45 protein-coding genes and 3 rRNA genes (1 of these 48 running past the window's edge) are annotated in these 57,671 nt (G+C 71.6%); 11 read left to right on the forward strand and 37 right to left on the reverse strand.

Translation table 11 applies throughout. From position 1 onward, the window contains the following. Nucleotides 1-102 precede the first annotated feature (102 nt). The gene (locus ATJ88_RS12730) at nt 103-759 is read left to right on the forward strand and encodes a hypothetical protein (protein ID WP_098464141.1); all 657 of its coding nucleotides are present in this window, start codon (nt 103-105) and stop codon (nt 757-759) included. Here ATJ88_RS12730 and ATJ88_RS12735 read toward each other — a convergent pair. The 5 genes from ATJ88_RS12735 to ATJ88_RS12760 all read right to left on the reverse strand — a co-directional run bounded on the left by ATJ88_RS12735 (nt 713) and on the right by ATJ88_RS12760 (nt 5,362). Beyond that, nucleotides 713-1,870, reverse strand: a complete 1,158-nt coding sequence (locus tag ATJ88_RS12735) for a winged helix DNA-binding domain-containing protein (protein ID WP_141538684.1) — start codon at nt 1,868-1,870, stop codon at nt 713-715. The genes ATJ88_RS12730 and ATJ88_RS12735 overlap by 47 nt on opposite strands. Nucleotides 1,871-1,956: 86 nt before the next feature. Further along, the gene (locus tag ATJ88_RS12745; protein WP_098464144.1) at nt 1,957-3,087 is read right to left on the reverse strand and encodes a branched-chain amino acid aminotransferase; all 1,131 of its coding nucleotides are present in this window, start codon (nt 3,085-3,087) and stop codon (nt 1,957-1,959) included. Between the two features lie 150 nt (nt 3,088-3,237). Beyond that, nucleotides 3,238-4,281, reverse strand: coding sequence for a 3-isopropylmalate dehydrogenase (locus ATJ88_RS12750; RefSeq protein ID WP_098464145.1), 1,044 nt, complete (start codon nt 4,279-4,281; stop codon nt 3,238-3,240). A gap of 68 nt (nt 4,282-4,349) precedes the next feature. Beyond that, nucleotides 4,350-4,748 carry a VOC family protein gene (locus tag ATJ88_RS12755; RefSeq protein WP_098464146.1) on the reverse strand — a complete coding sequence of 133 codons (399 nt, stop codon included), beginning with the start codon at nt 4,746-4,748 and terminating at the stop codon, nt 4,350-4,352. A 56-nt stretch (nt 4,749-4,804) separates the two neighbouring features. After that, nucleotides 4,805-5,362, reverse strand: a complete 558-nt coding sequence (locus tag ATJ88_RS12760) for an ASCH domain-containing protein (RefSeq protein ID WP_098464147.1) — start codon at nt 5,360-5,362, stop codon at nt 4,805-4,807. 215 nt (nt 5,363-5,577) lie between these two features. On the opposite strand from ATJ88_RS12760, the gene ATJ88_RS12765 reads away from it, so the two are divergent. Continuing rightward, a complete protein-coding gene (locus tag ATJ88_RS12765) occupies nt 5,578-6,003 on the forward strand; it encodes an NUDIX hydrolase (protein ID WP_098464148.1) in 426 nt (141 codons plus the stop codon). Between the two features lie 234 nt (nt 6,004-6,237). On the opposite strand, the gene ilvC is transcribed toward ATJ88_RS12765, so the two are convergent. The 8 genes from ilvC to ilvD (ATJ88_RS12805) all read right to left on the reverse strand — a co-directional run bounded on the left by ilvC (nt 6,238) and on the right by ilvD (ATJ88_RS12805) (nt 15,028). Next, complete coding sequence (gene ilvC, locus ATJ88_RS12770) at nt 6,238-7,266, reverse strand: ketol-acid reductoisomerase (RefSeq protein WP_098464149.1); 1,029 nt, start codon at nt 7,264-7,266, stop codon at nt 6,238-6,240. Between the two features lie 77 nt (nt 7,267-7,343). After that, a complete protein-coding gene (gene ilvN / locus ATJ88_RS12775) occupies nt 7,344-7,865 on the reverse strand; it encodes an acetolactate synthase small subunit (RefSeq protein ID WP_098464150.1) in 522 nt (173 codons plus the stop codon). Nucleotides 7,866-7,868: 3 nt separating this feature from the next. Beyond that, complete coding sequence (locus tag ATJ88_RS12780; protein ID WP_098464151.1) at nt 7,869-9,692, reverse strand: acetolactate synthase large subunit; 1,824 nt, start codon at nt 9,690-9,692, stop codon at nt 7,869-7,871. A gap of 261 nt (nt 9,693-9,953) precedes the next feature. Further along, complete coding sequence (locus ATJ88_RS12785; RefSeq protein WP_098464152.1) at nt 9,954-11,045, reverse strand: ABC transporter permease subunit; 1,092 nt, start codon at nt 11,043-11,045, stop codon at nt 9,954-9,956. Then, complete coding sequence (locus ATJ88_RS12790) at nt 11,042-12,100, reverse strand: ABC transporter ATP-binding protein (protein ID WP_098464153.1); 1,059 nt, start codon at nt 12,098-12,100, stop codon at nt 11,042-11,044. The genes ATJ88_RS12785 and ATJ88_RS12790 overlap by 4 nt, the downstream gene beginning before the upstream one ends. A 178-nt stretch (nt 12,101-12,278) precedes the next feature. Continuing rightward, nucleotides 12,279-12,593 carry a 4a-hydroxytetrahydrobiopterin dehydratase gene (locus ATJ88_RS12795; protein WP_098464154.1) on the reverse strand — a complete coding sequence of 105 codons (315 nt, stop codon included), beginning with the start codon at nt 12,591-12,593 and terminating at the stop codon, nt 12,279-12,281. 87 nt (nt 12,594-12,680) lie between these two features. Next, complete coding sequence (locus tag ATJ88_RS12800) at nt 12,681-13,259, reverse strand: pyridoxamine 5'-phosphate oxidase family protein (protein ID WP_098464155.1); 579 nt, start codon at nt 13,257-13,259, stop codon at nt 12,681-12,683. Between the two features lie 53 nt (nt 13,260-13,312). Further along, nucleotides 13,313-15,028, reverse strand: coding sequence for a dihydroxy-acid dehydratase (gene ilvD, locus ATJ88_RS12805; protein WP_098464156.1), 1,716 nt, complete (start codon nt 15,026-15,028; stop codon nt 13,313-13,315). Nucleotides 15,029-15,109: 81 nt separating this feature from the next. Between ilvD (ATJ88_RS12805) and ATJ88_RS12810 the strand changes: the two genes are divergently transcribed. Beyond that, entirely contained in the window at nt 15,110-15,691 is a 582-nt protein-coding gene (locus ATJ88_RS12810) for a Uma2 family endonuclease (RefSeq protein WP_098464157.1), read from the forward strand. On the opposite strand, the gene ATJ88_RS12815 is transcribed toward ATJ88_RS12810, so the two are convergent. After that, nucleotides 15,676-16,203, reverse strand: coding sequence for a GNAT family N-acetyltransferase (locus ATJ88_RS12815; protein ID WP_098464158.1), 528 nt, complete (start codon nt 16,201-16,203; stop codon nt 15,676-15,678). The genes ATJ88_RS12810 and ATJ88_RS12815 overlap by 16 nt on opposite strands. After that, complete coding sequence (gene ilvD / locus ATJ88_RS12820) at nt 16,200-18,062, reverse strand: dihydroxy-acid dehydratase (RefSeq protein WP_098464159.1); 1,863 nt, start codon at nt 18,060-18,062, stop codon at nt 16,200-16,202. Before ilvD (ATJ88_RS12820) ends, ATJ88_RS12815 begins: the two co-directional genes overlap by 4 nt. Nucleotides 18,063-18,270: 208 nt before the next feature. On the opposite strand from ilvD (ATJ88_RS12820), the gene ATJ88_RS12825 reads away from it, so the two are divergent. Further along, nucleotides 18,271-18,828: a DoxX family protein gene (locus ATJ88_RS12825; RefSeq protein ID WP_098464160.1), complete on the forward strand. Its 558-nt coding sequence runs from the start codon at nt 18,271-18,273 to the stop codon at nt 18,826-18,828. Nucleotides 18,829-18,938: 110 nt separating this feature from the next. Here ATJ88_RS12825 and ATJ88_RS12830 read toward each other — a convergent pair whose 3' ends face one another. Continuing rightward, nucleotides 18,939-20,459 carry a peptide MFS transporter gene (locus ATJ88_RS12830; RefSeq protein WP_098464161.1) on the reverse strand — a complete coding sequence of 507 codons (1,521 nt, stop codon included), beginning with the start codon at nt 20,457-20,459 and terminating at the stop codon, nt 18,939-18,941. A 95-nt stretch (nt 20,460-20,554) separates the two neighbouring features. On the opposite strand from ATJ88_RS12830, the gene ATJ88_RS12835 reads away from it, so the two are divergent. Next, nucleotides 20,555-21,916 carry a cryptochrome/photolyase family protein gene (locus tag ATJ88_RS12835; protein WP_098464162.1) on the forward strand — a complete coding sequence of 454 codons (1,362 nt, stop codon included), beginning with the start codon at nt 20,555-20,557 and terminating at the stop codon, nt 21,914-21,916. 69 nt (nt 21,917-21,985) lie between these two features. Here the strand turns inward: ATJ88_RS12835 and ATJ88_RS12840 are convergent, their stop codons facing one another. From ATJ88_RS12840 to ATJ88_RS12870, 7 genes are all read right to left on the reverse strand, one after another. After that, nucleotides 21,986-22,540, reverse strand: coding sequence for a GNAT family N-acetyltransferase (locus tag ATJ88_RS12840; protein ID WP_098465335.1), 555 nt, complete (start codon nt 22,538-22,540; stop codon nt 21,986-21,988). Between the two features lie 23 nt (nt 22,541-22,563). Beyond that, complete coding sequence (gene gatB / locus ATJ88_RS12845; protein WP_098464163.1) at nt 22,564-24,066, reverse strand: Asp-tRNA(Asn)/Glu-tRNA(Gln) amidotransferase subunit GatB; 1,503 nt, start codon at nt 24,064-24,066, stop codon at nt 22,564-22,566. A gap of 16 nt (nt 24,067-24,082) precedes the next feature. Beyond that, nucleotides 24,083-25,588: an Asp-tRNA(Asn)/Glu-tRNA(Gln) amidotransferase subunit GatA gene (gene gatA / locus ATJ88_RS12850; RefSeq protein ID WP_098464164.1), complete on the reverse strand. Its 1,506-nt coding sequence runs from the start codon at nt 25,586-25,588 to the stop codon at nt 24,083-24,085. A 1-nt stretch (nt 25,589) separates the two neighbouring features. Then, nucleotides 25,590-25,886, reverse strand: a complete 297-nt coding sequence (gene gatC / locus ATJ88_RS12855) for an Asp-tRNA(Asn)/Glu-tRNA(Gln) amidotransferase subunit GatC (RefSeq protein ID WP_098464165.1) — start codon at nt 25,884-25,886, stop codon at nt 25,590-25,592. Between the two features lie 388 nt (nt 25,887-26,274). After that, nucleotides 26,275-26,391: ribosomal RNA gene (rrf, locus tag ATJ88_RS12860) — 5S ribosomal RNA — on the reverse strand. A gap of 115 nt (nt 26,392-26,506) precedes the next feature. After that, nucleotides 26,507-29,622, reverse strand: a 23S ribosomal RNA gene (locus ATJ88_RS12865). 512 nt (nt 29,623-30,134) lie between these two features. Beyond that, nucleotides 30,135-31,653, reverse strand: a 16S ribosomal RNA gene (locus ATJ88_RS12870). The 16S, 23S and 5S rRNA genes sit together here, the layout of an rRNA operon. A gap of 589 nt (nt 31,654-32,242) precedes the next feature. On the opposite strand from ATJ88_RS12870, the gene ATJ88_RS12875 reads away from it, so the two are divergent. Continuing rightward, complete coding sequence (locus ATJ88_RS12875) at nt 32,243-32,809, forward strand: GNAT family N-acetyltransferase (RefSeq protein WP_098464166.1); 567 nt, start codon at nt 32,243-32,245, stop codon at nt 32,807-32,809. A 6-nt stretch (nt 32,810-32,815) separates the two neighbouring features. On the opposite strand, the gene ATJ88_RS12880 is transcribed toward ATJ88_RS12875, so the two are convergent. The 7 genes from ATJ88_RS12880 to ATJ88_RS12910 form a co-directional block, all read right to left on the reverse strand. Then, nucleotides 32,816-33,817, reverse strand: a complete 1,002-nt coding sequence (locus tag ATJ88_RS12880; protein WP_098464167.1) for a sugar phosphate isomerase/epimerase family protein — start codon at nt 33,815-33,817, stop codon at nt 32,816-32,818. 59 nt (nt 33,818-33,876) lie between these two features. After that, nucleotides 33,877-34,461, reverse strand: coding sequence for an Ig-like domain-containing protein (locus ATJ88_RS12885; RefSeq protein ID WP_098464168.1), 585 nt, complete (start codon nt 34,459-34,461; stop codon nt 33,877-33,879). Nucleotides 34,462-34,693: 232 nt separating this feature from the next. After that, complete coding sequence (locus ATJ88_RS12890; protein WP_098464169.1) at nt 34,694-40,513, reverse strand: ThuA domain-containing protein; 5,820 nt, start codon at nt 40,511-40,513, stop codon at nt 34,694-34,696. Nucleotides 40,514-40,782: 269 nt separating this feature from the next. Further along, on the reverse strand, nt 40,783-41,958 hold the full coding sequence (locus ATJ88_RS12895) for a Gfo/Idh/MocA family protein (protein WP_098464170.1): 1,176 nt from the start codon (nt 41,956-41,958) through the stop codon (nt 40,783-40,785). Nucleotides 41,959-42,063: 105 nt separating this feature from the next. Next, nucleotides 42,064-43,128: a substrate-binding domain-containing protein gene (locus ATJ88_RS12900; protein WP_098464171.1), complete on the reverse strand. Its 1,065-nt coding sequence runs from the start codon at nt 43,126-43,128 to the stop codon at nt 42,064-42,066. 73 nt (nt 43,129-43,201) lie between these two features. Next, complete coding sequence (locus ATJ88_RS12905) at nt 43,202-44,236, reverse strand: ABC transporter permease (RefSeq protein ID WP_098464172.1); 1,035 nt, start codon at nt 44,234-44,236, stop codon at nt 43,202-43,204. Beyond that, a complete protein-coding gene (locus ATJ88_RS12910; RefSeq protein ID WP_098464173.1) occupies nt 44,233-45,753 on the reverse strand; it encodes a sugar ABC transporter ATP-binding protein in 1,521 nt (506 codons plus the stop codon). Before ATJ88_RS12910 ends, ATJ88_RS12905 begins: the two co-directional genes overlap by 4 nt. Nucleotides 45,754-45,881: 128 nt before the next feature. Here ATJ88_RS12910 and ATJ88_RS12915 point away from each other — a divergent pair, with 128 nt between their 5' ends. Together ATJ88_RS12915 and ATJ88_RS12920 are read left to right on the forward strand one after the other, a co-directional pair. Beyond that, nucleotides 45,882-47,078: an ROK family protein gene (locus ATJ88_RS12915; protein WP_098464174.1), complete on the forward strand. Its 1,197-nt coding sequence runs from the start codon at nt 45,882-45,884 to the stop codon at nt 47,076-47,078. Next, nucleotides 47,075-47,746: a ThuA domain-containing protein gene (locus tag ATJ88_RS12920; RefSeq protein WP_098464175.1), complete on the forward strand. Its 672-nt coding sequence runs from the start codon at nt 47,075-47,077 to the stop codon at nt 47,744-47,746. Before ATJ88_RS12915 ends, ATJ88_RS12920 begins: the two co-directional genes overlap by 4 nt. 13 nt (nt 47,747-47,759) lie before the next feature. On the opposite strand, the gene ATJ88_RS12925 is transcribed toward ATJ88_RS12920, so the two are convergent. Continuing rightward, nucleotides 47,760-48,380 (reverse strand): TetR/AcrR family transcriptional regulator, encoded by a 621-nt coding sequence (locus ATJ88_RS12925; protein WP_098464176.1) that lies wholly within the window; start codon nt 48,378-48,380, stop codon nt 47,760-47,762. A gap of 112 nt (nt 48,381-48,492) precedes the next feature. Here ATJ88_RS12925 and ATJ88_RS12930 point away from each other — a divergent pair, with 112 nt between their 5' ends. Next, complete coding sequence (locus tag ATJ88_RS12930; protein ID WP_211287514.1) at nt 48,493-49,500, forward strand: hypothetical protein; 1,008 nt, start codon at nt 48,493-48,495, stop codon at nt 49,498-49,500. Continuing rightward, nucleotides 49,497-50,792, forward strand: coding sequence for a methyltransferase (locus ATJ88_RS12935; protein WP_098464177.1), 1,296 nt, complete (start codon nt 49,497-49,499; stop codon nt 50,790-50,792). The genes ATJ88_RS12930 and ATJ88_RS12935 overlap by 4 nt, the downstream gene beginning before the upstream one ends. On the opposite strand, the gene ligA is transcribed toward ATJ88_RS12935, so the two are convergent. Continuing rightward, a complete protein-coding gene (gene ligA, locus ATJ88_RS12940; RefSeq protein WP_098464178.1) occupies nt 50,749-53,214 on the reverse strand; it encodes an NAD-dependent DNA ligase LigA in 2,466 nt (821 codons plus the stop codon). The genes ATJ88_RS12935 and ligA overlap by 44 nt on opposite strands. Nucleotides 53,215-53,389: 175 nt before the next feature. On the opposite strand from ligA, the gene ATJ88_RS12945 reads away from it, so the two are divergent. Further along, the gene (locus ATJ88_RS12945; RefSeq protein WP_098464179.1) at nt 53,390-54,880 is read left to right on the forward strand and encodes a flavin-containing monooxygenase; all 1,491 of its coding nucleotides are present in this window, start codon (nt 53,390-53,392) and stop codon (nt 54,878-54,880) included. Nucleotides 54,881-54,901: 21 nt separating this feature from the next. Here the strand turns inward: ATJ88_RS12945 and ATJ88_RS12950 are convergent, their stop codons facing one another. The 5 genes in view from ATJ88_RS12950 to ATJ88_RS12970 are tightly spaced (at most 10 nt apart) and all read right to left on the reverse strand, a layout consistent with a single transcriptional unit that may run on beyond the window. After that, nucleotides 54,902-56,131 carry a cytochrome P450 family protein gene (locus ATJ88_RS12950; protein WP_098464180.1) on the reverse strand — a complete coding sequence of 410 codons (1,230 nt, stop codon included), beginning with the start codon at nt 56,129-56,131 and terminating at the stop codon, nt 54,902-54,904. Next, nucleotides 56,128-56,727, reverse strand: a complete 600-nt coding sequence (locus tag ATJ88_RS12955; protein ID WP_098464181.1) for a GTP-binding protein — start codon at nt 56,725-56,727, stop codon at nt 56,128-56,130. The genes ATJ88_RS12950 and ATJ88_RS12955 overlap by 4 nt, the downstream gene beginning before the upstream one ends. Continuing rightward, the gene (locus ATJ88_RS12960; protein WP_098464182.1) at nt 56,708-57,064 is read right to left on the reverse strand and encodes a DUF742 domain-containing protein; all 357 of its coding nucleotides are present in this window, start codon (nt 57,062-57,064) and stop codon (nt 56,708-56,710) included. Before ATJ88_RS12960 ends, ATJ88_RS12955 begins: the two co-directional genes overlap by 20 nt. Before the next feature lie 10 nt (nt 57,065-57,074). After that, nucleotides 57,075-57,479 (reverse strand): roadblock/LC7 domain-containing protein, encoded by a 405-nt coding sequence (locus tag ATJ88_RS12965; RefSeq protein ID WP_211287515.1) that lies wholly within the window; start codon nt 57,477-57,479, stop codon nt 57,075-57,077. Continuing rightward, on the reverse strand, nt 57,476-57,671 hold the 3' portion of the coding sequence (locus ATJ88_RS12970; RefSeq protein WP_141538685.1) for a sensor histidine kinase. 1,115 nt of this gene lie beyond the right edge of the window; the window shows 196 of its 1,311 coding nt (coding positions 1,116-1,311); the start codon falls outside the window, past its right edge — the gene reads right to left on this strand; its stop codon occupies nt 57,476-57,478. The genes ATJ88_RS12965 and ATJ88_RS12970 overlap by 4 nt, the downstream gene beginning before the upstream one ends.

Here is a 57,671-nt window from a genome sequence, read left to right on the forward strand (position 1 = left end):
CCTCGTGGACACCCCGACCGTCGGCCGACCCGGTCGGGCGATCTGTGGTGGGATCGCCCGATCTGTGGTCCGCTGTGTCCACCACGGCACGAGGAGACCCACGTGAACCACCCCCAGCGGCCCGACGGGCAGGACGACGCCACCCGCGCGTACCCGTCGCGGCCCGGCACCCCCGCCCCCGGCACGCCGGGCGGGCCCACCTACGACGCCACCGGCGCTCCCGCCGTGCCCGGCTACGACGCTCCCACGCCCGTCGGGCACCACGACGCCCCGCCCGGCGTCGTCCCCGCCGCCGACGACCCCGCGTACGACCCCGTCGTCGACACCGGGCCCACGCAGCCCGGGCTCATCGTGACCCGGTACTGGTCCGGGGCCGCGGTCACCGTGCTCGTCAGCGCCCTGCTGGGCCTGGCGTGCTCCGTCGTCCTCGAGGAGGTCTTCGGGCTGTCGCTCGTCGCACCCCCGGACGCCCTGGGCGTCGGGCACCACGCGTCCTGGGCGGGCACGGGGGCGCTCTACGCCCTGCTCGCCGCCGTCGTGCTGCAGCTCCTCGTGCTCGCGGCGCCGCGCGCCCGCATGTTCTTCGGCTGGCTCGTCGCCCTGAGCATCCTCATCCTCGTGGCGCTGCCCTTCACCGGGTCGACCGACCCGCTCGACGCGACGATGACGGGACTCGTGTGGGTCGTGCTCGGTGTCGCCGTGTTCTCGATGCTCAGCGGGGTGCTCGGACGGACCCTGGTCCGTCGTCCGACCACGTGACCTCGGCCGCCGCGTCCTGACCGGTCGCCGCCAGGACGCGGCGGGCCTCCGCCTCGACGGCGTCCCGCGCGTCACCCGTGAGGGGCCGCAGGGCCGTCACCTGCACCACCGGGTCGCCCGGCGCGGCCGGGGACCACGTGCCCACGACCCGTCCGTCGACCCAGACCGTCGGCAGCACGTCGCCGTTGCGCCGGAACACGTGGGCGGCGACGTCGGCGTCGAGCAACCGGGTCCGGTCGTCGAACGCCACGAGGAGCTGGTCCCAGCGGGGCAGCAGCCGCACCGGCGCGGCGGTGTCGCCGGGGACGACGTCGAGGCCCGCCAGGTCGAGCAGGTCCGCGCCGTCCGGTCCGGCCAGTGTGCGCAGCTCCAGCCGGTCCAGCGCCACGGCCAGGGGACGCTTCCCGCGGATGCCGACGCCGCGGGCCACGTCCGCGCGGGTCGCCGGACCGAACGCCCGCAGGTACCGCGCGACCGCCCCGGCACGCGCCTCGTCAGGGCTCGGTCGGTCCGCCGCCCCGAACCAGGCGGCCCCGTCGACCACACGGTGCTCACCGTGCTCGCGCCAGAACCCGCTCGGCGGCACGTGCACCAGACCCCCGCCGGCCGACGCGAGGCGCCACCACGCGCGCGACACCCCGCCGGGGATCGCCGCCGCCGCGTCGACACCCGGGTGGAGCGCGGCCGCGAACGCCTCCACCTCGTCGACCGTGCGCGGCCGGGCGCAGTGCTCCCGCACCGCGGCGTTGAGCTCCGTCAGGTCCAGCCCCGCCCGGCGGGCGCTCGGCCGCCAGGACGCGAGCCGGCCCTCGGCCGACGTCACGTCGGCCGACGGCCAGTGCCCGGCGGGCAGCAGGTGCAGCGTCGAACGCATCACCGTCGCCTTGACGAGCGACCGCGCCGTCAGGGCGTCCTGCACGGCGTCGACGACGGGCCCGTCCCGGCGGGCCGCCAGCCCGAGGTAGGGCATGTCGGCGTGCTGGGCCTGCAGCCCGCCCACGTCGCCGACGACCTCGACGGCCGACCGCTCCGCGGCGGGCGGCCGTCGCAGCAGGTGCTGGCGGGCGAGCGTCGTCCGGCCGAGCTCGGCGCGACTCACCCTGACGGGCACGTGCCGCTCCTCACCCGCCGGGCGGCCGGGTCGCCCGCCGGCGTCGTCGTCTTCGGGTCGCCGTCGTCCCGGCGTCGTCGGGCCGCTCAGGCCAGGCGGCGCATCCAGCCGTGACGGTCGGTGGCGCGCCCGTACTGGATGTCGGTGAGCTCGGACCGGATCGCCATCGTCAGCTCGCCGGGCTCGCCGCCGCCGACCTGGTGGTCGAACGTGCCGCCCGCGAGCCGACCGATCGGCGTCACGACCGCGGCGGTGCCGCACGCGAAGATCTCGGTGATGCTGCCGTCGGCCAGGCCGTCCACGACCTCCGCCAGCGGGATGCGCCGCTCGACGACGTCGTGGCCCCGGTCCGCCACCAGCCGCAGGATGGACGACCGGGTGATGCCCTCCAGGATGGAGCCGGTGAGCTCCGGCGTGTGCACCGTGCCGTCCGCCTTGACGACGAACAGGTTCATCCCGCCGAGCTCCTCGAGGAACGTGTTCGTCGTGGAGTCGAGGAAGCACACCTGGTCGCAGCCGTTCTCCTGCGCCTCCGTCTGCGGGAGCAGGCTGGCCGCGTAGTTGCCGCCGCACTTCGCGTCGCCCGTGCCGCCCGGGGCGGCACGGTGGTAGTCCTGGGACACCCAGATCGACACCGGCTTCACGCCGCCCGCGAAGTACGGCCCGACCGGCGAGGCGATGCAGAGGTACTCGGCCTCGTTCGCCGGCCGCACGCCGAGGAACGGCTCGGAGGCGAACATGAAGGGCCGCAGGTACAGGCTGGAGTCCTCCCCGCCCGGGACCCACGCGAGGTCGGTGCGCACCAGCGCGGCGATCGAGCCGACGAAGTCGTCGACGCTCAGCGCGGGCAGCGCCAGCCGGTGGGCCGAGCGCGCGAACCGGGCGGCGTTGGCGTCCGGGCGGAACGTCCACACCGAGCCGTCGGCGTGCCGGTACGCCTTCATGCCCTCGAAGATCTCCTGCGCGTAGTGCAGGACGGCGGTCGCCGGGTCGAGCTGGAGCGGACCGTACTTCTCGATGCGGCGGTCCACCCACCCCGTGTCCTTGCGCCACGTGATCCGGGCCATGTGGTCGGTGAACACCGTGCCGAAGCGCGGGCTGGCGAGCGCGGCCTCGCGCTCGTCGTCAGGCGTCGGCGTGTCCGTCGGGGACACGTCGAACAGCTCGACGAGGTCCTCGAGCTCGGTCGGGAGGATGGGGGACGAGGTCGTGGTCATGATCGCAAGGGCCTTTCACCGGGTGACCCCTGTAGTTTTCCACGACTCGCGGTCCCGCGGGCACCGGTCGGACGCGTCCACCACACGGTCACCCTGGACGAGGAGCAAGGGGACGGTTCGGGGACGACGGCCGAGGTCGCGGGGCGCCGGTCAGTCGGCGACGCGGGCAGCGAGATCCTGCCCGACCTCGGCCGTCGACCGTACTCGGCTCCCGCGCTCGGCGAGGTCGGCCGCGACCGCGGCCTCGACGCGCGCCGCCTCGGCGGTGAGGCCGAGGTGGTCGAGCAGCAGGGAGACCGACAGCACCGTGGCGGTCGGGTCGGCCTTGCCCTGGCCCGCGATGTCGGGGGCCGAGCCGTGCACCGGCTCGAACATCGACGGCGCGGTGCGGTCCGGGTTGATGTTCGCGGACGCGGCGAGGCCGATGCCACCGGTGATCGCGGCGGCCTGGTCGGTGAGGATGTCGCCGAAGAGGTTGTCCGTCACGATGACGTCGAAGCGCGACGGGTTCGTCGTGAGGAAGATCGTGGCGGCGTCGACGTGCAGGTAGTCCGTCGTGACGTCCGGGAACTCGGCGTTGACGGCCTCGACGGTGCGACGCCACAGGTGACCGGCGTGGACCAGCACGTTGTGCTTGTGCACGAGCGTGAGGTGCCGGCGGGGGCGGGCCTGGGCGCGGGCGAAGGCGTCGCGCACCACGCGCTCCACGCCGAACGCCGTGTTGACCGACACCTCGGTGGCGATCTCGTGCGGCGTGCCGGTGCGGACCGAGCCACCGTTGCCGACGTACGGGCCCTCGGTGCCCTCGCGGACCACGACGAAGTCGACCTCGCCGGGCTCCGCGAGCGGGCTCTTCACGCCCGGGTACAGCTTGCCGGGGCGGAGGTTGACGTAGTGGTCGAGCGCGAAGCGCAGCTTGAGCAGGAGACCGCGCTCCAGCACGCCCGAGGGGACGCTGGGGTCGCCGATGGCGCCGAGCAGGATCGCGTCGTGCTCGCGGATCCGCTCCAGGTCGCCGTCGGCGAGGGTCTCGCCCGTCGCGTGCCAGCGACGCGCGCCCAGGTCGAACTCGGTGGTGGCGACCTTGACGTCGGAGCCGGCCAGGGCCGCCTCGAGGACCGCGAGGCCCTGTTCGACGACCTCGGTGCCGATGCCGTCCCCTGCCACCACTGCCAGGTCGATGTTGCGCGTCATGCAGCGATCCTACGACCGCCGCGCCAGGATGCGGGACACCCGTCTCACGATGCGAAACGATCGGGCGGTCACATCTCCCGCGACGACAGCACGCAGAACTCGTTGCCGTCCGGGTCCGCCAGCACCGTCCACGTGGCCTCGGGCGGCTGCCCCACGTCGATCACCCGGGCGCCCAGACCGACCAGCCGCTCGATCTCGGCGTCCCGGTCGTCGCTCGTGTGCGGCGCGAAGTCCCAGTGCAGCCGGTTCTTGCCCGACTTCTCGTGCTCCACCCGGACGAACACCATGCCCGGCGGCACCCGGTGGAACTCCAGCTGCTCGGAGAGCTCACGCGCCCACGGCGGCACGAGGACGACCTCGTCGTCGGCCGCGTAGACCATGTCCCAGCCGAGCGCCTCGGCCCACCAGGCCGCGAGCGCACGAGGGTCGGTGGACTCCACCACCGTCGAGTACCAGCGCAGGGTCATCGTCGTCTCCTTCCGGTGGCACGCACGCTAGCGGGCGCCACCGACACCCCGGCCCGCTACTCCGCGTACAGGACCGTGAACCGCTCGCAGACGACCGGCATCGACCGGTCGAACGCGTGACCGGTGGCCTCCAGGGTGCGCCGCCAGTACGCCTCGTGCCCCGCACGCCACGACTCCAGGGTGAGGTCGTCCTCCCCCTCACGGCGCGCGTGCTCCGCCGTGACCTCGTCGAACGGCACCGTCTCCACGGCGTCCGTGCGGATCAGCGCCCGCGGCGAACCGGCGCCGTCCAGCACGATCGACAGGTCGCCCTTGCGCGGCAGCGGCTCGGCCGCGGCCTCGAACTCCCACAGCGCGCTCGCCGTCGCCGTCTTCGTCCCGGCGAGCACCAGCCCGAGCAGCTCGTCCGCGAGCACCGGCGAGTCGCCGAACGCCCACGCCGGCGGCGGCACCACGTTCTCCGACCGCTCCCCCACCGCACCGCCGTGGCTCGTGCGACCGGCCTTCGGCCGCGCCGACTCCCAGAACGCGGTGATCAGCTCCGCCTGCTGCACGTCGTCGAGCTGGCCCTGCGGCTCCTGCGGGGCATCGCCCGAGGTCACGTCGTCAGTCATGGCGCCATCCTGCCATCCGCCCCTCGCCCGCGCCGCCCCGCTCCCGCGACTCAGCGCACATCGGCGCCAGTCAGCGCAGGTTCCCGCCAGTCAGCGCAGGTTCCCGCCAGTCAGCGCAGGTTCCCGCGAGTCGGCGTAGATCTGGGGGTCGACGCCGACGCACGCGGAGCCGCACGTCGCAGGCCACCCTTCTCCGGCTCCGGCAGGATGACGTCATGCGACTTCGCGTGGCGGCCTACGCCGTCGTGATCGACGACGGACAGGTGCTGCTCCCCCACTGGCGGCAGAGCGGTTACGGATCCGGGTGGACCCTGCCCGGGGGCGGCATCGACCCCGGGGAGCACCCGGCGGACGCCGCGGTGCGGGAGGTGTGGGAGGAGACGGGGTACGACGTCGAGCTCGACGACCTGCTCGGCATCGACAGCATCGTGCTGCCACCCGCGGGCGACCTCTCCGACGGCGCCCACGGGCTGCGGATCGTCTACCGCGCCCACGTGGTGGGCGGGTCGCTGCGAGCCGAGGTCGGCGGGTCGACCGACGACGTCGCGTGGCACCGTCTCGAGGAGGTCGCCGCACTCGATCGCGCGGAGCTGGTGGACGCGGGCCTGGCGATGGCCGGCGTGACACTGCGTCGGCCCTGAGCCGCATGCCGGCCGGCGGTCCGACCCGATCCGCACCGGATCATCGGATCCTGCGCTGACTCGCGGCATTCCGCGCTGACTCGCGGCATCCTGCGCTGACTCGCGTGGACCCGCGCTGGCTCGCGGCATCCTGCGCTGGGTCGGCGCGGCGTGCGCCGACTGAGGGAAGCACGCACGGCCGCCGCCCCGGGGTGGGGACGACGGCCGCGCGCGACGCTCGTGACAGGGGTGGTGTCAGCGAGCGGCGCTGCCCTCCGTGTAGTCGGAGTCAGCGGGCTTGATCCACGCGAACATCTTGCGGAGCTCGCGACCGGTGGTCTCGATGGGGTGCGCCTCGCCCTTGGCACGGAGCTCCTTGAACTCCGGGGCGCCGGCGTCCTGGTCGGCGATGAAGCGCTCGGCGAAGGCACCCGACTGGATGTCCGCGAGCACGGCCTTCATGTTCTCCTTGACCTCGGGCGAGATGACGCGCGGGCCGGAGACGTAGTCGCCGTACTCGGCGGTGTCGGAGACGGACCAGCGCTGCTTGGCGATGCCGCCCTCGACCATGAGGTCGACGATGAGCTTGAGCTCGTGCAGGACCTCGAAGTAGGCGACCTCGGGCTGGTAGCCGGCCTCGGTGAGGACCTCGAAGCCGTACTGGACGAGCTGGGAGGCGCCACCGCAGAGGACGGCCTGCTCGCCGAACAGGTCGGTCTCGGTCTCCTCGGTGAAGGTGGTCTTGATGCCGCCGGCGCGCAGGCCGCCGATGCCGGCCGCGTACGACAGGGCGAGGTCCCAGGCGGAGCCGGAGGCGTCCTGCTCCACGGCGACGATCACGGGCACGCCGCGGCCGTCGACGTACTCGCGGCGCACGAGGTGGCCCGGGCCCTTGGGGGCGACCATGAGGATGTCGTGGTTCGCCTCGGGCTTGATGTAGCCGAAGCGGATGTTGAAGCCGTGGCCGAAGACGAGCGCCGCACCCTCGTTGAGGTTCGGGGCGATCTGGTCGCGGTAGAGGTCGCGCTGGTTCTGGTCCGGCGCGAGGATGACGACGACGTCGGCCTCCTTGACCGCGTCGGCGACGGTGAGCACGCGCAGGCCGGCGTCGGTCGCCTTGGCGGCGGACGGCGAGCCCTCGCGGAGGCCGATGCGGACGTCGACGCCGGAGTCGCGCAGGTTGAGCGCGTGGGCGTGGCCCTGGCTGCCGTAACCGATGACGGCGACCTTCTTGCTCTGGATGATGGACAGGTCGGCGGCGTCCTCGTAGAACATCTCAGCCACGGTGGTGCTCCTCTTTCTTCGGTGTTCGAGCTCGGGGGTGATTCTGGCAGGCCCCGGGGGCCGGCCGTGGACGCGTCTCAGGCGCTGCGGACCCGCTCCAGCGCCCGGTCGGTGATGGATCGCGACCCGCGCCCGACGGCGAGGGTCCCGGACTTGACGATCTCGCGGACGCCGTAGGGCTCGAGCGCGCCGAGCAGCGCGTCCAGCTTGGCCCGGGTGCCCGTCGCCTCGATGACGACGGTGTCGGGGACGACGTCGACGACGTTCGCGCGGAACAGCTCGACGACCTCCAGCACGCCCGACCGGGTGGCGGCGTCGGCCCGCACCTTGACGAGCAGCAGCTCGCGCTGCACGGACGACTCGGGGTCGAGCTCGACGATCTTGATGACGTGGATCAGCTTGTTGAGCTGCTTGGTCACCTGCTCGAGCGGGTGCTCGTCGACGTCCACGACGACGGTGATGCGGGAGATCTCCTCGTGCTCGGTCGGCCCGACCGCGAGGGAGTGGATGTTGAACGCCCGGCGGGCGAACAGGCCGGCGACCCGCGTGAGCACGCCCGGCTTGTTCTCGACCAGGACGGACAGGGTGTGGCGGGACATGGTTCAGTCCTCTCGGTCCCAGGCGGGCGAGATGCCCCGCGCGTACTGGATGTCGTCGTTGCTCACGCCGGCGGCGACCATGGGCCACACCATGGCGTCGCGGGACACGGTGAAGTCGACGACGACCGGGACGTCGTCGATCTCGTTCGCGCGCTTGATGGCGTCGTCGACCTCGTTCGCGTGCTCGACGCGGATGCCGACGCAGCCGTAGGCGTCGGCGAGCTTGACGAAGTCGGGGACGCGCACGGTGCCGTGGCCGGTGTGCAGGTCGGTGTTGGAGTACCGCTCGTTGTAGAAGAGGGTCTGCCACTGCCGGACCATGCCGAGCGAGCTGTTGTTGACCAGCGCCACCTTGATGGGGATGTCGTTGATCGTGCAGGTGGCGAGCTCCTGGTTGGTCATCTGGAAGCAGCCGTCGCCGTCGATCGCCCAGACGGTGCGGTCGGGCTCGCCGACCTTGGCACCCATGGCCGCGGGGATGGAGTAGCCCATGGTGCCCAGGCCGCCGGAGTTGATCCAGGTGTTGGGTCGCTCGTAGCGGATGAACTGCGCGGCCCACATCTGGTGCTGGCCGACGCCGGAGACGTAGATGGCGTCGGGGCCGGCGATCTCGCCGAGGCGGGAGATGACGTGCTGGGGGGCGAGGTGGCCGTCGGCGGTGGCGCTGTAGCCGAGCGGGTAGGTCTCGCGCCACGTGTCGATCTGCCGCCACCAGGCCTCGACGTCGGGCTTGCCGACGACTCCCTGCTCGGCCTCGAGGGCGGGCAGGAGGTCGCTGATGACCTCGCGGAGGTCGCCGACGATGGGCACGTCGACGGCGCGGTTCTTGCCGATCTCGGCGGGGTCGATGTCGGCGTGCACGATCGCGGCGTGGGGGGCGAAGCTGGACAGCTTGCCGGTGACGCGGTCGTCGAAGCGGGCGCCGAGGGCGACGACGAGGTCGGCCTTCTGCAGGGCGGCGACGGCGGGGACGGTGCCGTGCATGCCGGGCATGCCGAGGTGCTGGGGGTGGGAGTCGGGCACGGCGCCGCGGGCCATGAGGGTGGTGACGACGGCGGCGCCCGACAGGTCGACGAGCTTGCGCAGGACGGGGGCCGCGCCGGCGCGGATGACGCCGCCGCCGACGTACAGCACGGGGCGCCGGGCGGAGGCCAGCAGCTTGGCGGCCTCGCGGATCTGCTTGGCGTGCGGCTTGGTCACGGGGTGGTAGCCGGGCAGCGACAGCTCCTGCGGCCAGGAGAACGTGGTGCTGGCCTGCATGGCGGACTTCGCGATGTCGACGAGCACGGGGCCGGGCCGGCCGGTGGAGGCGATGTGGAACGCCTCGGCGATGGTGCGCGGGATCTCGGCGGGGTCGGTCACCAGGTAGGAGTGCTTGGTGATCGGCATCGTGATGCCGACGATGTCGGCCTCCTGGAAGCCGTCGGTGCCGATGAGGGACTCGCCGACCTGGCCGGTGATGGCGACCATGGGGATGGAGTCCATGTTGGCGTCCGCGATGGGCGTCACGAGGTTGGTGGCGCCGGGGCCGGAGGTCGCCATGGTGACGCCGACGCGGCCGGTCGCGTGGGCGTAGCCGGACGCGGCGTGGCCGCCGCCCTGCTCGTGGCGGACGAGGATGTGCCGGACCGACTTCGAGTCCATCAGGGGGTCGTACGTGGGCAGGATCGCGCCGCCGGGGATGCCGAAGACGGTGTCGACGCCGACGGACTCGAGGGAGCGGACGATCGACTCCGCGCCGGTGACGGGCTCGCCCACGGACTGCTCGACACCGCGCGGTGCGGTGCGCGCTGCCACCTGGGCTGGTGTCGGGTTCGGCTGACCCATCGGTCTCTCCTGCCGCTCGATCTGGCGTCTGGGGGTGGTTCGGTGCAATGAAAAACCCCTCGGTCCCGGATGCTGCTGCGGGGACTGACGAGGGGTGAGCGCGCTGACGAAGCCCGGTGCGGTGGCCTCAGCCGGCGCGCCCTGGAAGTACTACGAGAATGATCGTCTGCACGTGACGCACGTTACGCCGTCGTCGCGCCGATGTCACGTTGCGGTTCGATCGTCCCAGATGATGGGACACCGGCACGCCGACCTGCGGACTCAGGAGACGTCGCGGCGACGGAACACCAGGAGCGCGACGATACCGAGCACCACGGCCAGGCCCAGCAGGTACAGGCCGCCCTGGCCCTGGGTCACGGCCCGCTCCACCCACTCCTGGTAGGGCACGCCGTCCGTCCCGGTCCGCACCACGGTGACGCCGTACGTGGCCCCGCCCCGCAGCCAGGCGTCGATGTTGGTCCCCGGCATCCAGCGCTGGAGCTCGGTCGTGCCGACGAACAGCGCCGAGGTGACCCACACCGCCCCCGCGGCGACGCCGATCGCGGCCGCCGCGTGACGCAGCAGCACACCCAGCGCGACGCCGATCACCCCGGCGAGCGCGCCCGCCACGGCGAGCCGGCCCGTGAACGTCGCCACCTCGGTCCAGGCCGCGGCGGTCGCCTCGCCCACCGTCCCGAAGGCCGCGTGGACGACGTACAGCCCGCCGACCACGACCACCCACCCCGCCAGCACGACGGGCAGGACGCCGACGGCGACCGCGAGCGTCTTCGACAGGAACACGGGGCGGCGGCGCGGCTCGAACGTCAGCCACATGCCGAGCGAGCCGGCGCCGATCTCCGCGGTGACGAAGCTGACGCCGACGACGAGGGCGAGCACGAGCAGGAACCAGGTCGCCGGGACCGTGCCGGGCAGCCCGGACCACCCGTGCCAGAACGAGCCCTGGATCTCGGCGACCCGGGGGTCGGTCCCCTCGGTGCCGTCGACGCCGTCGGAGACCGCCTCGGTCATCCAGGCCCGGTCGGCGTCGTCGGGGAAGTAGTCGACGGTCGGGGGCAGGTAGTTCTCGAGGCGGGGTGCCATGTCCTCGCAGCGGTAGTCGGCGGCCGGGTCGGGGTCGTCGGCCTGCTCCGCCTCGCACTGGGCGACCTGCTCCGCGCCCGACTCCTCCCACCACTCGAGCTCCTGGGCGTAGTAGCCCTCCGCCTCCGCGATCTCGGCGTCGGTCGGGGGCTGGGCGCTCCCGACGCCGAGGGCGACCGTGATGCCGCCGACCACGACGGCGAGGAGCGCGACGCCCCACGTCACGCGCCGCCACCACAGGCGGCGCAGCTCGACCCGGAACAGCCGCATCATGCCCGCACCTCGTCCGTGCTCTCGTCGCTCGTCCCGGCGTCGGCCGCCGTGCCGTCCGGTCCCCCGTGCCGGGCGGTCCGGCCGCCCCCGCCCCACAGCCGGCGCTCGGACCGGTGGGACGTCCCGCCGGGGACGTCGTGCTGGGTGAGACCGAGGAACACCTGCTCCAGGTCGGGGCGGCGCACGACGATCTCGCTCGCCCACACGCCCTGCTCGCCGAGCAGGCGGTTGAGCGCGGCGGCGTCGGTCGCGCCGTCGACGACGAGCGCGCCGTCCTCGCTGCGCACGACGTGCCCCGCCGTGACGAGGACCCGCTCGGCGGTCCCGACGTCGTCGGGCGCGACCCGCACCAGGACGGACGCGCCGGTGGCCTCGCCGAGGAGGTCCGCGACCCGCCCGGACGCGACGAGGCGTCCGCGGGTGACGATGGAGACGGTGTCGGCGACCTGCTCGACCTCGGCGAGGATGTGGCTGGACACCAGGACGGTCTTGCCCTGGTCGCCGAGCGAGCGCATGGTCTCGCGGATCTCGTGGATGCCCGCGGGGTCGAGCCCGTTCGTGGGCTCGTCGAAGATCAGCAGGTCCGGGTCCTTGAGCAGGGTCGCGGCGATGGCGAGCCGCTGCTTCATGCCGAGCGAGTAGGTGCGGTAGCGGTCGCGGGACCGACCGGCCAGGCCCACCTGCTCGATGACCTCGTCGACACGGGTCCGGGGTGCGCCGATCCCGTCGGCGAGCAGCACGAGGTTGCGGCGGGCGCTGAAGGCGGGGAAGAACTTCGGGCTCTCGACGATCGCGCCGACGCGGGCGACGACGTCGGGCAGGTGACGCGGCACCTCGACGCCGAACACGGACGCGGTGCCGCTGTCCGGGCGCACCAGGCCGAGCAGCATGCGGATGGTGGTCGTCTTGCCGGAGCCGTTGGGCCCGAGGAAACCGTGCACGCCGCCCACGGGGACGGCCAGGTCGAGGCTCTCGACGCCGACGGTGCGACCGCGCACGGTGCGGTACGTCTTGCGCAGGCCGTGCGTCTCGATCGCGAGGTCAGGGACCGCCACCGCTCCTCCTCCGTGGCCGCCCGGCGACCTCCGCTCGCCGCGACGCCGCGGCACTGCCCGCACAGTAGGGCATGGACGCACGCGGCGGAAGGACCGCCCGCAGGGTGTCGAGGGCGCTGGTCAGCCACGACGCCACCGGCCGCGGAGCTGCCACCGCCCGGGCAGCCCGGCGGGCGGGCTACGCGTCCGGGTCGAGGGGCACGTCCAGCTCGCGGGCCGCGGCGGAGACGCGCGCCGCGAGCGCCGCGTCGCGCTCGCTCAGCCCGCCGACGTCGTGGGACGTGATCCGCACGGTGACGGTCGGGTAGCGCAGGTCGACGTCGGGGTGGTGGTCCGCGGCGTCGGCGAGCTCGCCGATCGCGTCGACGAGCTGGACGCCGGCGGCGAAGGAGCCGGTCGCGAACACGGCGCGGGCGGCGTCGTCGACCACCCGCCAGCCCTCCACGCCGTCGTGGCGGCCGAACTCCTCGGCGGTGATCCTGTCGTCGGTCATGACGCCTCCTCGGGTCCTGTCCCCCACGATGCCTCGTCGGCGGCGGTCCCGCGCCCCGGGGTCACCCGCCGGCGGTGCACGCGGACGTCACCGCGGTGCGGGGTCCGTGGGCAGCGGGTCGTCGTCGAAGGCGGGCAGCCCGTCGATGCTGGTGCGGTTCTTGAGCCGCCGGTAGTCGGCCTGTCCGTCGGCGCCCTTGCGCTCCATGAACGGCTGGAGCAGGTCCCGCTCGCCGGCGTGCTCCAGGAGCGGGACGCCGTACCCGCAGGAGTCGGACACGCGCTCCACGTGGACGACGATCACCGCCCGCGCGCCGCGCAGGTCGTCGAACCGGGCGGCCCAGGCGTCGAAGTCGGCGTCGTAGAGGCTCACGACGCGGCCGCGGCCGTGCAGGCGCACGATGTTCGGCGGCCCGGTGAACGCGCAGAACATCACGGTGATCCGGCCGTTCTCGCGCAGGTGGGCGATGGTCTCGGCGCCGGACGCGGTGATGTCGAGCCAGGCGACGGTGCGCTCGTCGACGACGGTGAACGTCCCGTCGATGCCCTTCGGCGAGAGGTTGACCCGGCCGTCGGCGGCGAGCGGCGCCGTCGCCACGAAGAACACGTGCTGCGCCTGGATGAACGTGCGCAGCCGGTCGTCGATCTGCTCGTGGACCTTTCCCATGCCGCGATGCTCGCAGGACCGCGGGCGGCGGCACCAGGGGTTCCAGGTGCTGGTCAGCCGAGGACGGCGCCCCGCGACGCGGACCCGACGAGCTTGGTGTACTTGGCGAGGACGCCCCGCGTGTAGCGGGGCGGCAGCGGCTCCCAGCCGGCGCGCCGGGCGGCGAGCTCCGCCTCGTCGACGAGGAGGTCGAGCCGCTTCTCCGCGACGTCGAGCCGGATGCGGTCGCCGTCGCGGACGAACGCGACGGGTCCGCCGTCCACGGCCTCGGGCGCCATGTGCCCGACGCACAGGCCGGTGGTGCCGCCGGAGAACCGGCCGTCGGTGACGAGCAGGACGTCCTTGCCGAGCCCGGCGCCCTTGATCGCGCCGGTGATGGCGAGCATCTCGCGCATGCCCGGGCCGCCCTTGGGTCCCTCGTAGCGGATGACGACGACGTCCCCGGCGACGATCGTGCCGTCCTCCAGCGCGTCGAGGGCCGCGCGCTCGCGCTCGAACACGCGGGCGGTGCCCTCGAACACGTCGGAGTCGAACCCGGCGGACTTCACGACGGCACCGTCGGGGGCGAGCGACCCGTGCAGGATCGTGATGCCGCCGGTGGGGTGGATGGGCCGGTCGAGCGCCCGCAGGATCTTGCCGTCGGGATCGGGCGGCGCGACGTCCGCGAGGTTCTCGGCCACGGTGCGGCCGGTGACGGTCAGCGCGTCGCCGTGCAGCAGCCCGGCGTCCAGCAGCGCCTTCATGACGACGGGCACTCCCCCGATGCGGTCGACGTCGTTCATGACGTACCGGCCGAACGGCTTGAGGTCGCCCAGGTGCGGGACCTTGTCGGCGACGCGCGAGAAGTCGTCCAGGGTGAGCTCGACCTCGGCCTCGTGCGCGATGGCGAGCAGGTGCAGCACGGCGTTGGTGGAGCCGCCGAACGCCATCACGACGGCGATGGCGTTCTCGAACGCCTCCTTGGTCATGACGTCACGCGCCGTGATGCCGCGGCGCAGGAGCTCGACGACGGCCTCGCCGGAGCGGACGGCGAACATGTCGCGACGCCGGTCGGCCGACGGCGGCGCCGCGGATCCGGGCAGCGACATCCCCATCGCCTCGGCGACCGACGCCATCGTGTTCGCCGTGTACATGCCGCCGCACGCGCCCTCGCCGGGGCAGATCGCCCGCTCGATGCGGTCCACGTCCTCGCGGCTCATCAGCCCCCGGGCGCACGCGCCGACGGCCTCGAACGCGTCGATGAGGGTGACGTCCTTCTCCGTGCCGTCGGACAGCTTCACCCAGCCCGGCATGATCGACCCGGCGTAGAGGAACACGCTCGCCAGGTCGAGGCGCGCCGCGGCCATGAGCATCCCCGGCAGGGACTTGTCGCAGCCCGCGAGCAGCACCGACCCGTCGAGCCTCTCGGCCTGCATCACCGTCTCGACGGAGTCGGCGATGACGTCGCGGCTCACCAGCGAGAAGTGCATCCCCTCGTGGCCCATCGAGATGCCGTCCGAGACGGAGATCGTGCCGAACTGCAGCGGGTACCCGCCGCCGGCGTGCACCCCGTTCTTCACGCCCGCCGCCAACCGGTCCAGCGACAGGTTGCACGGCGTGATCTCGTTCCACGAGCTCGCGACCCCGATCTGCGGTTTCGCGAAGTCGGCGTCCCCCATCCCGACGGCGCGCAGCATCCCGCGGGCGGCCGTCGCCTCCAGCCCGTCGGTGACCTGACGGGAGCGCGGCTTGAGGTCCGGTGTCGTCGGTGCGGAGGCGTCGGAGGTCATCCCGCCAGGCTAGGTCCGACGGCCCGGCCCGGCTCGGTGGATCACCTGTCGCCGCACTGTTCGCGCCGCTATCGTGGTCGTATGACCACGCTGCCCGACTGGATGCGCCCTCCGCGCCCGGAGGGCTGGCTCGCGGACGACCTGGACGACCTGCACGAGGCGCCGCGCCACACCGAGCTCATCGACGGAACCCTCGTCTTCATGATGTCGCCGCAACGACGCTGGCACTCGATCGTCATCTTCTCGCTCCGACGCCTTCTCGACGAGCAGGCTCCGGAAGACCTGCTCGTCGACAGCGAGATGACGGTCCGTCTCGACGACCACAACCGGCCGGAGCCCGACGTCCTCGTCGCGACACGTCCTGTCGCCCCGGACGCGACCTGGTACCCCGTCGACTCCGTCGTGCTCGCGGTCGAGGTCGTCTCCCCCGAGTCCGCGCACCGAGACCGGACCGTGAAGATGCACAAGTACGCGGAGGCAGGCATCCGCCACTTCTGGCGGATCGAGAACGAGGACGGGTTCGCGTCGACGGCGGTCCACGTCTACGAGCTCGACGACGCCACGCGCACGTACGTCCCGGTGACGATCGCCCGCTCGGACCTCGAGCTCGACCGGCCGTTCCCGATCCGGATCGACGTGCGGGCTCTCTACCCGGAGCAGTAGGCCCCCGGGCGAGGCAGCGGGCAGGTCCAGATCCTCGTCACGGAGCGGACCTCGCCCGAGGCGTACGCCCTGGTCTCACCGGTCGGCCGGTAGCCCAGGGCCCGCCAGAACGGCTCGGCATGCTCCCGGTTGGCGTCGACGATCCCGAGGCGCAGGGTGGTCGCCTCGTCCCATCCCCTGACCTGCTCCACGACGGCATCGTGGAGCGCGCGGCCGAGTCCCTGTCGTTGTCGGCTGTCTGCCGTCAGCAGCAGCCCGATGTGGGCAACCCCTGGGTCCGGCCAATCGCGGATCACGTCGACCACGCCGGTGAGGACGTGGCCGTCGAACGACCCGAGGACGCACTTGGCCGAGGCATCGACGCCAGGAGGCGACGCCGTGAGGACACCCACCGCCTCGTCACGACCGGCCCGGTGCCCGGAGACGCGTTCGGCGTACCCGCCGTCGTCGGCCATCAGGTCGACGACGGCGGGCAGGTCGGCCGGCGTCAGGCGTCGGACCGCACGGGTCATCGACGGGTGATGAGCGAGACGTCCCGCACGGCACCCCGGTCGGCGGACGTCGCCATCGCGGCGTACGCCTGGAGCGCGGGCGAGACGTAGCGGTCGCGGGCGACGGGCTGCCACGGGTTCTCGCGGGCCTCCATGGCGGCGCGACGCTCCGCGAGGACCTCGTCGGGCACGTCGAGGTGGATGGAGCGGGAGTCGACGTCGATCTCGATGCGGTCACCGTCCTCGACGAGACCGATGACGCCACCGGCGGCGGCCTCGGGCGACACGTGGCCGATGGAGATGCCGGACGACCCGCCGGAGAACCGCCCGTCGGTGATGAGCGCGCAGACCTTGCCGAGGCCGCGACCCTTGATGAACGACGTCGGGTAGAGCATCTCCTGCATGCCGGGGCCGCCGGCGGGGCCCTCGTAGCGCACGACCACGACGTGGCCGGGCTGGACCTGCTTGGTGAGGATCTTCTCGACGGCCTCGTCCTGCGACTCGCAGACCAGGGCGGTGCCGACGAAGTGGAAGACGTCGGGGTCGACGCCCGCCGTCTTGAACACCGCGCCGTCCTGCGCGAGGTTGCCGCGCAGCACGGCGAGACCGCCCTCGACGGTGTAGGCGTGCTCGACGTCGCGGATGCAGCCGCCCGCCTGGTCGGTGTCGAGCGACTCCCAGCGGTTCTGCGTGGAGAACGCCTGGGTGGTGCGCACGCCGCCGGGGGCGGCGTGGAACAGCTCGAGCGCGCGGTCGGTGGCCTTGCCGCCGCGCACGTCCCAGTCGTCGAGCCAGTCGTCGAGGGTGGCGGTGTGGACGGAGGTGACGTCCTTGGCCAGCAGCCCGGCGCGGTGCAGCTCGCCGAGCAGGGCGGGGATGCCACCGGCGCGGTGGACGTCCTCCATGTGGTAGTCCGGGTGGTTCGGCGCGACCTTGCTCAGGCAGGGCACACGGCGCGAGATCTCCTCGATGTCCGCCAGCGTGAAGTCGACGTCGCCCTCCTGGGCGGCCGCGAGGACGTGCAGCACCGTGTTGGTGGACCCGCCCATCGCGACGTCGAGCGCCATCGCGTTGGCGAACGCCTCCTTGGTGGCGATCCCGCGCGGGGCGGCGGTGTCGTCGGAGTCGTCGTAGTAGCGCCTGGCGAGGTCGACGATGGTGCGCCCGGCCTCGAGGAACAGGTCGCGACGGGCGGCGTGGGTGGCCAGCGTGGAGCCGTTGCCGGGCAGCGACAGGCCGAGCGCCTCGGTGAGGCAGTTCATCGAGTTCGCCGTGAACATGCCGGAGCACGACCCGCAGGTCGGGCAGGCGGCCTCCTCGACCTTCGCGAGCGCCTCGTCGGAGACGTTGTCGTCGGCGGCGTAGTTGATGGCGTTGATGAGGTTGAGCGACGTCCTGGCGACGCCGTCGGCGACCACCGCCTTGCCGGCCTCCATGGGGCCGCCGGAGACGAAGATGACGGGGATGTTGAGCCGCATGGCGGCGTTGAGCATGCCCGGGGTGATCTTGTCGCAGTTGGAGATGCAGACGAGGGCGTCGGCGCAGTGCGCGTTGACCATGTACTCGACGGAGTCCGCGATGAGGTCGCGGCTGGGCAGCGAGTAGAGCATGCCGTCGTGGCCCATGGCGATGCCGTCGTCGACGGCGATCGTGTTGAACTCCTTGGCGACGCCGCCGGCCTCCTTGATGGCGGACGCGACGAGGTCGCCCATGTCCTTGAGGTGGACGTGCCCGGGTACGAACTGGGTGTACGAGTTCGCGATCGCGATGATGGGCTTGCCGAAGTCCTCGGACCCCATGCCGGTGGCGCGCCAGAGCGCGCGGGCGCCGGACATGTTGCGGCCGTGGGTGGACGTGCGGGAGCGCAGGGGGCGGCTCATCGGGATGCTCCTTCGTACCGGTTCGCTCGACGCTGCTCGGAGGGGCGGCGCGTCAGGGCAGCGTACGCCGTCTCGACCCCCGGTCGAGGGGGTGTCCACCTGATGGCAATGCTCACCCGCCGCGCCGGGTCTCACCTGGCGGGAAGATTCCAGAGTGAAACGGTTTTCCCGCACAATTGTGAGGAGACCTTCAGTATCGTCGGCGCGCATGACATCGACGACGAAGGAACCGCGTACCGAGAACACCGCCACCACCCCCACCGACCAGCCCGTCACCAGCACCGCCGCCCGCCGCGCCCTCGCGCTCTGCCGCCTCGCGCTCGGCGCCGTCTTCCTCTGGCCCGCCCTCGACAAGATCTTCGGCCTCGGGTACGCCACCACGCCCGACCGCGCCTGGATCGCCGGTGGCTCCCCGACCAGCGGCTACCTCGGCTCCATCGACACCCCGCCCGCGGCGTTCTTCGCCGCGCTCGCCGGACCCGTCACCGACGTCCTGTTCGTCGGCGGCATGCTCGGCACCGGGCTCGCCCTCCTGCTCGGCATCGGACTGCGGGTCGCCGCCGTCGCCGGCGGCCTCATCATGGCGATGCTCTACGTCGCCTCCTGGCCGTTCGCCCCCGGGTCGAACAACCCGCTCGTCGACGACCACCTCGTCTACGTCGCGCTCCTCGCCGCCCTCGCCCTCACGCGGGCCGGCGACACCTGGGGCCTCGGCCGCGTCTGGGCTGCCTCCGGCGTCCCCGGCACCACCACCTGGATGCGCTGACCCCCTCCCCCACGACCCCGGACGACGGAGTCCGGCACGACGACGCCCGGGAGGTGCGGCTACCCCCCTGTCACCGCACCTCCCGGGCGTCCCTCCCCGGTCGAGGCCGTTCACTCGCCCGCCGAGACCGTCCCCTCCATCTCGTCCGCGTGGCGGATGTGTCGCGTCACCCACGGCGCGAGCAGCAGCAGGATGCCCGCGAACACCAGCGCGACGAGCCCGATCCCGCCGAAGTACGCCGTGTCCGACACGCCCTCGGTCGCCTGGATGGTCTGCGCGGTGATCGCCTGACCGGCCGCCGACGCCAGGAACCACAGCGCCATCGCCTGCCCGCGGAACGCGCGCGGGGCCAGCAGCGTCGTCGCCGCGATGCCGACCGGCGACAGGCACAGCTCGCCGAGCGTCTGCACCACGTACACCGTGATGAGCACCCACGGCGGCGCCAGGGTGTCCCCGAGGACCGCCGACGCCCCCGCCAGGAACAGGAACGACAGCGCGGCGAGCGCCAGGCCCATGACGAACTTGTACGCCGTCGGCGGCCGGTCGTTCGTCCTCGTCCAGATCCAGGCGAACACCGGGGCCAGCAGGATGATCGACAGCGGGTTGATCGACTGGAAGAACGCGGGCGACAGGTCGATCCCGAACAGGCTGAGGTTCGTCCGCTCGTCCGCGAACTGCGTGAGGGTCGTCGCGGCCTGCTCGAAGATCATCCAGAACAGCATCGCCGCGACGAACAGCGGCACGTACGCCAGGACGCGGGGCCGTTCGGCGTCGGTCACGCGCGGCGACCGGTACATCACCGTGAGCAGCACGACCGGCGTGGCGAGCGCCAGGTAGGACGTCGCGTCGATGAACGTCGTGATGCCCCACTCGCCGGAGACCAGCACGGCGATCAGGGCGGCCACCACGATCGCGCCGAGGACGATCAGCCCCAGGCGGACCACCTTCGGCCGGTCCTCGGGGGTGATCGGGTTCGCGATGTCGGTCCCGGCCTTGCCGAGGTACCGGTACCCGCCGACGAAGAACACCAGCGCGATGGCCATGCCGATCGCCGCCACGGAGAACCCCGCGTGGTAGCCCCAGGTCCGCTGGACCGCACCCACCACGATCGGGGAGAAGAACGACCCGAGGTTGATCCCCATGTAGAAGATCGTGAACGCGGGGTCGCGGCGCGGGTCGTCGCGGGAGTACAGCTCGCCGACCATCGAGGACACGTTGGGCTTGAGCAGGCCGGTACCGAGCGCGACGAGCGCGATGCCGCACATCGACGCCGCGTACGTCGGGATGGTGAGCAGCACGTGACCGGCGGCGATGATGATGCCGCCGTACAGGACCGACCGCCGGGCGCCGATGACCCGGTCGGCGAGCCACCCGCCGAGGACCGACAGCAGGTAGACCGACGTGCCGTAGATGGACACGAACGCGGCCGCGGTCGTCTCCTCCATCGCGAGGCCGCCGTTGACGACGGTGTCGACGAGGTACAGGTAGAGGATGGCGCGCATCCCGTAGTAGCTGAACCGCTCCCACAGTTCCGTGGTGGCGAGCGTCATCAGCCCCCGGGGGTGCCCGAAGAACGCGCGGTCCCCCTCGTGCTGCGGGTGCGGATCGGGTCCCGCTGCCTGCTCCGTCATGTCCAAACTCTGGCACCGGACCCCGGTCCCTGCGACCGGGCCGACCGGCGTCCCGTGGCGCGGGCCCGTACCGTGGCCGGGTGCCGACGACCGTGATGTGGTTCCGCCGCGACCTGCGCCTGTCCGACAACCCCGCCCTCGTGGCCGCCGTCGAGGAGGCCCGCGCCGCCGGCGGGGACGTCGTCGGGCTGTACGTGCTCGACGACGCCCTGTGGGCGCGGGCGGGCGCGAACCGGCTCGCCTACCTCGCCGACTCCCTGCGCGCGCTGGACGAGGCGTGCGGCGGTGCGCTGGTGGTGCGCCGGGGCGACCCGCGCGAGGTCGTGCCCGCCGTCGTGCACGAGAGCGGCGCCGCGGCCGTGCACGTCGCGGCGAGCCACGAGCCGTTCGGCGTACGGCGCGACGACGCCGTCCGCGCCGCCCTGCCCGCGGACGTCCCGCTCGTGGTGACGGGGTCCGCGTACGCCGTGTCGCCGGGCCGGGTCCTCACCGGCGGCGGCACGCCGTACCAGGTGTTCACGCCGTTCCGCGGTGCCTGGCTGGAGCACGGCTGGCGTGCCCCCGCACCGCGCCCGCGCGAGGTGCCGTGGCGCGCCCTGCGCCGGGACGACCTGCCCGACGTGACGCCGACCGCCGACCTGCCCCGGGCGGGCGAGGCCGCCGCCCGCCGCCGGTGGCACGCGTTCCTGCGCGACGGGCTGGCGGGCTACGCGGAGCGGCGCGACCGCCCCGACCTCACCGGCACGTCCGCCATGTCGGTCCACCTGCGCTGGGGCGAGGTGCACCCGCGCACCCTGCTGGCGGACCTCGCCGACGCCCTCGCCGGGGGCGCGCCGTCCGACGACGTCACGACGTTCCGCTCCGAGCTGGCGTGGCGCGAGTTCCACGCGGACGTGCTGCACCACCAGCCCGGCGCGCGGACCCGCTCGCTGCGCGCCGTCGTGCCCGACGACGCGTGGGCCCGCGACGCCACCGAGACCGACCTTCTCGACGCCTGGCGCGAGGGCCGCACCGGCTATCCGCTGGTCGACGCCGGGATGCGGCAGCTCCTCGCCACCGGGTGGATGCACAACCGGGTCCGGATGGTCGTCGCGTCGTTCCTCGTCAAAGACCTCCACGTGCGCTGGCAGCGCGGCGCCGAGCACTTCATGGCGCACCTCGTCGACGGCGACGTGTCGCAGAACCAGCTCAACTGGCAGTGGGTCGCGGGCACCGGCTACGACGCCGCCCCCTACTTCCGCGTCTTCAACCCGGTGACGCAGGCGAAGAAGTTCGACCCCGACGGAGCGTACGTGCGCCACTGGGTGCCCGAGCTGCGCGACGTCGCCGGCCCCCGCGTGCACGAACCGTGGCGCCTCGACCCGCCGCCGGCGGGCTACCCGGCGCCGCTCGTCGACCACGCCGTCGAGCGCAAGATCGCCCTCGACGACTTCCAGCGCGCCCGCGCCGGCGGCTGAGCGTCCCCGGGGACGACGACGGCCGGGCGGCGGTGCGCGGGGCACCACCACCCGGCCGTCCGCCGGTGATCAGTCCTGCGTGGACCGGAACTCGTCCTCGAGGATGCTCATGACGATCGCGTCCGCCCAGTCCTGGCCGTCCCGGTAGGCGTCACGCAGACGCCCCTCCTCGACGAACCCGAGCGACCCGTACAGCGCCTTCGCGCGCGGGTTGATGCTCAGCACGTCGAGGCTCACCCGGTGCAGGCGCGGTCCCCCGTCGGCCGGGTCCGCGTCGAACGCGAACCGCAGGACCTCCTCGATCGCCTCGCGACCGTACCCGCGGCCCCGGTAGTCGGGGAGCATCTGCAGCCGCAGGTTCGCCGACCGTGCCACCGGGTCGATGTCGTTGAGCACGATCTCACCGATCAGCTCGTCGCTGACCAGCCCGCCGTCACGCACCGCGGCCGGGGTGATCGCCCAGTCGAACCGGCCGTCCTCGTCCGCCACCGTCGCGGCCCACCGGTCGACCTGCTCGCGCGTGAACGCGTGCGTCGTCCCGGTCAGCCGCCGCCCCTCGGGGTCGTTCACGGCGTCCCAGAGGCGCGCCCCGTCCCGTGCCTCCACGGGACGCAGGCGCATCATCTCGCCGACGAGGACGGCCGTCCTCACTGGCCGATCCTCTCCAGCACCAGCTCGCGGACCCGCTTGGCGTCCGCCTGACCCCTGGTCGTCTTCATGACGGCACCGATGATCGCGCCGACCGGGCCCTGGTTGCCGGACCGGACCTTCTCCACGACGTCCGGCTGCGCGGCCAGCGCCTCGTCGATCGCGGCCAGCAGCGCGCCGTCGTCGGAGACGACCTCCAGCCCGCGTGCCACGACGACCGCCTCCGGGTCGCCCTCGCCGGCGAGCACGCCGTCGAGGACCTGCCGCGCGATCTTGTCGTTGATGCGGCCGGAGTCGACCAGCGACTGCAGCTCGCCGATCTGCGCGGGCGTGATCGCCAGCTCGGCCAGCTCCACCTCGTCCTGCTTGGCGCGACGGGCCAGCTCGCCCATCCACCACTTGCGGGCCGCGGCCGGCGTGGCACCGGCCGCCACCGTGGACTCGATGAGGTCGAGGGCGCCGGCGTTGACGACGTCCCGCATCTCGGCGTCCGCGAAGCCCCACTCGTCGTGGAGGCGACGACGACGCGCCTGCGGCAGCTCCGGCAGGGAGGCGCGGATCTCCTCGACCCACTCGCGCGACGGTTCCACCGGCACCAGGTCCGGCTCCGGGAAGTAGCGGTAGTCCTCCGCGTCCGACTTCACGCGGCCCGCCGTCGTGACGCCCGTGTCCTCGTGCCAGTGCCGCGTCTCCTGGACGATCGACTCGCCGGCGTCGAGCAGCCCCGCCTGGCGGGAGATCTCGTACCGCACGACCCGCTCGACCGAGCGGAACGAGTTGACGTTCTTCGTCTCCGTGCGGGTGCCGAGCGGCGACTCCGGGGTCGCCCGCAGGGACACGTTGACGTCGGCGCGGACGTTGCCGCGCTCCATCCGCGCCTCGGACACGTCGAGCGTGCGGAAGATGTCGCGCAGCGCCTGCACGTAGGCCCGCGCCACCTCCGGCGCGCGGTCGCCGACGCCCGTGATGGGCTTCGTCACGATCTCCACCAGCGGGATGCCCGCACGGTTGTAGTCGACGAGCGAGTACTCCGCACCGTGGATGCGCCCCGTGGAGCCACCGACGTGCGTGTTCTTGCCCGCGTCCTCCTCCATGTGCGCCCGCTCGATCTCGACGCGGTGCACCGTGCCGTCCTCGAGCTCGACGTCGAGCCAGCCGTCGAACGCGATCGGCTCGTCGTACTGGGAGGTCTGGAAGTTCTTCGGGACGTCCGGGTAGAAGTAGTTCTTCCGGGCGAACCGGCACGACTCCGCGATCTGGCAGTTCAGCGCCAGCCCGATGCGGATCGCGTACTCGACGGCGGTGCCGTTGACGACCGGCAGCGCGCCGGGCAGGCCAAGGCTCACCGGGGTGGTCTGCGTGTTCGGCTCCGCGCCGAAGCTCACCTCCGCCGCGCAGAACATCTTCGTGCGCGTGCCGAGCTCGACGTGCACCTCGATGCCGAGCACCGGGTCGAACCGTCGGACCGCGTCGGTGTAGTCGACCAGCTGGGTCACAGTCATCTCCTTCGTGGGTCCGTCAGCCGAGCTCGGGGGCGCGGTCCAGCAGGGGGCCGCCCCACTCGCTCTCCAGGGCCGCCTCGAGCGCGGCACCGACGCGGTACAGCCGGTCGTCCGCCTTCGCCGGGGCGAGGATCTGGAAGCCGACGGGCAGACCGTCGTCCGACAGCCCGTTCGGCACCGAGATGCCCGGCACGCCGGCGAGGTTGGCGGGGATCGTCGCGACGTCGTTGAGGTACATCGCCAGCGGGTCGTCGAGCTTCTCGCCCAGCGGGAACGCCGTCGTCGGCGCCGTCGGGGAGACGAGCACGTCCACCTGGGCGAACGCCGCGTCGAAGTCCCGCTGGATGAGCGTGCGGACCTTCTGGGCGCTGCCGTAGTAGGCGTCGTAGTAGCCGGCGGACAGCGCGTAGGTGCCGAGGATGACGCGGCGCTTCACCTCGTCGCCGAAACCGGCACCGCGGGTCGCGGCCATGACACGCTCGGCCGTGACCGGGCCCTCGGTGGGCTCGACCCGCAGGCCGAAGCGCATCCCGTCGAACTTCGCCAGGTTGCTGGACGCCTCCGACGGCATGATCAGGTAGTAGGCCGCGAGAGCCGAGTCGAACGACGGGCACGACACCTCGACGATCTCGGCACCCGCCTTCGTCAGCAGGTCGAGCGACTCCTGGAACCGCGCGAGGACGCCCGGCTGGTAGCCCTCGCCCTGGAGCTGCGTGACGACGCCGACCTTGAGGCCGGTCAGGTCGCCCTGGGCGCCCTGACGCGCGGCCTCGACCAGCGGGGGCAGCGGCTCCGGGATGGAGGTCGAGTCGCGGGGGTCGTGGCCGCCGATGAGCTCGTGCAGGAGCGCCGAGTCCAGCACCGTGCGGGTCACGGGACCGGCCTGGTCGAGCGACGACGCCATCGCGATGAGGCCGTAGCGGGACACGCCGCCGTACGTCGGCTTGACGCCGACGGTGCCTGTCACGGCACCGGGCTGGCGGATCGAGCCGCCCGTGTCGGTGCCGATGGCGAGCGGCGCCTCGAACGCGGCGACCGCGGCGGCCGAGCCACCGCCGGACCCGCCGGGGATCCGGTCCAGGTCCCACGGGTTGTGCGTGTCGCCGAACGCGGAGTGCTCCGTGGAGGAGCCCATGGCGAACTCGTCCATGTTGGTCTTGCCGAGGATCGGCAGGCCGGCGGCACGGATCTTCTCGACGAGCGTGGCGTCGTACGGCGGGATCCAGCCCTCGAGGATCTTCGACCCCGCGGTCGACGGCATCCCCTTGGTGACGACGACGTCCTTCACGGCGATCGGGACGCCGGCGAGCGGGTGCAGCTCCTCGCCCGCGGCACGGCGTGCGTCGACGTCGCGGGCCGTGGCCAGCGCGTCCTCGGCGCTCACGTGCAGGTAGGCGTGCACGGCGCCGTCGACGGCGGCGATGCGGTCCAGGTGCGCCTGCGTCACCTCGACGCTGGTCACCTCACCGGACTGCAGCTTGTCGGCCAGCGCGGCCGCGGACAGGCGGGTCAGGTCGGTCATCTCACTCCTCCCCGAGGATCTGCGGCACCGCGAAGCGGCCGTCCTGCGCGTCCGGCGCGGCGGCGAGGGCGTCCTCGACCGGCAGGGCGGGCACCGGCTCGTCGGCACGGAACACGTTGGACATCGGCAGCGGGTGGCTCGTGGCAGGCACGTCGGGCGTGGCGACCGCACTCACCTGGGCGATCGACTCGACGATCACGTCGAGCTCGCCGGCGAGCCGGTCCAGCTCGTCAGGGCGCAGGTCGATCCGAGCCAGCGCCGCGACACGCGCGACCTCGTCACGGGAGATGGTGGACATGGGCCCAAGTCTAGTGGGCACCGCGACCCCACCGGCCGCCGCCGGCGCGACGCCCCTGTGAGGACACCCACCACTGACCGGACTCGGAGCTCTCCGCGGCCCGTCAGCGTGGACACTCGCCGCTCAGGACTCGTCCACGCGAGTCAGCGCAGCCGACCGCGAGTCAGCGCAGCCGACCGCGAGTCAGCGCAGCCGACCGCGAGTCAGCGCACTCCGGGCCGTCGAGTTCGGCGCGAACGCAGGATCCACCGTCGTGGGGGTCCGTGCGGGGGGCGTGGGGCGACGCCACCAGGCCGGCGGAGAGGGCTGCAGCCCCGTTGGAGGGGTGTTTCGGGTGAAAAGCAGTCAGGCCCCCCAACCGGTGGTTGGGGGGCCTGCTGTGAAGGGTGTCCGGCGGCGTCCTACTCTCCCACCCCGTCTCCAGGGCAGTACCATCGGCGCTGTAGGGCTGAGCTTCCGGGTTCGGGATGGGACCGGGCGTTTCCCCTACGCTATGACCGCCGTAACGTTATCGAGTTGTCAGGGTTTCCCCCCTGTGTTGTCACCCGTGGTCGTGGGGTGTGGGGGGTGGTGCCCGTTTCTCGGGAACCGCACAGTGGACGCGTGCATGCAAGTGAATGTGTGTGAAGTTGTCGGCTGATTAGTACCGGTCAGCTGCGACAGTCTTTGGTCCTGTCTTCCACTTCCGGCCTATCTACCCAGTGGTCTAGCTGGGTGCCTTCACAGAAACAAGTTCTGTTGGAAACCTCATCTTGAAGCAGGCTTCCCGCTTAGATGCTTTCAGCGGTTATCCCTTCCGAACGTAGCGAACCAGCGGTGCTCCTGGCGGAACAACTGGCATACCAGAGGTTCGTCCGTCCCGGTCCTCTCGTACTAGGGACAGCCCTTCTCAAGTTTCCTGCGCGCGCAGCGGATAGGGACCGAACTGTCTCACGACGTTCTAAACCCAGCTCGCGTGCCGCTTTAATGGGCGAACAGCCCAACCCTTGGGACCTACTCCAGCCCCAGGATGCGACGAGCCGACATCGAGGTGCCAAACCATCCCGTCGATATGGACTCTTGGGGAAGATCAGCCTGTTATCCCCGGGGTACCTTTTATCCGTTGAGCGACGGCGCTTCCACAAGCCACCGCCGGATCACTAGTTCCGACTTTCGTCCCTGCTCGACCTGTCGGTCTCACAGTCAAGCTCCCTTGTGCACTTGCACTCGACACCTGATTGCCAACCAGGCTGAGGGAACCTTTGAGCGCCTCCGTTACATTTTGGGAGGCAACCGCCCCAGTTAAACTACCCACCAGGCACTGTCCCTGGTCCGGATCACGGACCGAGGTTAGATGGTCGATGCGGTCAGAGTGGTATTTCAACGGCGACTCCACTCGCGCTGGCGCGCGGGTTTCATAGTCTCCCACCTATCCTACACAAACCGCACCGAACACCAATACCAAGCTATAGTAAAGGTCCCGGGGTCTTTCCGTCCTGCTGCGCGTAACGAGCATCTTTACTCGTAGTGCAATTTCGCCGAGTTCGCGGTTGAGACAGCGGAGAAGTCGTTACGCCATTCGTGCAGGTCGGAACTTACCCGACAAGGAATTTCGCTACCTTAGGATGGTTATAGTTACCACCGCCGTTTACTGGGGCTTAAATTCTGGGCTTCGCCGAAGCTGACCCGTCCTCTTAACCTTCCAGCACCGGGCAGGCGTCAGTCCGTATACATCGTCTTGCGACTTAGCACGGACCTGTGTTTTTAGTAAACAGTCGCTTCTCCCTGGTCTCTGCGGCCCTCACCGCGTCCCACCGCTAGGGTGTTGACGGATCAGGCCCCCCTTCTCCCGAAGTTACGGGGGCATTTTGCCGAGTTCCTTAACCACGATTATCTCGATCGCCTTAGTATTCTCTACCTGACCACCTGAGTCGGTTTGGGGTACGGGCGGCTAGAACCTCGCGTCGAGGCTTTTCTTGGCAGCATAGGATCACCCGTTTCCCGCATACGCGGTCACTGTCAGCTCTCACCCTGGTGCTTCGCGGATTTGCCTACGAAGCGGGCTACGGCCTTGGACGTGGTCTACCATCGCCACGCCGGGCTACCTTCCTGCGTCACCCCTGTTAATACGCTTACCTACTACCGGTTCGGGTCCCACGCCGCCGGCAGCGGTGTGGTCCGAAGACCACGGTGCTGCCCTTGGGGCGGTTAGCATCACCGGATTCGGTATGGGCGGTTCTTCGCCGGTAGGAGAATATCAACTCCTTGTCCATCGACTACGCCTGTCGGCCTCGCCTTAGGTCCCGACTTACCCAGGGCGGATTAACCTGGCCCTGGAACCCTTGGTCATTCGGCGGACGGGTTTCTCACCCGTCATTCGCTACTCATGCCTGCATTCTCACTCGTGTGGCCTCCACCGCTGGATCACTCCGCGGCTTCACTGCCCACACGACGCTCCCCTACCCACCCACACGCCTGAACACCGATCAAGTCGGTGCTGGGCAAAGTGTGAGTGCCACGGCTTCGGCGGTGTACTTGAGCCCCGCTACATTGTCGGCGCGGAATCACTTGACCAGTGAGCTATTACGCACTCTTTCAAGGGTGGCTGCTTCTAAGCCAACCTCCTGGTTGTCTGTGCAACTCCACATCCTTTCCCACTGAGCACACGCTTAGGGGCCTTAGCCGGTGGTCTGGGCTGTTTCCCTCTCGACTACGAAGCTTATCCCCCGCAGTCTCACTGCCACGCTCTGGCTTACCGGCATTCGGAGTTTGGCTGACGTCAGTAACCTGGTGGGGCCCATCGGCCATCCAGTAGCTCTACCTCCGGTAAGGAACGCGTGACGCTGCACCTAAATGCATTTCGGGGAGAACCAGCTATCACGAAGTTTGATTGGCCTTTCACCCCTAACCACAGGTCATCCCCTCAGTTTTCAACCTAAGTGGGTTCGGTCCTCCACGCCGTCTTACCGGCGCTTCAACCTGCCCATGGCTAGATCACTTCGCTTCGGGTCTAGACCCGGCGACTGAATCGCCCTCTTCGGACTCGCTTTCGCTACGGCTTCCCCACACGGGTTAACCTCGCCACCGAGCACTAACTCGCAGGCTCATTCTTCAAAAGGCACGCCGTCACCCCTGCTAAGGAGGCTCCGACGGATTGTAGGCACACGGTTTCAGGTACTATTTCACTCCCCTCCCGGGGTACTTTTCACCTTTCCCTCACGGTACTGGTCCGCTATCGGTCACTAGGTAGTATTTAGGCTTAGCAAGTGGTCTTGCCAGATTCACACGAGATTTCTCGGGCCCCGTGCTACTTGGGATCCCCTCCACCAGGCCGCACCATTTCGTCTACGGGACTCACACCCTCTACGGTCCGCCTTTCAATGCGGTTCGACTATGACACGGCTTTCTTACTGGCTGAAGAACTGTCAGATTCTTCCAGAAGGTCCCACAACCCCGTACGCGCAACGCCTGACAGCTTGACACGCGCACGGTTTGGCCTCATCCGCTTTCGCTCGCCACTACTCACGGAATATCTCTTCCTGCCGGTACTGAGATGTTTCACTTCCCGGCGTTCCCTCCACTCGCCCTATATATTCAGGCGAGGGTGACCGCACATGACTGCGGCCGGGTTCCCCCATTCGGACACCCTCGGATCACAGTTCGTTTGCCAACTCCCCGAGGCTTATCGCAGGCTACCACGTCCTTCTTCGGCTCCTAGTGCCAAGGCATCCACCGTGTGCCCTTAAAAACTTCGACACACACTACAAATATGCTACAGAAATCCAAGAAAACACATCACCACCCCGCAAGGGGAAGATGATGAGCTTGAACATCTGGGATGCTCGCGTCCACTGTGCAGTTCTCAAGCAACGGACGAACCCGCCGGCACCGATGCCACCAACCCCACCCCCCGGCAGCGGACCCACACCCTAGAGCGTGCGCACCCCCACCAGGCAGCCAGGCGGTATGACACCCACCGACGACCCGCGTCATGAAACCCCCGACCCATGGCCGGTTGCCTCAGGACCCAACAGTGTGCTCACCGACCCCCGACGACCGACCAGCGCGTTCCAGCCCCGCGAACGAGGCGTACTAGCACCAGCCACCCGCAGGCGACCGTAGTCAATGTTCCACCCAGAGCAGCCACCAGACGCACTGTCGGCGTCTCAAGCGGCCTGCATGGACCCCAGCTACGCGACCCGCCACCGACACCCACCCGAACGGGCGAGCCTTGCCGGCCACGAGCCACCAGGGCCACGTGCTCCTTAGAAAGGAGGTGATCCAGCCGCACCTTCCGGTACGGCTACCTTGTTACGACTTAGTCCCAATCGCCGGTCCCACCTTCGACCACTCCCCCCACAAGGGTTGGGCCATGGGCTTCGGGTGTTACCAACTTTCGTGACTTGACGGGCGGTGTGTACAAGGCCCGGGAACGTATTCACCGCAGCGTTGCTGATCTGCGATTACTAGCGACTCCGACTTCATGGGGTCGAGTTGCAGACCCCAATCCGAACTGAGACCGGCTTTTTGGGATTCGCTCCACCTTGCGGTATCGCAGCCCTCTGTACCGGCCATTGTAGCATGCGTGAAGCCCAAGACATAAGGGGCATGATGATTTGACGTCATCCCCGCCTTCCTCCGAGTTGACCCCGGCAGTCTCCTATGAGTCCCCGGCATAACCCGCTGGCAACATAGGACGAGGGTTGCGCTCGTTGCGGGACTTAACCCAACATCTCACGACACGAGCTGACGACAACCATGCACCACCTGTGCACCGACCTTACGGGGCACCCATCTCTGAGTGTTTCCGGTGCATGTCAAGCCTTGGTAAGGTTCTTCGCGTTGCATCGAATTAATCCGCATGCTCCGCCGCTTGTGCGGGCCCCCGTCAATTCCTTTGAGTTTTAGCCTTGCGGCCGTACTCCCCAGGCGGGGCACTTAATGCGTTAGCTGCGGCACGGAACTCGTGGAATGAGCCCCACACCTAGTGCCCAACGTTTACGGCATGGACTACCAGGGTATCTAATCCTGTTCGCTCCCCATGCTTTCGCTCCTCAGCGTCAGTTGCGGCCCAGAGACCTGCCTTCGCCATCGGTGTTCCTCCTGATATCTGCGCATTCCACCGCTACACCAGGAATTCCAGTCTCCCCTACCGCACTCTAGTCTGCCCGTACCCGATGCACGCCCCAGGTTGAGCCTGAGGTTTTCACACCAGACGCGACAAACCGCCTACGAGCTCTTTACGCCCAATAATTCCGGACAACGCTTGCGCCCTACGTATTACCGCGGCTGCTGGCACGTAGTTAGCCGGCGCTTCTTCTGCAGGTACCGTCACTTGCGCTTCTTCCCTGCTGAAAGAGGTTTACAACCCGAAGGCCGTCATCCCTCACGCGGCGTCGCTGCATCAGGCTTTCGCCCATTGTGCAATATTCCCCACTGCTGCCTCCCGTAGGAGTCTGGGCCGTGTCTCAGTCCCAGTGTGGCCGGTCGCCCTCTCAGGCCGGCTACCCGTCGACGCCTTGGTAGGCCATTACCCCACCAACAAGCTGATAGGCCGCGAGCCCATCCCCCACCGAAAAACTTTCCAACACCCGCCATGCAGCAGGCGCTCATATCCGGTATTAGACCCCGTTTCCAAGGCTTATCCCGAAGTGGAGGGCAGGTTGCTCACGTGTTACTCACCCGTTCGCCACTGATCCACCCAGCAAGCTGGGCTTCACCGTTCGACTTGCATGTGTTAAGCACGCCGCCAGCGTTCGTCCTGAGCCAGGATCAAACTCTCCGTGAAAGAGAGAAAAACACCACACACCCCAAGGAGCGTGCGATGCCAATCGATACTGGCCAGACAGCTAGCAAAAATCTAGATGTCCGATCCAAAGGAACCAATGAAGGTTCAATAAATTTGGCATTGACTATCAAGCACACTGTTGAGTTCTCAAACAACCGACGCACACCATCCGAAGCCCGAACCCTCGTCCGAACCCCGCCCGGGGCAACCCTTCAACCTTACCCGGCTCGGCCTTCCCTGTCCACTCGCGCCAGGCGCTCGTCTCCAGGATTGGCATGCCGGTCCGGCCCCTCCCCGGCCGTTCGAGGAGCGCACGAAGCGTCCCGAACCATCGGTGAGAGTTTCAGCCCCGGCGGCCGCCTCGCGGCGTCCGTCCCCGTCGGGCTGACTCCGAGAACATTACACGGCGGGCGACCCCGCTCCAACTTCCCCGGGGCGTGACCCCGGGCACACCGGCGACGGCCTCCGGAGCGCAGGGAGCACACCCCGCATCGAGGGCCGGGCCTCGGTCCCGTGGAGCCGGCACCCGCCCGCGCGTCAGCTCGTCCCGGGCCGTACCCGGTCGGTCCCCACGGCTAGGGTCGGCCGCATGCCCACCGCCCCTGACGTCGTCGTCCGCCCCGCCCGCCCGGACGAAGCAGCCGAGATCGCGTGGCTCGCCGCGCTCACGTTCCCGCTCGCCTGCCCGCCCGGCACCGCGACGACGACCATGGCCGACCACGTCGCCGCGCGCCTCACGCCCGCGCACTTCGCCCGGTGGGCGGTCAGCGACCACCACGTGCTGCTGGTCGCGCGCCCCGTCCGGGAGCCGCGGGACGTCGCGGGGTACGCGCTGCTCGTCCGCGGCGTCCCCGAGGGCGAGGAGGAGCGCGACGCCGTCGCGGCGTCCGCCGGTGCAGGACCGTCCGTCGAGCTGTCCAAGATCTACGTGCACCCCGCCCGCCAGGGGGACGGCACCGCCGGAGCACTCATGTCCGCCGCGATCGACGCGGCCGCACGACTCCTCCCCCAGGGTGCCCTCTGGCTCGGGACGAACGGGCTCAACGCCCGCGCCCAGGCGTTCTACCGGCGGCACGGCTTCACGGCCGTCGGCACGCGCACCTACGACGTCGGCGGTGTGCAGCACGACGACGTGGTCATGCTGCACACCGCCTGAAGGACCTCAGCGGGTCGAGAACGCCGCGTCGAACGAGGCGTCCGGGGCGTCGAACGCGAGGCGGCGCACGAACTCCAGCGCCTCCGGCGCGCCGACGAGGCGGTCCATGCCGGCGTCCTCCCACTCGACCGAGATGGGGCCGGTGTAACCGATGGTGTTGAGCATCCGGAACGAGTCCTCCCAGGGGACGTCGCCGTGGCCCGTGGAGATGAAGTCCCAGCCGCGACGCGGGTCGGCCCAGGGCAGGTGCGACGACAACCGGCCGTTGCGGCCGTTGGTCATGCGCTTCTTCGTGTCCTTGCAGTCGACGTGGTAGATCCGGTCGCGGAAGTCCCACAGGAAGCTCACCGGGTCGAGGTCCTGCCAGACCATGTGCGACGGGTCCCAGTTGAGGCCGAACGCCTCGCGGTGGCCGATGGCCTCCAGGGTGCGGACCGTCGTCCAGTAGTCGTAGGCGATCTCGCTGGGGTGGACCTCGTGCGCGAACCGGACCCCGACCTCGTCGAAGACGTCGAGGATCGGGTTCCAGCGGTCGGCGAAGTCCTGGTAGCCGGCATCGACCATCGCCTCGGTCGCCGGCGGGAACATGGCGACGTACTTCCAGATGGACGACCCGGTGAAGCCGATGACGGTGTCCACCCCGAGCTTCGCGGCGAGCCGCGCGGTGTTCTTCATCTCCTCCGCGGCACGCTGGCGCACGCCCTCGGGATCGCCGTCGCCCCACACGACGTCCGGCAGGATGTCGCGGTGGCGCGCGTCGATCGGGTCGTCGCAGACGGCCTGGCCCTTGAGGTGGTTGGAGATCGCCCAGACCTTGAGCCCGTGCCGCTCCAGCAGGTCGAGACGGGAGGCGACGTAGTCGTCGTCGTCCCAGCGCCACGGGTCCAGGTGGTCGCCCCAGCAGGCGAGCTCCAGCCCGTCGTACCCCCACTCGGACGCGAGGCGGGCGACCTCCTCGAGCGGCAGGTCGGCCCACTGGCCGGTGAACAGGGTGATCGGTCGGGTCATCGTCGTTCCTCTCGTGCGTTCCGGACCGGCCGCGCCGGCCCGGGTTCCTCGGGTCTCGGTCAGCTGCGTCGTCGGCGGGCCAGGAGCACGCCGGTCACGGCGGCGACGGCGACGAGGGCCGCCACCACCCAGGGCCAGGCACCGGGCCCTGCGGCCGCGTCCACCTGCGTCGCGGCGGCGGCGTCGGCCGCGGAGCCGTCGGCGGCGGCGGCGTCCTCGGTGGCGGGGCTCGTCGTCGGGTCGTCGGCGGGCTCGGGAGGTGCCGGCGGCGCGGCCACGTCGATCTCGGTCACGACCTTCGCCTTCTCGGGCTCCGTGACCCGGGCGGTCACCGTCCAGTGGCCCTCGGCGAGGAGGTCGGGCTCGGACCGGTACCAGCCGACACCCTCCGAGGCGGAGGTGAGGGTCACCGGGCCGACCGTCGCGCCGTCGTCGGACGTCGCCCGGACGACCACCACGGCCGACTCCTCCACCGGGTGGCCGTCGGCCTTCCAGACGACCGCGGCCGAGATGCCACCGGCCCCGTCCGTGCCGATCTCGACGTCGAGGTCGCCGCCGTGCGCGTCGGCCGGGCCGACGGTCAGGCCCGCGAGCGCCAGGCCGGCGACCAGCGTCGCCGCGGCTCGTACGGTCCAGCTCATCATGCTGCTCCTCTCAGGTCTGTGCGGGCCGGAAGGCCCGGGGGTCCCCCGGCGCAGGAGCGGAGCGCATCCGTCCCACGCCGGGGGCGGCCGGCGGACCGGCCGCACCGTCGTCGACCTCCGTGCCCCCGCGGCGACCCAGGGCCGGTCCCGCCGGCGGGGTGGGTGTGCGCGGTGGCCGCCGACGGCGGTCTGCGGGGCGGGCGCCGTCACGAGGCGGCGCCCGCCCGGGGTGTCAGTCGCACACCTCCTCGACGGTCACGACGACGGTCGCCTTGCCCGAGGGGCTCAGCGTCCAGTCACCGGTCGGCGTGAGGGTGGTGCGGGGGGCCGGGGACGCGATGACCCGGTACTCCCCCGGTGCGAGGTCGGCGAGGTCGGCAGGCTTGGCCTGCGCCTTGCCGTCCACCCAGCGGTGCACGACGTAGCTCTTCACGCCGGGGACCACCACCGGGGAGAGGGAGCCACCGGCGTCGCAGGTGGCGGCCTCGACGACCACGGCGGGCGTGGTCGGGTCGGGGCACTCCGGCTCCTCGATGGTCACGAAGAGCACGGCGAGCCCGTTGTCGCGGACCTTCCAGTCGCCGTCCTCGACGAGGAAGTACCCCTCGGCGGGACGGGCGGCCACCCGGTAGGTGCCGGGCTCCAGGTCACCGAGGTCGGCGGGGACGTCGCCGGCTGCGCCGTCGACCCACTCCCGCACGACGTACGACCGGATGCCCGGGTTCGTCATCGGCTCGATCGAGCCGCCGGTGACGACCTGGTCGTCCGAGGCGTCCCAGGTGCACGTCGCCTGGACGACGTCCACCGCCGGGACGGTCGGGCAGTCCGGGTCCTCGAGCGTCACCGTCGTCTGGAGACGGCCCTGGAAGATCCGGGTCCACCCCTCGGCCGGCACCAGCTCGTAGCCCTCGGCCGGCCAGGCCCGCACGACGTAGTCGCCCGGCGGCAGGTCGGAGCCGTCACCGATGTAGGTGCCGAGGTCGTCGGCGGCCCACACGACGTACCGCTGCACACCCTCGGTGGCGACGCCGCGGACGGCGCCGGTGCCGACGACGGGCTGGCCGTCGTCGCCCAGGGTGCAGGTCGGCTGGGTCAGCTCGACCGCCGGCGTCGCCTCGACGACCTCCGGCGCGGCGATGGTGAACTCGAGCGTGTCGCCGGTGACGGTCTCGCCGTCGGCCGACGCCCGGACCGCCACGGTGTGCGCTCCGGGACCCGAGACCACGACGGGTGCCGTGTACTCGACCCAGCCCTCGCCGTCGACGTTCACCTCGCGGTACACCTGGACGCCGTCGGGGCCGCCCGTGGTGTCGACGGTGACCGTCACCGGTCCGAGCCACTGCCCGTCGGGGCCGTCGGGCTCCGCCGGGTCGAGGGTGCCGGCCACGGTGAGCGGGTCCGCCGCGCCGAGCACCCGGAAGTGCTCGAACCGGGCGGTCGCCACCGACTGCTGGGAGGCGCCCAGGGCGTAGAGCCCCACGGGGGCGTCCTCCAGGCCGGCGTGGGTCACGGACTGGGCGAACGTCGTCCAGTCCTCACCGTCGGCGCTGTACGCACCGGTGAAGGTCGACCCCTCCTTGGTGAGCCGCAGGTGCCACACGTCGGCCGTGAGGTCGTTCGCGTTGGGCTGCGGGTCCTGGACGACGGAGGCGACCTCGCTGCGCAGCTCGATCCGCCGCACCACGGCCGAGCCGGCCGTGTTGTCGGTGATGTAGTCGAGCTTCACGTAGTCGTCGTCACCGCCGTAGACGATGATCCCGCCCTGCTGGTACTGCTGGTCGAAGTCCGACCCGTCCACCAGGGTCTCGACGGTCCAGTCACCGTCCTCGAGGTCCTGCACGACGATGTTCGGCGTGCCGGTGTTGCTCCCCGTGTAGATGTCGGTGGGCGTCGTGTCGATCTCGAGCGCGCCCCCGGTCACCCGGTAGGAGGACGGGTCCTCGCGGACGACGTCCCAGCGGCAACGGTCGAGGTCGGTGCCGTCGAACTCGTCGTCCGGCCCGGGCGTCGACGCGGTGTCGTCGGGGGTGATGTGGAACCAGTCGAACTCGGCGTCGATCACCGGGGACGACGTGTTGTTGCCCTTGAGCGACACGAGACCGATCTTCGGGTCCTCCAGGTCGGCGATGGACTTGGTCTGCGGCATCGTCGTGAAGTCGACGCCGTCGGCCGAGTACGCCGCCCGCAGGTCCTGGCCGTCGCTGACGAACCGCACGTACACCGTGTCGGGGAACGTGGCGCCCAGGTTGGCGGAGTTGGACTCCCCGACCTCGTTGGGCGCGGCGTTCACCTCACGGATGAACTGGAAGATGCGGGTCGCCGGGTCGGCGGCCTGCGACCGGCCCTGGACGACCATCTTCGCGTAGTTGTCCTGGTCCTCCCAGATCAGCAGACCGGCCTGCTGGTACTGCTGGCGTGCCGGCAGCGTCAGCTTGGCCGTGGCCGTGAACGGTCCGTCGGGAAGGTCCTGGAGCACCAGGTTCGGGACCGTCGTGTTGTCGGTGCCGTAGAAGTCGGACGTCGTCGTCGGGACGACGAGCGACCCGTCGCGCACGGCGAGGTTCTGGTCGCGGTTCAGCACCGTCCAGCGGTCCTCGTCGAGGTCCGTGCCGAGGAAGTCGTCCGAGCGACCGGTCAGGCACAGCACCGGCTCCGTCTCGGTCTCGTTCACGGTCACGGTCGTGTACTGCACCGTGTACGCACCACGCTCGTCCGTCGCGCGCACCTGGAGCCGGTAGGTGCCCGGCTCGTCGTAGGTGAACTCGAAGGAGTCGCCACCGTCGGCGAAGCCGTCACCGAGGCCCGCGTCCCAGGCGAACGTGACGTCCTCGCCCTCGGGGTCGCTCGCCTCGACCGACGCCGTCACCGTGAGCGGTGCGGTGCCCGAGGTCGGGGTGACCTCGAACGTCTCGATCGTCGGACGGACGTTGTCGGTCACACCTCGACCGTTGACGACCATCCAGTTGACGTTCGACTGGCCGGCGGTCTGCACCAGGTACAGGGTGCCGCTGCCCGACGGGACGTCGTGCAGCTCGGCCGTGACGTCCGTGTAGACCTGCCAGTCTCCCGTCGCGGGGACGGTGACGCTGCCGATCTCCGGACCCTCGGGGTCGTCCCACCGCAGCGAGATCGGACCGCCGCCGCTCGGCGATGCCGCCCGCAGGGTGATGGAGTCGACGTTCGCGAGCGACACGGGCGAGTGGGCCCACCAGTCACCGGGCTCGATGTACCCGATGTTCAGGCCGCCACCCGCGGAGTCGCCCGTGGTCTCGGTCTGCACGCCGGGGTCGCCGGAGCCGTCGCTCAGCGACTCGACGCGCCCCGTCGAGGTGTAGAACTCCGCCTGGACGAGCTTCGGCTGCAGCACCTGCAGGTCGTTGCCCGTCAGCGGGACGCCGACCTCGCCGCCGTCGTCGGAGTACATCGCCTCGATCACCCAGAAGATGTTCGACTCGATGCCGTGGCCCTCGTCGCGGGCCGTCTGGAGCGTGCCCTCGCAGCCCGTGAGCTCCTCCATGGGGTGCGCGTGCGAGTCGTGACCGAGCGACGTGAACAGCGTGACGTCCTCGCAGGACACCTCGCCGTCCGGGTCGTCCACGGCGATCTCGTACCGCACCTGGTCGCCCCACTCGAAGAACCCGCCGTTCTCCGGGAACGTCAGCGACACCGTGGGTGCCACGTTCCCGACGACGACCGTCACGTTCGCGACGCCCGTCTGGCCGGCCTCGTCGGTCGCGGTGAGCTGGGCGGTGTAGCGCCCGTTCTCCGTGTACGTGTGGACCGGGTTCGCCTCGGTGCTGGGCTCCGAGCCGTCGCCGAACGTCCACTGCAGCGAGATCGCGTCGCCGCCCGGGTGCCGGGTGCCCTCCGAGGAGAACTGCACCGTCAGCGGCGCGGCTCCGCTCGTGGTGTCCGCGCTCGCGCGGGCGATCGGGGCGGGGTTGCCCTGGACGTAGTTGACCTTGTAGACGCCCGAGGTGTCGTTGTTGCCGCCGAACCCGGCGCCCCAGTCGACGACGTACAGCGCGCCGTCCGGACCGAAGTCGAAGTCCATCGGGCGGTCGAAGCCGGCCGACGGGTCGAAGATCTGCGGCAGGATCCGGTTGATGTCGACGAGGTCGTCACGCTGGTCGCCCGCGAGCTGGAACGAGTACATCCGACCCTGGTTCCACTCGCCGAACAGCGCCTTGCCGTCCCAGTACTCGGGCCACTTGACGTCCGAGTCGAGGTCGGCGTCGTACTGGTAGACGGGCCCGCCCATCGGCGCGCCGCCGCCCCCGATCTCCGGGAAGTCGGCGTTGCCGCCGCCGGTGTACCAGACCTCCGCGCCGATGGCGGGGGGCAGCTGGTCGATGCCGGTGTTGTTCGGCGAGTCGTTCACGACGCCCGCCGCGCAGTCGAACGACGCCCCGGACTGGCCGGTCGCGAAGTTGTAGTCGACGTAGTCGTTGTTGGAGCCCGTGCAGTACGGCCAGCCGTAGAAGCCGGGCTCGGACACGACGTTCCACTCCACCGCGCCGCGCGGACCGCGCGCCGGGTCGGCCGAGCCGGAGTCCGGACCGTAGTCCGCGACCAGCACGTTGCCCGACTCGGGGTCGAGCCCGATGCGGAACGGGTTGCGGAAGCCCATCGCGTAGATCTCCGGCAGGGTGTCCGGCGTGCCCGGCGCGAACATGTTGCCGTCCGGGACCGTGTACGTGCCGTCGTCCTGCGGCGTGATCCGCAGGACCTTGCCCCGCAGGTCGTTCGAGTTCGCCGAGGTGCGCTGCGCGTCGTAGTTCTGCCGACCCGCCCGCTCGTCGATCGGGGTGAAGCCCGCCGACTCGAACGGGTTGGTGTTGTCACCCGTGGCGAGGTACAGGTTGCCGGCCTCGTCGAACTGCATGTCACCGCCGGCGTGGCAGCAGGTCTGCCGCTGCGTCGGCACGACCAGCACCTTCTCCTCCGACGCCGGGTCGATGCTGCCCGTGGCGGCGTCGTAGTCGAACCGCGAGACCCGGTTGTGCGGGCCGTCGGTGCCGACGTCCTGCGGCGACCAGTACAGGTAGACCCAGCCGTTGTCCGCGAAGTCCGGGTCGAGGACCACGCCGGTGAGGCCGTCCTCGTTGGACTGCGTGACCGACAGCGTCATCGCGGTGCTCGTCGTGCTCGTGTCCGGGTCGATGACCCGCACGCGGCCGTCACGCTCCACGTAGAACACGGTGCCGTCCGGCGCGACGTCCAGCATCATCGGGTTCGCGGTGTCCTCGTCGAGCGGCACCATCTCGTAGCTGTCGCTCTGCGTGGCCGAGCAGTCGGAGTCGACGACGCCCGCCGCGGTCTGCAGACCGCCCAGCAGGTGCTCGAGGAACTCCGGCTCGGCGAAGGACTCGTTCGTGTGCCCGCCGCCGGTGTACCAGGACCGGCCGCCGTCGTACGCCTGGCACCACGCCGTCGGGTGCTCGGCGCCCATCGCGCCGGTGCCCGCGTCGTACGTGGTCTCGTCCAGCGACGCCAGGACGTGCACCTGGTCGCGCGGGTTCGAGCGGAAGTTGTACCACTCGTCGAAACGCTCCCACCGCGCCGGCAGGTGCTCGGTCGACGCGTGGACGTGGTCCTCGACCTTGACCGTCGCGGTCTGGTTCTGCGGGTGCGCGCTGAAGTACGCGCCCACGAGCTCGCCGTACCACGGCCAGTCGTACTCGGTGTCGGACGCGGCGTGGATGCCGGCGTAGCCGCCACCGCCCTGGATGTAGCGCTCGAACGCCCCCTGCTGCGCGGCGTCGAGCACGTCGCCCGTGGTGGACAGCCACGCCACCACGTCGTAGTTCGCGAGGTTCTCGTCGGTGAAGGCGCCGGGGTCCTCCGTGGCGTCCACGGTGAAGCCGTGCTCCTGCCCGAGCTGCTCGATCGCGGCGACTCCCGCCGGGATCGAGCCGTGGCGGAAGCCGGCGGTCCTGGAGAACACCAGGACGTCGAAGGGGTCGGACTGGGCCGGGGCCGCCGCGACACGCGCGGCGGGGACGTCGGCCGGGACGGCCGCCTGAGCGGCGGCCGCCGTGGCCAGGGTCATCGGGACGGAGACCGCGAGCGCCGTGGCGGCGGCGATCGACCGCCCCCCTGCGCGTGACGGTCTCCGGTGCGGGTTCCTCACAAGAGCTCCTTCGTCGTCGAACGATGCTGTTGCTGCGCTCCGCGGCTCCCGGTCCGTCGGCCCTGACGTCCCGTCACCCGGTCGGTGGCCCGTGCCACCCCCTCCTGCGGGCACGCCACGGCGCCCGCACCCTCCTCCTTCCTCGCGGCAGACCCGACGGCGTCGTCGCCGTCGGGCCGCGGCGCCCGTCAGACGAGCGCCACCCAGCCGCTGCCCTGCTCGGAGCTGCGCTCGACGGCGTCGAGCACCCGCTGCACCGCCAGGCCGTCGGCGAACGACGGCGTGGGCTGACGCCCGGCGGCCAGGTCCTCCACGAGGTCCACCACCTGGTGGGTGAACCCGTGCTCGTAGCCGAGCCCGTGGCCGGGCGGCCACCACGCCCCCGTGTAGGGGTGGTCGGGCTCGGTGACGACGATCCGGCGGAAGCCCGCCGTGGCGGACTCCTCGGTGTCGTCGTAGAAGTGCAGGACGTTCATGTCCTCGAAGTCGAAGGCGACGGAGCCCTTCGACCCGTTGATCTCGAGGCGGATGGCGTTCTTGCGTCCGGTGGCGAACCGGGTCGCCTCGAAGCTCGCGAGACCGCCGCCGGACAGCCGGCCGAGGAACAGCGCGGCGTCGTCCACGGTGACGGGGCCGGTGCCGGATCCCGCCTGCGCGGACAGGCCCGACGACGACTCCGCCACCGGGCGTTCCCGCACGAAGGTCTCCATGATGCCGCTGACGCCCACGAGGGACTCCCCCGTGACGAACTGCGCGAGGTCGACCACGTGCGCGCCGATGTCGCCCAGCGCGCCGGAACCGGCGAGGTTCTTGTCGAGGCGCCAGGACAGCGGGGAGGCCGGGTCCGTCAGCCAGTCCTGCAGGTACTGCGCGCGCACGTGGCGCACCTCGCCGATACGGCCGTCGGCGACGAGACGTCGGGCGAGCTGGATGGCGGGCACCCGGCGGTAGGTGAACCCCACCATGGCGAGCACGCCGTGCTCCGCGGCCCGGGCGGCGGCCGCGGCCATCTCCTCGGCCTCCGCGACCGTGTTCGCGAGCGGCTTCTCGCACAGGACGTGCTTGCCCGCCTCCAGGGCCGCGATCGCGATCTCGGCGTGCGTGCTGCCCGGGGTGCACACGTCGACCAGGTCGACGTCGTCCCGCGTCAGCAGCGACCGCCAGTCCGTCGTCGCGTCGTCCCAGCCGAGCTTGTCGGCGGCCGCCCGCACGGCCGCCTGCGACCGTCCCGCGACGACCTGCATGCGGACCTGCAGGGGCAGGTCGAAGAATCGCGGGGCAGTGCGCCAGGCCTGGGAGTGCGCGGCCCCCATGAACGAGTAGCCGACCATCCCGACGCCGAGGCGTGCCGGTGCGTCACCCATGTGTCTGGTCCTTCCTTCGGGGGGCACGGTCACGACCGCGCCCGGGCGGCCTCGACCACGGCGGCGGGGTCGGGGCCCCGCCGCCGTGGTCGAGGGGTCGGTCGGTCAGGACTCGAACGCGTTGGGCAGGTAGTCCGCGACGTTGTCGGCCGTCACCACGGGGGCGAACAGCTGGACGGTGCGGGGCACGTTCGACGACTCGAGGTCGCTCATGCTCTTCTCGTGCGCGACCAGGCGGGCGAGCTTGATGCCGTCGGCGGCCTGGGTCGCCGGGTAGATGACGGTGGCCTGGACGACGGAGTCGCCGCTCTCGATCTCCCGCATCATGTTCGCGGAGCCCGCGCCGCCCACGAGGAAGAACTCGTCACGGCCGGCGTTCTCGATCGCCTGGAGGACGCCGACGCCCTGGTCGTCGTCGTGGTTCCAGATGGCGTCGATCTGGGGGGCGGCCTGCAGCAGGTTCGCCGTCACCGACTCACCGCTCTGGACGGTGAACTCGGCCGACACCTGGTTGTCCACGTCGAGCCCGCAGTCGGCGAGCGCGTCCGCGAAGCCCTGGCTGCGGTCCTGGGTGAGCGGGAGGGAAGCGATGCCCTGGATCTCCGCGACGACCGCGTCCGGCTGGTCGCCGAGCTCCCCGCAGATGTACTGGCCGGCCGAGACGCCCATGCCGTAGTTGTCGCCGAGCACGGTCGTGCGGGCGGCGAACGGGTCGGAGAACTCGCGGTCGACGTTGATGACCGGGATGCCGGCCTCCATGGCCTCGATCGCGACGTCGGTGAGCGCGGCGCCGTCGAAGGGCAGGAGCACGATGGCGTCCACGCCGTCGGCGATGAAGCCCTCGATCTGGCTGATCTGGACGTTGACGTCGTTGGTGCCCTCGGCGACCCGGAGCTCGACGTCGTCGTAGTTCTCGGCCTCGGCCTCGGCGGCCGAGGTGATGGCACCCATCCAGCCGTGGTCGGCGGCGGGAGCCGAGAACCCGATGACGACCGGGTCGCCCGGGGCGTCGTTGTCGGACGAGGCGACGCTCTCCTCGCTCATGGAGTCGCCCTCGGACTCCTCCTCGGCGGGCTCGTTGCTGACGCAGGCGGTCAGGAGCAGGGCCGAGGCGGCGAGCGCGGCGGGGACGGCGATCATGCGGTGGCGGCGGTGCGTACGTGCGGACATGGGATCTTCCTCGATTCGGTCCGGTCGTGCAGGGTCGGTGGTGGTGCGGGGTCGGGGTGCTGGGGTGGGGGCGTCAGCTCGATCGCGACGGCCTGGAGATGCGCTGCTGGAGGAGCACGGCGCCGACGATGATCGCGCCCCTGGCGATCTGCTGCACCGAGCTGTCGATGTTGTTGATGATGAAGACGTTGGTGAGCGTCGCGAAGATCAGGACGCCGATGACGGTGCCCACGATCGAGCCGCGTCCACCGGCGAGCAGCGTGCCGCCGACGACGACCGCGGCGATCACGTCGAGCTCGAGGAGCAGGCCGTTGGTGGAGGAGCCCGCGCCGGTGCGGGCGAGCAGCATCACCCCGGCGACGCCCGCCGTGAGGCCGGAGAGCCCGTAGACGTACATGAGGTGGCGCTTGACCTTGATGCCGGCCAGGCGGGCCGCCTCCGGGTTGCCGCCGACGGCGACCGTGCGGCGGCCGAACGTCGTGCGGTTGAGCAGGAACCAGCCCGCGACCACGACGAGCGCGAAGATCCACACGATCTTCGGCACGCCCAGCAGGTCGCCCTGGAACGTGTCCTCGAACGACGGCTGGTCGACGATCTGCGTCCGCCGGTTCGCGATGAGCTCGGCCAGGCCGCGGGCCGCGACGAGCATCGCGAGGGTGGCGATGAACGCCACCACGTTGCCGTACGCGATGATCACCCCGTTGATGAGCCCGGCGGCGAGCCCGACGGCGAGCGCGCAGCCGACCATGACGATCCAGCCGTACTGGTCGGCCATGTTCTGGGTGGCCAGCGTCGAGGCCCAGACGGTCGTCAGCCCGAGGACGGAGCCGACCGACAGGTCGATGCCGCCGGTGGTGATGACGAAGGTCATGCCGATGGCCATCACGCCGGTCACCGAGGCGAGGCTCAGGATGATCGTGAGGTTCGTCAGGCTGGCGAAGCGTTCACCACCCGTGAGGAACCCGACGAGGCACAGCAGGAGGAGCGCGACGACCAGGCCCACGTTGCGGACCGTGCCGCCGGACAGGCTGCTGAACCCGCGGCGGCGACCGGCCGCCGACTTCGATGTGTCCGCCGCCGGGTTCGACGACGTCTGCTGCTCGCTCACGCGGCACTTCCTTCCATGACCATGTCGAGCACCTGGTGCTCGTCGATCGACTCGGCTGGTCCGGTGTGCACGACCTGTCCCTCGGAGATGACGAGGACTCGGTCGGCCAGGCCCAGGACTTCAGGGATCTCGCTGGAGACCACGATGACGGCGGTGCCCGCGTCGGCGAGCCGGCGCACCAGCTCGTAGATCTCCGACCGGGCCCCGACGTCGACGCCACGGGTGGGCTCGTCGAGGAGCAGCACCTCGCAGCCGTGCACGAGCCAGCGGGCGAGCATGGCCTTCTGCTGGTTGCCGCCCGACAGCGTCCGGATCGCCCGGTCGACGTCCGGCGGGCGCAGGTCGAGCGCGACGGCCTGCTCGCGGGCGGCCTCCTTCTCGGCGCGCTCGTCCAGCCAGCCGCCACGGGCCGTCCGCGCGAACGTGGACAGGGTGATGTTGCGGTAGACGGGCTCGTCGAGCACGAGCCCCTGGCTCTTGCGCTCCTCGGGGGCGAGGCCCACCCCGGCGTCGACCGCGGCCGCCACGGACCCGGCCCGCAGGCGTCGGCCGTCGAGCCGCACGCTGCCACCGGTCGCGTGGCGCGCACCGTAGATCGTCTCGAGGATCTCCGAGCGGCCGGAGCCGACCAGGCCGGCGAGCCCGACGATCTCGCCGGCCCGGACGCTGAGGGAGACGTCGTCGAACGTGCCGGCCAGGCTCAGCGACTCCACCTCGAGCCGCACCGGGGCGTCGGCGGGCACGCCCGGACGGGCCGGGAACGCGAACTCGACGTCCCGGCCGGTCATGAGCCGGATGAGGTCGGCGGTCGGGGTGTCCGCCACCGCGAGGTTGCGCCCCACCGTCCGCCCGTCCTTGAGGACGGTGATGCGGTCGCCGATGCGCCGGATCTCCTCGAGGCGGTGCGAGATGTAGATGATGGCGATGCCCTGCGCGGTGAGCTCCTCGACGACCCGGAACAGGTTGTCGACCTCGCCGGAGTCGAGGACGGCGGACGGCTCGTCCATGACGATGACGCGCGCGTCGTGGGACAGGGCCCGCGCCATCGAGACGATCTGCTTGCCGGCCGCCGAGAGGGTGCCGACCTCGCGGTGGGGGGAGATCTCGGGGTGCCCGAGGCGCTGCATGAGCGCGCGGGTGTGGCGCGACGCCTCGCGGCGCTGCGTGAACCCGACCCGGTCGAGCTCGTGCCCGAGGTAGATGTTCTCCGCGACGCTGAGTCCGTCGACGACGTCGAGCTCCTGGTACATCGTCGCGACGCCGTGCTGGATCGCTGCGACGGGGTGCGGGAGCTCGACGGGTTCGCCGTCGATGAGGATCGTGCCCGCGGTGGGCTGGTGGGCACCGGCGAGCACCTTGATGAGCGTCGACTTGCCTGCGCCGTTCTGCCCGAGGAGGCAGTGCACCTCACCGGGCAGGACGTCGAGGTCGACGCCGTCGAGCGCCTTGGCGCCCGGGAAGTGCTTGACGATGCTCTGCATCTGCAGCAGCGGTGCTGCGGGGTCTTCACTGACCATGCGACGACTCTAGGCAGACTTCTGCTCAGCGTCAATCATAAGTTTCGGTACTTTGGGATCGTTACATCGCCGTGATGTACGTTTAGACACTCAAAGTGCGGACGAAGGAGACGTGGTTCACTGTGCTCATGGAAGGGCTGGCCAAGTTCCCCCCGCGCCCCACGGGCGCCGGCGAGATGTTCCAGCTGTTCCGGGACGGTGAGCCCCGCACCCGCGCGTCGCTCGTCGCCGAGACCGGCCAGTCCCGGTCCACCGTGGCCGCCCGCATCGACGCGCTCTGCGGCATCGGGCTCCTCGTCCCCGCCGGCGAGGCCTCCTCCACCGGCGGCCGCCCACCCTCCACCTTCGCGTTCGACCCCTCCGCGCGCATCGTGCTCGGCGTCGACCTCGGCGCCACCCACGCCCGGATCGCCGTCACCGACCTCGCCGGCACCCCCCTGACCGTCCTCGACGAACCCCTCGCCATCTCCGATGGCCCCGACCACGTGCTCGGCTGGGTCGCCGACACCGCGCACAAGCTCGTCGCCCAGGCCGGCCGCGACGTCACCGAGCTCGCCGGCATCGGCATCGGCCTGCCCGGACCCGTCGACCACACCACCGGCCGGCCCGTGAACCCGCCGATCATGCCCGGCTGGGACGGCACCGACGTCCCCGCCGTCCTGCACGCCCGCCTCGGCGCCCCCGTGCTCGTCGACAACGACGTCAACGTCATGTCCCTCGGCGAGCACGCCACCGTCTGCCCCGAGGTCGACGACCTGCTGTTCGTCAAGGTCGCCACCGGCATCGGCGCCGGTGTCATCATGGACGGCCACCTGCGCCGCGGCGCCCAGGGTGCCGCGGGCGACCTCGGGCACGTCACCGTCCCCGGCGCGGAGGACATCCCCTGCCGGTGCGGCAACACCGGCTGCCTCGAGGCCGTCGCCGGCGGGCTCGCCATCGCCCAGAAGCTCCGCGACGGCGGCGCCACGATCGCCGCCGCCCCCGACATCGTCGACCTCGTCCGCAGCGGCGACGTCGCCGCCGGCCAGGCGGTCCGCCAGGCCGGGCGCGACATCGGCACCGTCCTCGCCGCGTCCGTCAGCCTGCTCAACCCCGCCCGCATCGTCGTCGGCGGCATCCTCGCCGGCGCCGGCGAGCACCTCATGGCCGGCATCCGCGAGATCGTCTACCAGCGGTCCCTGCCCCTGGCGACCCAGCACCTGCGCATCGTGCCGTCCGGCGCCGGGTCCCAGGCCGGCGTCATCGGCGCCGCCACCCTCGTCACCGAGCAGTACCTCGCCCCGCCCACCGTCGACGCGCTCGTCAGCTCGCAGGAGGACTCGTGACCGCACGCACCGCCCTCGTCGTCCGCGGAGGCTGGGAAGGGCACGACCCCGTCGGGACGACGGACGCCATGCTGCCCGTGCTGCGCGACGCCGGGTTCGACGTCACCGTCGAGAACACCCTCGAGGTGTACGCCGACGAGGACGTCATGGGCGCCACCGACCTCGTCGTGCAGTGCTGGACCATGGGCGACATCCTCGTCGAGGAGATGCACGGCCTGCGCGTCGCCGTCGAGGCCGGCACCGGCCTCGCCGGCTGGCACGGCGGCCTGCTCGACTCGTTCCGCAACGCCACCGACTACCAGCACCTCGTCGGCGGGCAGTTCGTCGCCCACCCGGGCGACATGGTCGAGCACGAGGTCGCGCTCGTCCCCGAGCGGGTCGACCACCCGGTCGTCGCCGGCCTGCCCCGCCGCACCACCCTCACCACCGAGCAGTACTGGGTGCAGACCGACCCCGCGATCGACGTGCTCGCCACCACCACCCACACCCCGGCCGACGACACCCCCTGGCACTCCCCCGTCACCGTGCCCGTCGTGTGGACCCGACGGTGGGGCGCCGGGAAGATTTTCGCCTGCACGCTCGGGCACGCGGTCGACGACCTCCGGGACCCGACCGTCCACGAGATCGTCGCGCGCGGCATGGTCTGGGCGGCGCGCGACCCGCGCTGACGGGCAGCCGACCTCAGCGCCGACGCATGCCCGGCAGCCGCATCGTGAGCAGACCGGCCCGCGGTGCGAGCCGGCGCGCGAGCTCGAACACGTCGTCGGTGCGCGACCCGTCGGTGTCGAGCACCGAGAACAGGTTGACGCCGAGGTAGAAGGTGAGCGCCGCGTTCGCGACCTCGGGGGCGGGCAGCAGCCGGCCGAGCGGTGACCCTGCCGTGACGCGGTCCCACGCCTCCTCGACGAACTCCCGCCACGGCTCGGCCCGCCGCGCGACCTCGGCGCGCAGCGCGGGCTTGGTCACGGCCGCGGCGACCAGCTCGCTGAACACGGCGAGGTGCCCCTGGGCGAGGTCGTCGCGGTAGATCCGCACACCCGCCTCCACGAGGTCCTCGACCGTCCGGGCGTCCGCGGCGGTCGCCCGGTGCCGCTCCATGCGGTCCGCGGACGACCGGTCCAGGGCGGCGAGCAGGAGCTGGTCCACCCCGCCGAAGTGGTAGAAGACCAGCGCCGAGTTGACCTCGGCCGCCGCGGCGACGGTGCGCGCCGACGCGCCCGCGTACCCGTGCTCGCGCAGCACCTGGTCGGCCGCGTCCAGGAGGCGTCGCCGCGTCTCCTCGCTCGACCTGCTGGTCGCCATGCGTCCTCGTCTCCCCTCGTCGCCGGGTGTGTTCAGCATATGCTTTAATCACTCGATTAAACCGAACGATCAACGTTCGCCTCCGCGGGCGAACCGTCCACCGAGGAACGCGATGACGCACAGCACGGGCGACCCCACCCCCGCAGACGGCCCCGGCCAGGACCCCGTCGACCCCTGGGAGGACGGCGACCCCGCACCCCGAGCGCCCGAGGGCCCCGCCCAGCGCCGCGCACGGCGCCTCCTCGCCGGCGTCGTCCTCGCCCTGTTCGCCGCGATGCTCGCCGCCGAGGCGCTCTCGGCGACCGGCCTCGAGCAGACCTCGCTGTTCTACGTCGGCATCCCGGCGCTCATCGCGGTCAGCGTCGTCCTCACCGCACGACCCCGGCACCCCGTCGGCATCGCTCTCGCCACCACCACCGTCGGGCTGGCGCTCGCCGGCCCCCTCCTCGACGAGGGCGTCGTGTGCCTGGTCGTCGCCGCACCGCTCTTCTACGGCGTCGCCGCCGTCGTGGGCCTCGCCGTGCACCAGTCGCGGCGACGCCGGAACCTCGTCCTCGCCCCGTTGGTGCTGCTCCTCGTCCTCGAGGGCGTCGGTGACGCCTCGCCCGTGCCGCGCGACGACGTCGCCACGGCCACCACCGTCGTCGACGCCACCCCCACCGAGCTCGCCGCCGCCCTCGCTGCACCGCCCCGCTACGAGCCGCCGCGCGCCGCCCTGCTGCGCGCCGTCCCGTTCCCCGTCCCCGTGGGCGCCGAGGGCGACGGGCTCGCCGTCGGCGACGAACGACTGGTCGAGTTCGCGCCCCGGCACAGCATGGGCCTGGGAGCCGAGCCCACCCCCCGGTCGATGCGGCTGCGCGTCACCGCCTCGGACGTCAGACAGGACGGCGGTCGCGTCGTGTTCACCGTCGTCGAGGACTCCACGCTCGCCCGCTGGATGGACCTGCGGACCGCCGAGGTGACCTGGCACGGCGACGGGACCACGACCACCGCCCGGTGGTCCCTGGCGTACGGACGGACCTTCGACCCGTCGTGGTACTTCGGCCCCGTCCAGCACCACGTCACCACGCTCGCGTCCGGGTACCTCCTCGACACGTTCACCGACCCGGTGCGGCCGTGACCGACCCCGTGGTCGTGCGGGGAGCCGCCCTCGCACTGCCCGTGCTCCTGCTCGTCGCGCTGGTCGCCCACCGCCGACCCACCGAGCGCGACCTCGCCGCCGCCGTCCTCGCCACCGCGTGGAGCGCCGCCGCGCTCGCACCGCTGAACCTCGTGGCCACGCGGCTCGGCTGGTGGACCTTCGACGCCGAGGGCGCGGTCTGGCGCGGCCTGCCCGTCGACCTGTGGTGGTCGTGGGCACTGCTGTGGGGCGTCGTCCCCGCGCTCGCGCTCCGCGTCGCGCACCCGGTGCCGGTCGTCGCCGCCCTCGTCTGGGTCGACCTGCTGCTCATGCCCGCCGCCGACCCGGTCGTGCGCCTGGGCGACCGCTGGCTCGTCGGCGAGGCGGTCGGCATCGGCGCGGCACTGCTCCCGGCGGTCCTGCTGGCCCGGTGGACCCTCGGCCGTCGGCACCTCGCCCTGCGCGCCTGGGCGCAGGCGGCCTGCGCCGGCGCGCTGCTCGTCGCGCTCCCCGTCCTGGCCGCGGGCACGACGCCCCGCTGGCCCGCGCCCGTCACCGCCGTCGGGATCCAGGTCGCCCTGCTCGTCTGCCTGCCCGGTCTCGCCGCGATGCGTGAGCTGGCGCGCACCGGTGGCGGCACCCCGCTCCCCTACGACCCGCCCCGGCGGCTCGTCGACACCGGTCCGTACGCCTACGTCCGCAACCCCATGCAGCTCACCGTCGCGCTGCTGTTCGCCGTGCTCGCCGCGACCTTCGGCGACGCCCGGCTCGTCATCGGGACGGTCGTGGCCGTCGGGTACTCCGCGGGGCTCGCCGCGTGGCACGAGGGCGCCCAGCTCCGCCGGCGGTTCGGGGACGGCTGGGAGGAGTACGTCACCGCGGTGCCGTCGTGGCGGCCCCGGTGGCGACCCGTCCCGCCGCGCGAACCGGCGGTCCTGTGGGTCGCGGCGGACTGCGGGACCTGCCGCGGGGTCGCCCGCTGGCTGCTGGCCCGCCGTCCCGTGGGTCTCGACCTGCGCCCCGCGGCCGGGCACCCGGACGTCCTGTGGCGGCTCACCTACGAGCACGCCGGCACGCGGGCCCAGGGGGTGCGGGCGTTCGCCCGGGCCCTCGGCCACCTCCACCTGGGCTGGGCGGTCACGGGGTGGACGCTCGACCTGCCGGTGATGAGCCACTTCGCGCAGCTCGGCACGGACGCGTTCGGTGCCGGCCCACGGCCCTCCCGGACGACGGCGACGTGCCCGCCCCTCAGCCCTCCAGCGCCGCCGGGCCGCCCTGCAGCAGGGTGGTGAAGCCCGCCTCGTCGAGGATCGGCAGCCCCAGCTCCTCCGCCTTGGCGGCCTTCGACCCGGCGTTGGCCCCCACCACCACGTAGTCGGTCCGCTTCGACACCGACCCGGCGGCCTTCCCGCCCGCGGCGAGGACGGCCTCCTTCGCACCGTCGCGGGTGTAGCCCTCCAACGACCCGGTGACGACGACCGTCAGTCCTGCCAGCGGTCCCGTGGGTCCGGCGGCGGCCTGCTCGGCCATCGCGGCCGGGCCGGGGTGACCGGGGATCTCGAACCGCACCCCGGCGCGCGTCCACGCCTCGACGATGTCGCGGTGCCAGGCGACGTCGAACCAGGCGATCAGCTCGTCCGCGATGACGGGGCCCACGCCCTCGACGGCGGCGAGGTCCTCGCGGGACGCGGCGCGGATCCGGTCCAGGGAGCCGAACCAGTCCGCGAGCGCCCGGGCCGCGACCGGGCCGACGTGCCGGATGTTGAGGGAGACGAGCAGGCGCCACAGGTCCTTGGTGCGGGCGCGGTCGAGCTCCGCGACGAGCTTCTCGGCGGTGCTGGACGGCCCGTACACCGGGAAGTCCTTGCGGACGCCCGCGGCGCGGCGCTCGGCAGGGGTGGCGTCCTCGAAGCCCGGCGGGTACGTCCTCGCGACGACCTTCTGGAACGGGCGCGCGACCTTCGCCGTCAGGGTGGAGCCGTCGGACATCGTCACCTCGGTCGACTCGCCCTTGCCGTCGCTCGGGCGGGGCAGACCGGTCTCCGGGTCGCGCACCACCACCTTGATCGGGGCGAGCTGGTCCACGGTGAGGTCGAACAGGTGCGCCTCGGTGGGCAGCGGCGGCTCGGCGGGCTCGAGCGGCTGCGTGAGCGCGGCCGCGGTGACCTCGCCGAGCGCCTCGACGTCCAGCCCGCCGCGGGACCCGATGTGCTCGACCCGGCCGCGCACCTGGGCCGGGCAGGACTCGGCGTTGGGGCAGCGCAGGTCGACGTCGGCCTCCTTCATGGGCCGCAGCGGCGTGCCGCACTCGGGACAGTCGGCGGGCATGACGAAGTCCTCGCGGGGATAGCCGTCGTCGGCGAGCGCCGTGACGGGCCCGAGGATCTCCGGGATGACGTCGCCGGCCTTGCGCAGCACGACCATGTCGCCGATGCGCACACCCTTGACCTTGACGACGTCCTGGTTGTGCAGGGTGGCCTGGCGGACGGTGGAGCCGGCGACCAGGACCGGCTCCATGACGGCGTACGGCGTGGCGCGGCCCGTGCGGCCCACGCCGACCTGGATGCCGAGGAGACGGGTCGTGACCTCCTCGGGCGGGTACTTGTAGGCGATGGCCCAGCGCGGCGCCCGGCTCGTGGTGCCGAGCCGACGCTGGTCGGCCAGCGCGTCGACCTTCACCACGATGCCGTCGAGCTCGTGCTCGATGTCGTGCCGGTGCTCGCCGAAGTGCTCGATCATGTCGAGCACCCCGTCGATGCCCTGCACGACGCGGTTGTGCGGCGACACGGGGATCTTCCACGACTCGAACAGGGCGTACGCGTCCGACTGGTTCGCGAGCTCCTCGTGCTCGCCCGCCGTCCACTGGAGCGCACCGACACCGTGCGCGTACAGGCGCAGGGACCGCACGCGCGCCAGGCCCGCCTCGCGGTCCAGGCCGGACTTCTTGTCGAGCATCTGCCGCAGCCCGCCCGCCGCGGCGTTGCGCGCGTTCGCGAACGTCGGGAACCGGCGCAGCGCCGCCTCGGTCGCCCGTTCCTCGACGAACGTGGACCGCGCCCGCGCCTCCTCGACGGCCCGGTCGCGCATCTCGACCTGGAGCTCGTTGAGCCGGTCGAACGCCGCGACGGGGATGAACACCTCGCCGCGCACCTCCACCACGTCCGGGTGGCCGGTCCCCTCCAGGACCTGCGGGACGTCGGCGATGAGGAGCGCGTTCTGCGTGATGTCCTCGCCCTCGCGCCCGTCGCCGCGGGTCGCCGCACGCACCAGGCGGCCCTGCTCGTACAGCAGGGCGATCGCGAGACCGTCGATCTTCACCTCGGACAGGTAGCCGACGTCCCCGCCCGGCACGTCGAGATCCCGGGCCACGCGCGCGTCCCACGCCCGCAGCTCGTCGGTGCTGAACACGTTGTCCAGCGACAGCATCCGCTCCACGTGCGCGACCGTCGCGAAACCCTCCGCCGCGCGGCCGCCGACCCGCTGGGTCGGCGAGTCCGGCGTGCGCAGGCCCGGGTGCGCGGCCTCCAGCTCCTCCAGCTCCCGGATGCGCCCGTCGTACGCGGCGTCGGAGACCTTCGGCGCGTCGTGCTCGTAGTAGGCGGCGCGGTCCTCCTCGACCAGCGCGACGAGCTCGGCCCAGCGCCGCTGCGCCGAGGCCTCGTCGAGCGCGGCGGGGTCGGCCACGACGTCGGCGGCGGGTTCGGTGTCGGTCACGGCACCATCTTGCCGTGCTCCCCCGACAGGGACCGCAGCGGACGCCGTCGCCGGCCCGGCCCGGCGTCCGCAGGGCCGTGACCAGGACAGATCCTCCCGGACCCTGTTGCCGGGTACGCCCGGAACGCTACGATCGTTCCGTTTGCCACCACCTCCATCGAGAGCAGGGACGCAGATGAAGATCGCCGTCGTCGGAGCCGGGTTCGCCGGTCTCGCCAGTGCCAGGACGTTGCAGGAGTTCGGGCACGACGTCACCGTGTTCGAGAAGGCGCCGGACGTCGGCGGGGTCTGGAGCGCGACCCGCCGGTACACCGGCCTCTACACGCAGAACAACAAGGGCTCGTACTCGTTCAGCGACGCCCCCATGCCGAAGCACTACCCGGAGTGGCCCAGCGGCGAGCAGGTCCAGGCCTACCTCGAGCAGTACGTCGCCGACCACGGCCTCGGGTCCGTGCTGCGCCTGTCCACGGAGGTCGTGCGGGCCGAGCTCACCGACGGCGAGGACGGCTGGCTCGTCACCGCACGTCGCAGCGGCGAGGCCGTCGCCGAGCCCGAGCGGTTCGACCACGTCGTCGTCGCCAACGGCATCTTCTCCGACCCCGTGATCCCGCAGTTCGACGGGCTCGGCGAGCTCCTGCGCGCCGGCGGCAAGATCATCGCCGCCAGCCAGCTCGCCACCGTGGAGGACGCCCGCGACCGGCACGTCGTCGTCGTCGGGTACGGCAAGTCCGCCTGCGACGTCGCCGCGGAGATCGGGCCCGTCGCCGCCGGCACCTCCGTCGTCGCCCGGCACCTGCTGTGGAAGATGCCGAAGAAGCTCGGCAACGCCGTCAACTACAAGTACCTGCTGCTCACCCGCCTGGGCGAGGCCCTGTTCCGCTACCAGTCCGTCGGTGGCGGGATGGAGAAGTTCCTCCACGGCGCGGGCGACGCCGTGCGGCGCTCCATGCTGTCCAGCGTCGGCTCGGTGGCCACCCGCCAGCTCAAGCTCAAGGAGCTCGGCCTCGTCCCGCACACCGACTTCGAGACCATCGCGCGCTCCAACGTGTCGCTCGCGACCGACGGGTTCTCCGCGCAGGTCGAGTCGGGCGCGATCGTCGTCCACCGGGACAGCGAGATCGAGCGCTTCACCACCGACGACGCCGGCGCGCCGGTCGCCGTGCTCAGCGACGGCACGACCGTCCGCGCCGACCTCGTCGTGTGCGGCACCGGCTTCCACCAGCGCGTGCCGTTCCTCGACGCGGACGTCACCGGCCGCCTCCTGGACGACCGCGGGAACTTCGAGCTCTACCGGCAGATCCTGCCCCACGACGTCCCCCACCTGACGTTCGCCGGGTACAACTCGTCGTTCTTCAGCCCGCTGTCGGCCGAGGTCGGCTCGATCTGGACCGCCGCGCACCTCGCCGACGCCGTCGACCTGCCGCCCCTCGAGGTGCGGCGCGAGCACGTGCGCGACCGCCTCGACTGGATGGAGAAGCGCACCGAGGGCAAGCACGCCCGCGGCACCAACATCATCCCGTTCTCCATGCACCAGATCGACGAGATGCTCGACGACCTCGACCTCAACCTGTCGTCGGGCAAGCGGGCCGGCCAGTGGCTGCTGCCCATCGACCCGCAGGCGTACCGCCACGTCGCGACCCGCCTCAAGGAGCGCATCAGCGCGTGACGGGCACGCTCCCGGTGCGGGTCAGGTCCACCGCACCGGGAGCGACGCCGGGTGCCGCACCCACGCCGACCGCACCGGCACCACCGCGTCCGCGGGCACCGTCAGCTCCAGGTGCGCGACGACCGCGACCAGGTGCCCCACGACGAGCCGGGTGATCAGCGGCGCCGGGCGGTGGGCCGGGCAACCGTGCGCGCCCACGCCCCACGTGAGGTGGAACCGCGCGTCCACCTGCTCCCACGGGTCGACCGCCTGCACCGCACGGTCCAGGTTGGCGGCGGCCACCGCCGGCACGACCGCGTCGCCCGCGGCGACGGGCTGGCCGCCCAGCCGGCTGTCCGACAGGGCGTACCGCGGCAGGAGGTGCGGCAGCGGCGGGTCCGTCCGCGCGATCTCGTCCAGCGCGTCGTCGAGGACGAGCCGTCCGCCGTGCAGCCGCCCGGCGAACCCGGGGTCGGTGAGCAGGCGCCCGATCGCGCTCGCGCTCCACGACACCTCGGCGTCGTGCGCCGTGCGGAACAGCAGCCCGACGGCACCCATCACCTCCAGGTCGTTCGCGTACGCCGGGTGCGCCAGCAGCGCCGAGGTGAGGTCGTCACCCGGTTCCGCCCGCCGCCCCGCGACCACGTTGGCCAGCAGGTTCTCCATCTCGACCGAGGCGGGGTAGGACGCCGCCGACCCCTCCCGGATCGTCACCGTCAGCTCGCGCAGCCGTCCGGCGTCCGCCAGGTTGAGCCCGAGCAGGTCCGCCAGGACCCGCACCGGCACGTCCGCCGCGTACTCGGCGACGAGGTCGCCCCCGCCCCGGGACTCGAGCCGGTCCAGCGCGGACCGGCACGCCACCGTGACCGTCCGGGTCAGCCGGTCCTCGTCCACCGTGGCCAGCACGTCGGCGAGCGGGGCGCGCAACCGGCGGTGCTCCTCACCGTCCCGGTCGTGCGCGCTGTCCCGCTGCGCGAGCACCGCCCGCGCCGGGGAACGCCACGGCACCAGCCGCTCCGTCTCGTAGCGCCACTGCCGCGAGTCCCGCGTGAAGATCGCCTCGTTGCGCAGCACCGAGGTCACCTCGTCGTAGCCGAGGGCCAGCCAGGCCGGCACCCCCGGCTCCAGGTCGACCGGGGCGACGTTCCCCCACCGCGACCGCAGCTCCTCGTAGGCCGCCCGCGGGTCCGCGGCGCTCGCCAGGTCCGCGAGCAGCGTCCGGTCCGAGACCTCCTCCAGCCGGACCGCGCGCCCGGCGGCGGTGACGCTCATGCCGCCATCCCCCGCGACGCACGACGGCGCAACGCGTGCTCCACGAGGGTGACCAGCGCACCCACGGTCTCGCGCCGCTCGCGCAGGTCGGCCGTCACGACGGGCGTGCCCGCCGGCAGGTCCAGCGCGAGCCGCACGTCCTCCTCCGGGTGGCGGGGCGCGTCCGGGAAGCGGTTGACCACGACCGTCACCGGCAGGTCCGTCTTCTCCTCGAGCTGGTCCAGCACCTCGAAGCTGTCCTCCAGCCGGCGCGTGTCGACCACGACCAGCGCACCGACCGCGCCGTCCGCGAGCCCGGCCCACAGGTCCCAGAAGCGTCGCTGGCCCGGCGTGCCGAACAGGTACAGGGCGGTGCTCCCGCCGAGCGTGAGGCGCCCGAAGTCCATCGCGACCGTCGTCGTCGACTTGGCGCCCACCCGCGGGTCGACCCCGATGCTGGCCGTCGTCACCGTCTCCTCGGTGCGCAGCATCGGGATCTCGCTCACCGCGTCGATGAGCGTCGTCTTGCCGACCCCGAACGCCCCGACGACCAGCACCTTGACGGAGCGGGCGACGGAGCCGGGCAGGTGACGGGGGTCAGAGTTTGCGGAGCCCATCGAGGATCTCCTCCAGCAGGTCGGTGTCGGGGAGCCCGTGCGTCACCGCCGACCGGACGACGAGGTGCCCGGCGTCGACGAGGTCGGAGACGATGACCGCCAGGAGGCTCACGGGAAGGCGGAGGTAGGCCGCGATCTCCGCGACCGCGAGGGTGCCCTGGCAGGTGTCGAGCACCGCCTGCTCGTGCCGGCCGGCGGCGCGGGGCGGCTCGCGCCCGTCGTCGTCGGCCGCGCACACCAGGGTCTCGGGCCGCAGGGTGTTGCGGCTCGGGTGGGCACGTCCTCCGGTGAGGACGTAGGAACGGACCGGATGGTCGCGGAAACCGTCGACGTGCATCCGGCGCGCCTCAGTGCCCGACCGGTTCCGTGCCCAGCGTGCGCTCGCCGATCATGAGCACCTGGGCCTGCATCTGCTGGGCGACCAGACCGGGGTCGACCGTCGCGTCGGTGACCACGGCGAGCCGTGAACCGTCGCCCGCGCCCCGCACGAACAGGAATCCGCCGTCGAACTCGACGACGACCTGTCGCAGGACGTCGCTGCGCCCGAACTCGCGTCCCATGCTCAGCCCCAGGGCGACGAGACCCGCGCAGGCCGCGGCGACCTTGTCGGCCGTGTCGGGATCGGTCTGGTCGGTGCGGACCTTGACCAGGCCGTCCGAGCTCAGCACGACGGCGTGGGTGACACCGCGGACCTCGAAGACGAGGTCGAGCATCCAGCTGTCGGGATGGGCGGTCGTGGGGGGTGTCGTCATCGGTCCTCCGAGGTACCGGCCGAGTCAGTGACCGGCTCGCTGTGCTGGGGATCGTGCTGCGGTGCAGGGCTGGCCGCGAAGAAGGCGCCGATCCAGGCGCCCGCCTCCTCGGCGGTCTGGTCCGCGACGGGGTCCGGGCCGGGCCGGTCGGCCGACCTGTCCGCGATCCCCTGCGAGGGGACGGGACGGTTC

The organism is Isoptericola jiangsuensis, assembly GCF_002563715.1.
In the GTDB taxonomy this organism is placed as follows: domain Bacteria; phylum Actinomycetota; class Actinomycetes; order Actinomycetales; family Cellulomonadaceae; genus Isoptericola; species Isoptericola jiangsuensis.

Bases quoted from the DNA above. Each gene is read 5' to 3' on its own strand.
- ATJ88_RS12955 (WP_098464181.1), bottom strand. From the start codon at position 56,727: ATGGGCTCCGCAAACTCTGACCCCCGTCACCTGCCCGGCTCCGTCGCC.
- ATJ88_RS12800 (WP_098464155.1), bottom strand. From the start codon at position 13,259: ATGGGAAAGGTCCACGAGCAGATCGACGACCGGCTGCGCACGTTCATC.
- ATJ88_RS12830 (WP_098464161.1), bottom strand. From the start codon at position 20,459: ATGACGGAGCAGGCAGCGGGACCCGATCCGCACCCGCAGCACGAGGGG.
- ATJ88_RS12960 (WP_098464182.1), bottom strand. From the start codon at position 57,064: ATGCACGTCGACGGTTTCCGCGACCATCCGGTCCGTTCCTACGTCCTC.
- ilvN (WP_098464150.1), bottom strand. From the start codon at position 7,865: ATGTCCCGCCACACCCTGTCCGTCCTGGTCGAGAACAAGCCGGGCGTG.
- ATJ88_RS12930 (WP_211287514.1), top strand. From the start codon at position 48,493: ATGACGCACAGCACGGGCGACCCCACCCCCGCAGACGGCCCCGGCCAG.
- ATJ88_RS12825 (WP_098464160.1), top strand. From the start codon at position 18,271: ATGACATCGACGACGAAGGAACCGCGTACCGAGAACACCGCCACCACC.
- gatA (WP_098464164.1), bottom strand. From the start codon at position 25,588: ATGACCGACCTGACCCGCCTGTCCGCGGCCGCGCTGGCCGACAAGCTG.
- gatC (WP_098464165.1), bottom strand. From the start codon at position 25,886: ATGTCCACCATCTCCCGTGACGAGGTCGCGCGTGTCGCGGCGCTGGCT.
- ATJ88_RS12780 (WP_098464151.1), bottom strand. From the start codon at position 9,692: ATGGGTCAGCCGAACCCGACACCAGCCCAGGTGGCAGCGCGCACCGCA.
- ATJ88_RS12885 (WP_098464168.1), bottom strand. From the start codon at position 34,461: ATGATGAGCTGGACCGTACGAGCCGCGGCGACGCTGGTCGCCGGCCTG.
- ATJ88_RS12795 (WP_098464154.1), bottom strand. From the start codon at position 12,593: ATGACCGACGACAGGATCACCGCCGAGGAGTTCGGCCGCCACGACGGC.
- ATJ88_RS12785 (WP_098464152.1), bottom strand. From the start codon at position 11,045: ATGATGCGGCTGTTCCGGGTCGAGCTGCGCCGCCTGTGGTGGCGGCGC.
- ATJ88_RS12810 (WP_098464157.1), top strand. From the start codon at position 15,110: ATGACCACGCTGCCCGACTGGATGCGCCCTCCGCGCCCGGAGGGCTGG.
- ATJ88_RS12925 (WP_098464176.1), bottom strand. From the start codon at position 48,380: ATGGCGACCAGCAGGTCGAGCGAGGAGACGCGGCGACGCCTCCTGGAC.
- ATJ88_RS12745 (WP_098464144.1), bottom strand. From the start codon at position 3,087: ATGACCACGACCTCGTCCCCCATCCTCCCGACCGAGCTCGAGGACCTC.
- ATJ88_RS12965 (WP_211287515.1), bottom strand. From the start codon at position 57,479: ATGACGACACCCCCCACGACCGCCCATCCCGACAGCTGGATGCTCGAC.
- ATJ88_RS12900 (WP_098464171.1), bottom strand. From the start codon at position 43,128: ATGTCCGCACGTACGCACCGCCGCCACCGCATGATCGCCGTCCCCGCC.
- ATJ88_RS12840 (WP_098465335.1), bottom strand. From the start codon at position 22,540: ATGATGCGCCTGCGTCCCGTGGAGGCACGGGACGGGGCGCGCCTCTGG.
- ATJ88_RS12875 (WP_098464166.1), top strand. From the start codon at position 32,243: ATGCCCACCGCCCCTGACGTCGTCGTCCGCCCCGCCCGCCCGGACGAA.
- ATJ88_RS12815 (WP_098464158.1), bottom strand. From the start codon at position 16,203: ATGACCCGTGCGGTCCGACGCCTGACGCCGGCCGACCTGCCCGCCGTC.
- gatB (WP_098464163.1), bottom strand. From the start codon at position 24,066: ATGACTGTGACCCAGCTGGTCGACTACACCGACGCGGTCCGACGGTTC.
- ATJ88_RS12750 (WP_098464145.1), bottom strand. From the start codon at position 4,281: ATGACGCGCAACATCGACCTGGCAGTGGTGGCAGGGGACGGCATCGGC.
- ATJ88_RS12950 (WP_098464180.1), bottom strand. From the start codon at position 56,131: ATGAGCGTCACCGCCGCCGGGCGCGCGGTCCGGCTGGAGGAGGTCTCG.
- ATJ88_RS12945 (WP_098464179.1), top strand. From the start codon at position 53,390: ATGAAGATCGCCGTCGTCGGAGCCGGGTTCGCCGGTCTCGCCAGTGCC.
- ATJ88_RS12915 (WP_098464174.1), top strand. From the start codon at position 45,882: ATGGAAGGGCTGGCCAAGTTCCCCCCGCGCCCCACGGGCGCCGGCGAG.
- ilvD (WP_098464159.1), bottom strand. From the start codon at position 18,062: ATGAGCCGCCCCCTGCGCTCCCGCACGTCCACCCACGGCCGCAACATG.
- ATJ88_RS12895 (WP_098464170.1), bottom strand. From the start codon at position 41,958: ATGGGTGACGCACCGGCACGCCTCGGCGTCGGGATGGTCGGCTACTCG.
- ATJ88_RS12910 (WP_098464173.1), bottom strand. From the start codon at position 45,753: ATGGTCAGTGAAGACCCCGCAGCACCGCTGCTGCAGATGCAGAGCATC.
- ATJ88_RS12765 (WP_098464148.1), top strand. From the start codon at position 5,578: ATGCGACTTCGCGTGGCGGCCTACGCCGTCGTGATCGACGACGGACAG.
- ilvD (WP_098464156.1), bottom strand. From the start codon at position 15,028: ATGACCTCCGACGCCTCCGCACCGACGACACCGGACCTCAAGCCGCGC.
- ATJ88_RS12755 (WP_098464146.1), bottom strand. From the start codon at position 4,748: ATGACCCTGCGCTGGTACTCGACGGTGGTGGAGTCCACCGACCCTCGT.
- ATJ88_RS12835 (WP_098464162.1), top strand. From the start codon at position 20,555: ATGTGGTTCCGCCGCGACCTGCGCCTGTCCGACAACCCCGCCCTCGTG.
- ATJ88_RS12880 (WP_098464167.1), bottom strand. From the start codon at position 33,817: ATGACCCGACCGATCACCCTGTTCACCGGCCAGTGGGCCGACCTGCCG.
- ATJ88_RS12890 (WP_098464169.1), bottom strand. From the start codon at position 40,513: ATGACCCTGGCCACGGCGGCCGCCGCTCAGGCGGCCGTCCCGGCCGAC.
- ATJ88_RS12760 (WP_098464147.1), bottom strand. From the start codon at position 5,362: ATGACTGACGACGTGACCTCGGGCGATGCCCCGCAGGAGCCGCAGGGC.